This window comes from Streptococcus caledonicus, from assembly GCF_042656225.1.
Taxonomy (GTDB): Bacteria; Bacillota; Bacilli; order Lactobacillales; family Streptococcaceae; genus Streptococcus; species Streptococcus caledonicus.
Genome location: NZ_JBHSOJ010000015.1, coordinates 204358 through 262028 on the forward strand (window position 1 = coordinate 204358; position 57671 = coordinate 262028).

Annotated in this window: 53 protein-coding genes, 1 tRNA gene and 6 pseudogenes (1 of these 60 running past the window's edge); 41 read left to right on the forward strand and 19 right to left on the reverse strand. The window is 38.8% G+C overall.

Going from position 1 to position 57671, the window contains the following annotated elements; all coding sequences use genetic code 11:
- Positions 1-123: 123 nt before the first annotated feature.
- Complete coding sequence (locus tag ACFPQ3_RS02840; protein ID WP_156807202.1) at positions 124-447, reverse strand: helix-turn-helix domain-containing protein; 324 nt, start codon at positions 445-447, stop codon at positions 124-126.
- A 153-nt stretch (positions 448-600) separates the two neighbouring features.
- Positions 601-792 carry a hypothetical protein gene (locus ACFPQ3_RS02845; RefSeq protein WP_156807203.1) on the reverse strand — a complete coding sequence of 64 codons (192 nt, stop codon included), beginning with the start codon at positions 790-792 and terminating at the stop codon, positions 601-603.
- A gap of 119 nt (positions 793-911) precedes the next feature.
- Between ACFPQ3_RS02845 and ACFPQ3_RS02850 the strand changes: the two genes are divergently transcribed.
- The 13 genes and pseudogenes from ACFPQ3_RS02850 (at position 912) to tnpC (ending at position 13173) form a co-directional block, all read left to right on the forward strand.
- Entirely contained in the window at positions 912-1385 is a 474-nt protein-coding gene (locus ACFPQ3_RS02850) for an NUDIX hydrolase (protein WP_156807204.1), read from the forward strand.
- 332 nt (positions 1386-1717) lie between these two features.
- A complete protein-coding gene (locus ACFPQ3_RS02855; protein ID WP_156807205.1) occupies positions 1718-2896 on the forward strand; it encodes an AI-2E family transporter in 1179 nt (392 codons plus the stop codon).
- The gene (locus ACFPQ3_RS02860) at positions 2886-4115 is read left to right on the forward strand and encodes a tetratricopeptide repeat protein (protein ID WP_156807206.1); all 1230 of its coding nucleotides are present in this window, start codon (positions 2886-2888) and stop codon (positions 4113-4115) included. Before ACFPQ3_RS02855 ends, ACFPQ3_RS02860 begins: the two co-directional genes overlap by 11 nt.
- Entirely contained in the window at positions 4115-4834 is a 720-nt protein-coding gene (gene budA / locus ACFPQ3_RS02865) for an acetolactate decarboxylase (RefSeq protein ID WP_156807207.1), read from the forward strand. The genes ACFPQ3_RS02860 and budA overlap by 1 nt, the downstream gene beginning before the upstream one ends.
- A 78-nt stretch (positions 4835-4912) precedes the next feature.
- Positions 4913-6376, forward strand: a complete 1464-nt coding sequence (gene cpsA / locus ACFPQ3_RS02870; RefSeq protein WP_156807208.1) for an LCP family glycopolymer transferase CpsA — start codon at positions 4913-4915, stop codon at positions 6374-6376.
- Positions 6377-6378: 2 nt separating this feature from the next.
- The gene (cps4B, locus tag ACFPQ3_RS02875) at positions 6379-7110 is read left to right on the forward strand and encodes a capsular polysaccharide biosynthesis protein Cps4B (protein ID WP_156807209.1); all 732 of its coding nucleotides are present in this window, start codon (positions 6379-6381) and stop codon (positions 7108-7110) included.
- Between the two features lie 8 nt (positions 7111-7118).
- Positions 7119-7805, forward strand: coding sequence for a Wzz/FepE/Etk N-terminal domain-containing protein (locus tag ACFPQ3_RS02880; protein ID WP_156807210.1), 687 nt, complete (start codon positions 7119-7121; stop codon positions 7803-7805).
- A gap of 19 nt (positions 7806-7824) precedes the next feature.
- On the forward strand, positions 7825-8544 hold the full coding sequence (locus tag ACFPQ3_RS02885; protein WP_156807211.1) for a tyrosine-protein kinase: 720 nt from the start codon (positions 7825-7827) through the stop codon (positions 8542-8544).
- A gap of 398 nt (positions 8545-8942) precedes the next feature.
- Positions 8943-10775 (forward strand): translation elongation factor 4, encoded by a 1833-nt coding sequence (gene lepA, locus ACFPQ3_RS02890; RefSeq protein WP_156807212.1) that lies wholly within the window; start codon positions 8943-8945, stop codon positions 10773-10775.
- 323 nt (positions 10776-11098) lie between these two features.
- Positions 11099-11284 (forward strand): annotated as a pseudogene (locus ACFPQ3_RS02895) (hypothetical protein).
- A complete protein-coding gene (gene tnpB / locus ACFPQ3_RS02900; protein WP_380433555.1) occupies positions 11265-11615 on the forward strand; it encodes an IS66 family insertion sequence element accessory protein TnpB in 351 nt (116 codons plus the stop codon). The pseudogene ACFPQ3_RS02895 and the gene tnpB overlap by 20 nt, the downstream one beginning before the upstream one ends.
- Positions 11616-11666: 51 nt before the next feature.
- Positions 11667-11813, forward strand: a pseudogene (locus tag ACFPQ3_RS02905) (IS66 family transposase); the annotation flags it as partial.
- A 13-nt stretch (positions 11814-11826) separates the two neighbouring features.
- Positions 11827-13173, forward strand: a pseudogene (gene tnpC / locus ACFPQ3_RS02910) (IS66 family transposase).
- A gap of 28 nt (positions 13174-13201) precedes the next feature.
- Here tnpC and ACFPQ3_RS02915 read toward each other — a convergent pair.
- The 3 genes and pseudogenes from ACFPQ3_RS02915 to ACFPQ3_RS02925 all read right to left on the reverse strand — a co-directional run bounded on the left by ACFPQ3_RS02915 (position 13202) and on the right by ACFPQ3_RS02925 (position 15301).
- Positions 13202-14442 (reverse strand): annotated as a pseudogene (locus ACFPQ3_RS02915) (ISL3 family transposase).
- Between the two features lie 146 nt (positions 14443-14588).
- Complete coding sequence (locus ACFPQ3_RS02920; RefSeq protein ID WP_156806514.1) at positions 14589-14885, reverse strand: chemotaxis protein; 297 nt, start codon at positions 14883-14885, stop codon at positions 14589-14591.
- Positions 14882-15301, reverse strand: a complete 420-nt coding sequence (locus ACFPQ3_RS02925; RefSeq protein WP_156806515.1) for an HIT family protein — start codon at positions 15299-15301, stop codon at positions 14882-14884. The genes ACFPQ3_RS02920 and ACFPQ3_RS02925 overlap by 4 nt, the downstream gene beginning before the upstream one ends.
- A gap of 64 nt (positions 15302-15365) precedes the next feature.
- Between ACFPQ3_RS02925 and ACFPQ3_RS02930 the strand changes: the two genes are divergently transcribed.
- The 7 genes from ACFPQ3_RS02930 (at position 15366) to leuS (ending at position 24427) form a co-directional block, all read left to right on the forward strand.
- Complete coding sequence (locus ACFPQ3_RS02930) at positions 15366-16091, forward strand: ABC transporter ATP-binding protein (protein WP_156806516.1); 726 nt, start codon at positions 15366-15368, stop codon at positions 16089-16091.
- 1 nt (position 16092) lies between these two features.
- Complete coding sequence (locus ACFPQ3_RS02935; protein WP_156806517.1) at positions 16093-17130, forward strand: ABC transporter permease; 1038 nt, start codon at positions 16093-16095, stop codon at positions 17128-17130.
- 55 nt (positions 17131-17185) lie between these two features.
- On the forward strand, positions 17186-17968 hold the full coding sequence (ccrZ, locus tag ACFPQ3_RS02940; protein ID WP_156806518.1) for a cell cycle regulator CcrZ: 783 nt from the start codon (positions 17186-17188) through the stop codon (positions 17966-17968).
- Positions 17969-17977: 9 nt separating this feature from the next.
- The gene (gene trmB, locus ACFPQ3_RS02945) at positions 17978-18616 is read left to right on the forward strand and encodes a tRNA (guanosine(46)-N7)-methyltransferase TrmB (RefSeq protein ID WP_156806519.1); all 639 of its coding nucleotides are present in this window, start codon (positions 17978-17980) and stop codon (positions 18614-18616) included.
- A gap of 96 nt (positions 18617-18712) precedes the next feature.
- Positions 18713-18799 (forward strand) — tRNA-Ser (locus tag ACFPQ3_RS02950).
- Between the two features lie 494 nt (positions 18800-19293).
- Positions 19294-21816, forward strand: coding sequence for a preprotein translocase subunit SecA (gene secA, locus ACFPQ3_RS02955; protein WP_156806520.1), 2523 nt, complete (start codon positions 19294-19296; stop codon positions 21814-21816).
- A gap of 109 nt (positions 21817-21925) precedes the next feature.
- On the forward strand, positions 21926-24427 hold the full coding sequence (gene leuS / locus ACFPQ3_RS02960; RefSeq protein ID WP_156806521.1) for a leucine--tRNA ligase: 2502 nt from the start codon (positions 21926-21928) through the stop codon (positions 24425-24427).
- Positions 24428-24592: 165 nt separating this feature from the next.
- Here leuS and ACFPQ3_RS02965 read toward each other — a convergent pair whose 3' ends face one another.
- From ACFPQ3_RS02965 to polA, 3 genes are all read right to left on the reverse strand, one after another.
- Positions 24593-25825, reverse strand: a complete 1233-nt coding sequence (locus ACFPQ3_RS02965; RefSeq protein WP_156806522.1) for an ISL3 family transposase — start codon at positions 25823-25825, stop codon at positions 24593-24595.
- A gap of 147 nt (positions 25826-25972) precedes the next feature.
- Positions 25973-26401: a CoA-binding protein gene (locus ACFPQ3_RS02970; RefSeq protein WP_156806523.1), complete on the reverse strand. Its 429-nt coding sequence runs from the start codon at positions 26399-26401 to the stop codon at positions 25973-25975.
- Between the two features lie 232 nt (positions 26402-26633).
- Positions 26634-29270 carry a DNA polymerase I gene (gene polA, locus ACFPQ3_RS02975; protein ID WP_156806524.1) on the reverse strand — a complete coding sequence of 879 codons (2637 nt, stop codon included), beginning with the start codon at positions 29268-29270 and terminating at the stop codon, positions 26634-26636.
- A gap of 92 nt (positions 29271-29362) precedes the next feature.
- On the opposite strand from polA, the gene ACFPQ3_RS02980 reads away from it, so the two are divergent.
- From ACFPQ3_RS02980 to ACFPQ3_RS02995, 4 genes and pseudogenes are all read left to right on the forward strand, one after another.
- On the forward strand, positions 29363-30136 hold the full coding sequence (locus tag ACFPQ3_RS02980; RefSeq protein WP_156806525.1) for a TatD family hydrolase: 774 nt from the start codon (positions 29363-29365) through the stop codon (positions 30134-30136).
- Positions 30137-30306: 170 nt separating this feature from the next.
- Positions 30307-30873, forward strand: coding sequence for a ribonuclease M5 (gene rnmV, locus ACFPQ3_RS02985; protein ID WP_156806526.1), 567 nt, complete (start codon positions 30307-30309; stop codon positions 30871-30873).
- Positions 30870-32132 carry a ComEC/Rec2 family competence protein gene (locus ACFPQ3_RS02990; protein WP_156806527.1) on the forward strand — a complete coding sequence of 421 codons (1263 nt, stop codon included), beginning with the start codon at positions 30870-30872 and terminating at the stop codon, positions 32130-32132. The genes rnmV and ACFPQ3_RS02990 overlap by 4 nt, the downstream gene beginning before the upstream one ends.
- A gap of 25 nt (positions 32133-32157) precedes the next feature.
- A pseudogene (locus tag ACFPQ3_RS02995) lies at positions 32158-32262 on the forward strand (DUF1697 domain-containing protein); the annotation flags it as partial.
- A gap of 179 nt (positions 32263-32441) precedes the next feature.
- On the opposite strand, the gene ACFPQ3_RS03000 reads toward ACFPQ3_RS02995, so the two are convergent.
- Entirely contained in the window at positions 32442-32528 is an 87-nt protein-coding gene (locus tag ACFPQ3_RS03000) for a putative holin-like toxin (RefSeq protein ID WP_220702234.1), read from the reverse strand.
- Between the two features lie 340 nt (positions 32529-32868).
- Between ACFPQ3_RS03000 and ACFPQ3_RS03005 the strand changes: the two genes are divergently transcribed.
- The 3 genes from ACFPQ3_RS03005 (at position 32869) to ACFPQ3_RS03015 (ending at position 34700) form a co-directional block, all read left to right on the forward strand.
- Positions 32869-33003 (forward strand): hypothetical protein, encoded by a 135-nt coding sequence (locus ACFPQ3_RS03005; protein WP_274379081.1) that lies wholly within the window; start codon positions 32869-32871, stop codon positions 33001-33003.
- Between the two features lie 23 nt (positions 33004-33026).
- Positions 33027-33899 (forward strand): 16S rRNA (adenine(1518)-N(6)/adenine(1519)-N(6))-dimethyltransferase RsmA, encoded by an 873-nt coding sequence (rsmA, locus tag ACFPQ3_RS03010; protein WP_156806528.1) that lies wholly within the window; start codon positions 33027-33029, stop codon positions 33897-33899.
- A gap of 156 nt (positions 33900-34055) precedes the next feature.
- Positions 34056-34700 carry a lipoprotein gene (locus ACFPQ3_RS03015; protein ID WP_156806529.1) on the forward strand — a complete coding sequence of 215 codons (645 nt, stop codon included), beginning with the start codon at positions 34056-34058 and terminating at the stop codon, positions 34698-34700.
- Positions 34701-34761: 61 nt separating this feature from the next.
- Here ACFPQ3_RS03015 and ACFPQ3_RS03020 read toward each other — a convergent pair whose 3' ends face one another.
- Positions 34762-35955, reverse strand: coding sequence for an MFS transporter (locus ACFPQ3_RS03020; protein WP_156806530.1), 1194 nt, complete (start codon positions 35953-35955; stop codon positions 34762-34764).
- Between the two features lie 89 nt (positions 35956-36044).
- Between ACFPQ3_RS03020 and ACFPQ3_RS03025 the strand changes: the two genes are divergently transcribed.
- The gene (locus ACFPQ3_RS03025) at positions 36045-36890 is read left to right on the forward strand and encodes a helix-turn-helix domain-containing protein (protein ID WP_156806531.1); all 846 of its coding nucleotides are present in this window, start codon (positions 36045-36047) and stop codon (positions 36888-36890) included.
- A gap of 44 nt (positions 36891-36934) precedes the next feature.
- Here the strand turns inward: ACFPQ3_RS03025 and ACFPQ3_RS03030 are convergent, their stop codons facing one another.
- Entirely contained in the window at positions 36935-37468 is a 534-nt protein-coding gene (locus tag ACFPQ3_RS03030; protein ID WP_156806532.1) for a VIT1/CCC1 transporter family protein, read from the reverse strand.
- Between the two features lie 133 nt (positions 37469-37601).
- Here ACFPQ3_RS03030 and ACFPQ3_RS03035 point away from each other — a divergent pair, with 133 nt between their 5' ends.
- Both ACFPQ3_RS03035 and ACFPQ3_RS03040 read left to right on the forward strand, forming a co-directional pair.
- Positions 37602-38159, forward strand: coding sequence for a TetR/AcrR family transcriptional regulator (locus ACFPQ3_RS03035; RefSeq protein ID WP_156806533.1), 558 nt, complete (start codon positions 37602-37604; stop codon positions 38157-38159).
- 560 nt (positions 38160-38719) lie between these two features.
- Positions 38720-40717 carry a surface-anchored 5'-nucleotidase gene (locus tag ACFPQ3_RS03040; RefSeq protein WP_156806534.1) on the forward strand — a complete coding sequence of 666 codons (1998 nt, stop codon included), beginning with the start codon at positions 38720-38722 and terminating at the stop codon, positions 40715-40717.
- A gap of 416 nt (positions 40718-41133) precedes the next feature.
- Here the strand turns inward: ACFPQ3_RS03040 and aao are convergent, their stop codons facing one another.
- Positions 41134-42306, reverse strand: a complete 1173-nt coding sequence (gene aao / locus ACFPQ3_RS03045) for an aminoacetone oxidase (protein WP_156806535.1) — start codon at positions 42304-42306, stop codon at positions 41134-41136.
- Between the two features lie 141 nt (positions 42307-42447).
- Here aao and ACFPQ3_RS03050 point away from each other — a divergent pair, with 141 nt between their 5' ends.
- From ACFPQ3_RS03050 to ACFPQ3_RS03060, 3 genes are all read left to right on the forward strand, one after another.
- Positions 42448-42951, forward strand: coding sequence for a DUF536 domain-containing protein (locus ACFPQ3_RS03050; RefSeq protein ID WP_156806536.1), 504 nt, complete (start codon positions 42448-42450; stop codon positions 42949-42951).
- A gap of 148 nt (positions 42952-43099) precedes the next feature.
- A complete protein-coding gene (locus ACFPQ3_RS03055; RefSeq protein WP_156806537.1) occupies positions 43100-43687 on the forward strand; it encodes a 3'-5' exonuclease in 588 nt (195 codons plus the stop codon).
- Between the two features lie 244 nt (positions 43688-43931).
- Entirely contained in the window at positions 43932-44654 is a 723-nt protein-coding gene (locus tag ACFPQ3_RS03060; RefSeq protein WP_156806538.1) for a MerR family transcriptional regulator, read from the forward strand.
- Positions 44655-44692: 38 nt separating this feature from the next.
- On the opposite strand, the gene ACFPQ3_RS03065 is transcribed toward ACFPQ3_RS03060, so the two are convergent.
- Positions 44693-44992, reverse strand: a complete 300-nt coding sequence (locus ACFPQ3_RS03065) for a YbaB/EbfC family nucleoid-associated protein (protein WP_156806539.1) — start codon at positions 44990-44992, stop codon at positions 44693-44695.
- Between the two features lie 663 nt (positions 44993-45655).
- Between ACFPQ3_RS03065 and ACFPQ3_RS03070 the strand changes: the two are divergent.
- A pseudogene (locus ACFPQ3_RS03070) lies at positions 45656-45974 on the forward strand (group II intron reverse transcriptase/maturase); the annotation flags it as partial.
- A gap of 178 nt (positions 45975-46152) precedes the next feature.
- On the opposite strand, the gene ACFPQ3_RS03075 reads toward ACFPQ3_RS03070, so the two are convergent.
- Both ACFPQ3_RS03075 and ACFPQ3_RS03080 read right to left on the reverse strand, forming a co-directional pair.
- Positions 46153-47559: a sensor histidine kinase gene (locus ACFPQ3_RS03075; RefSeq protein WP_156806540.1), complete on the reverse strand. Its 1407-nt coding sequence runs from the start codon at positions 47557-47559 to the stop codon at positions 46153-46155.
- A complete protein-coding gene (locus tag ACFPQ3_RS03080) occupies positions 47546-48211 on the reverse strand; it encodes a response regulator transcription factor (RefSeq protein ID WP_156806541.1) in 666 nt (221 codons plus the stop codon). Before ACFPQ3_RS03080 ends, ACFPQ3_RS03075 begins: the two co-directional genes overlap by 14 nt.
- Positions 48212-48399: 188 nt before the next feature.
- Between ACFPQ3_RS03080 and ACFPQ3_RS03085 the strand changes: the two genes are divergently transcribed.
- The 6 genes from ACFPQ3_RS03085 to ACFPQ3_RS03110 all read left to right on the forward strand — a co-directional run bounded on the left by ACFPQ3_RS03085 (position 48400) and on the right by ACFPQ3_RS03110 (position 53959).
- Entirely contained in the window at positions 48400-49104 is a 705-nt protein-coding gene (locus ACFPQ3_RS03085; RefSeq protein ID WP_156806542.1) for a cytochrome c biogenesis CcdA family protein, read from the forward strand.
- A gap of 13 nt (positions 49105-49117) precedes the next feature.
- Complete coding sequence (locus tag ACFPQ3_RS03090) at positions 49118-49741, forward strand: TlpA family protein disulfide reductase (RefSeq protein WP_156806543.1); 624 nt, start codon at positions 49118-49120, stop codon at positions 49739-49741.
- A gap of 738 nt (positions 49742-50479) precedes the next feature.
- Entirely contained in the window at positions 50480-50797 is a 318-nt protein-coding gene (locus ACFPQ3_RS03095) for a DUF4298 domain-containing protein (protein WP_161980346.1), read from the forward strand.
- 721 nt (positions 50798-51518) lie between these two features.
- Positions 51519-52271, forward strand: coding sequence for a CPBP family intramembrane glutamic endopeptidase (locus ACFPQ3_RS03100; RefSeq protein WP_156806545.1), 753 nt, complete (start codon positions 51519-51521; stop codon positions 52269-52271).
- A gap of 45 nt (positions 52272-52316) precedes the next feature.
- On the forward strand, positions 52317-53045 hold the full coding sequence (locus ACFPQ3_RS03105; RefSeq protein WP_156806546.1) for a CPBP family intramembrane glutamic endopeptidase: 729 nt from the start codon (positions 52317-52319) through the stop codon (positions 53043-53045).
- Positions 53046-53065: 20 nt separating this feature from the next.
- Complete coding sequence (locus ACFPQ3_RS03110; protein WP_156806547.1) at positions 53066-53959, forward strand: CPBP family intramembrane glutamic endopeptidase; 894 nt, start codon at positions 53066-53068, stop codon at positions 53957-53959.
- A gap of 86 nt (positions 53960-54045) precedes the next feature.
- Here the strand turns inward: ACFPQ3_RS03110 and ACFPQ3_RS03115 are convergent, their stop codons facing one another.
- Genes ACFPQ3_RS03115 through ACFPQ3_RS03125 form a run of 3 tightly spaced genes read right to left on the reverse strand, consistent with a single transcriptional unit; the run spans position 54046 to position 56106 of the window.
- Positions 54046-54978: an aldo/keto reductase gene (locus ACFPQ3_RS03115; protein WP_156806548.1), complete on the reverse strand. Its 933-nt coding sequence runs from the start codon at positions 54976-54978 to the stop codon at positions 54046-54048.
- 30 nt (positions 54979-55008) lie between these two features.
- Complete coding sequence (locus tag ACFPQ3_RS03120; protein ID WP_156806549.1) at positions 55009-55593, reverse strand: NAD(P)H-binding protein; 585 nt, start codon at positions 55591-55593, stop codon at positions 55009-55011.
- 24 nt (positions 55594-55617) lie between these two features.
- Positions 55618-56106 (reverse strand): nuclear transport factor 2 family protein, encoded by a 489-nt coding sequence (locus ACFPQ3_RS03125; RefSeq protein ID WP_332307258.1) that lies wholly within the window; start codon positions 56104-56106, stop codon positions 55618-55620.
- 102 nt (positions 56107-56208) lie between these two features.
- On the opposite strand from ACFPQ3_RS03125, the gene ACFPQ3_RS03130 reads away from it, so the two are divergent.
- Complete coding sequence (locus tag ACFPQ3_RS03130; RefSeq protein ID WP_156806550.1) at positions 56209-57096, forward strand: LysR family transcriptional regulator; 888 nt, start codon at positions 56209-56211, stop codon at positions 57094-57096.
- A gap of 163 nt (positions 57097-57259) precedes the next feature.
- On the opposite strand, the gene ACFPQ3_RS03135 is transcribed toward ACFPQ3_RS03130, so the two are convergent.
- On the reverse strand, positions 57260-57671 hold part of the coding region annotated (locus tag ACFPQ3_RS03135) for an amino acid ABC transporter ATP-binding protein (protein ID WP_380433565.1) (this coding region is incomplete at its 5' end). The annotated region continues 72 nt past the right edge of the window; 412 of 484 annotated nt are visible.

Genomic DNA, 57671 nt, shown 5'->3' on the forward strand with positions numbered 1-57671 from the left:
GCCTGATAGTCCTTATCATGAATAATGGTGAAGTTGACAATCTCCACACGTTCTTCAAAAGTGGTTTTACGTCCCTGTTTCATACGACTTAATCCTTTACTAGTTGCTTTGATTTCTTTACCACTAGTATACCGTTTGTTTTAGCCACTTTTCGAGAACACTTCCAGATGATATGTAGTAAGTTTCAATGATTGTCTCCAAACTTCCTCGTCCAGATAGATAATCTTGTACGGCTTGTTCTTTGATTTCTTTTGAGTACCTCGTCCAAGTATTACTTTCTCTTAATCCTGCTATACCTAGATGTTTGTATTTACGAACCCAAGTTCTAATGGTGGTATCACTAACGCCATATTCCCTTATTAAGCTTGAAATGGATTTCCCTTTTTCTAAATACAAGTTTACAATCTCTAGTTTTTCTTCTACTGATTTTGGACTTCTTTTTGACATACGAAAACTCCCCTTTTAGTTTCTAGTGAATTTTTGTTTTTTTCACTGTCCACTATAAGGGGAGTATATCAATTTGTCCTAACCTCTTTTTGATTTTTTATACTAATTGTAAAAAAAGGGGAGCGTTGACTTTATTCTCCCTTTTTAACATCATTATTTTCCAAATAGGCCCTTGACCTTGTCGAGAAGGCTGTCGGCACCTTGCGCACCTTCAACGAGAGTTTTTGCTTGCTCAAAGTATTCTCCGAGATTATCTTTTTGCTCATTGACAAAATTAACTGCTGCTGAGAAGTCTTTCTTTTCAATTAGTTCTTTAACTTGGTTAAATAGGTCTTGTGGATTCATTTTGGAACCCCTTTCTTTTAAGATAACTTTATTAAACCATAAAAATTTCTTTTTTAAAAGTTTTTAGCTTATGAAATTTACTTTTGTTATAATAGATTATAGATATGAAAGGAGTAGATATGAAGCTAGCAACGATTTGTTATATTGATAATGGAAGAGAATTACTGCTTTTACATCGTAATAAAAAACCTAATGATGTCCATTTAGGGAAATGGATTTCTGTTGGAGGGAAGCTTGAAAAAGGAGAAAGTCCAGAAGAGTGTGCAGTTCGTGAAGTTTTTGAAGAAACTGGCCTTAAAGTTGATGACATGGAGTTATGTGGAATAATTACTTTTCCAGAATTTACGCCAGGTCATGATTGGTATACCTATGTTTTTAAAGTCACTCAATTTTCAGGTGAGTTATTAGAAGATTGTCCTGAGGGAACTTTAGAATGGGTTCCTTATGATCAAGTCTTATCTAAGCCAACTTGGGAAGGGGATTACGAAATGTTCAAATGGATTTTAGAAGATGTTCCGTTTTTTTCTGCTAAGATGACTTATGAGAGTGGAAACTTGGCTGAAAAAAAAGTAATATTTTATCCGTACAACTAGTCTATTCTTACACTTATCAACTTCTCTATTTTATCAGTTGAAACTCACTCCGAGAAACTCATGAAAAAATATCGCTTTCTCATAACGATTTTTCATAAAAAGTTATAATTTTATCATGAAATTTTGTTATAATATAGATAGGTGAAATAGAGGATGAACCGATGCACTTATGTAATTGGTATGAAGATATTTTGAAGAAAATGCATGTAGGTAGAAAATGGTTACATGCATTTTCTTTATGCATATGTCGTGGAAACTCACCTTAATTGGTGATTTTTTTATCTGAGTTTTGGTATAATGATAGGTAGAATAAATGTAGCTGGAGAATGTTTATGAAAGATGATAACAAATTTTCATTGAGTTGGTTTTTTCGTTGGTTTCTAAACAATCAAGGTGTGACAGTTTTGCTAGTGATGCTTTTGGTTTTTTTGAACATTTGGGTATTTAGTCACATCAGCTCTTTGTTGAGTCCAATTTTTTCCTTTTTAGCTGTTGTTAGTTTACCATTGGTTATATCAGCTTTAATCTACTATCTTCTAAAGCCAGCTGTAGATTGGCTAGAAAAACGCAATTTTGGTCGAGTATCCGCTATTTCAATTGTTTTTTTGGGTGTGATCCTATTTTTAATTTGGGCAGTTGCTGCGCTGGTTCCCATGATTGAAACTCAGTTAACATCGTTTGTTACCAATCTCCCTAATTATATTAGAGATGTTGAGAATCAAATTACTCTTATTTTAAAAGACGATCGATTGGCACAATTTCGACCACAATTGGAAAGCCTTGTGACTGATTTTTCTGGTAAGGCTTTAGAATTTGCGCAAACTTTCTCTAAAAATGCTGTGGACTGGGCTGGAAATGTTGCAGGTGCTGTAGCACGAGTGACAGTTGCAGTTATTATTTCACCTTTTATCATTTTTTACATGCTTAGAGACGGTGACACGATGAAAGATGGCTTCGTGAAATTTTTGCCAACAGCAATGAGAGAAACAACCGCAAGGATTTTGCACAATGTTAATTCACAGCTAGCAGGATATGTTCAAGGTCAAGTGACTGTTGCTGCTGTTGTTGGGATTATGTTCTCAATTCTTTTTACTGTAATTGGATTACCTTACGCAGTCACATTTGGTATTACTGCAGGATTTTTAAATATGATTCCTTATCTTGGCAGTTTTCTAGCCATGGTACCTGTTGTCATTTTAGCGTTAGTTGAAGGTCCTTTAATGTTAGTAAAAGTAGCTGTTGTTTTTACCATTGAGCAGACTGTTGAAGGGCGATTTGTAACCCCGTTTGTTTTAGGAAGTAAGTTAAATATTCATCCAATTACGATTATGTTTACGCTCCTAGTGTCAGGGTCAGCTTTTGGTGTTTGGGGAGTGTTTCTTGGAATCCCTGCTTATGCGGCAGCAAAAGTTGTTTTAGCAGAAATTTTTGATTGGTATAAGAGTGTTAGTGGTTTGTATGAAGAAATAGCAGAGCAGAAAGACATAAAAGGAGAGATTGATGTTAAATAGTGAGAAAATGTTAGCTTCATTACAAGCTAAAGACCTTGCTCACGCAGAAAAATATTTTCAAAAAGCTCTTGATAATGATCCAAACGAAATTCTATTGGAATTAGCTGAATATCTTGAAAGTATTGGATTTTACCCACAGGCTAAACTAATTTATAATAAACTAAAAGAAATTTATCCAGAAGTTAATATTAATCTTGCTCAGATTGTTGCAGAAGATGGTGACATGGAGGAAGCTTTCCTTTATCTTAATGCTATATCAGAAAATAGTGAAGAGTATCTGTCGGCACTTTTAGTCATGGCAGATCTTTATCAGATGGAAGGCTTGACGGACGTAGCGCGAGATAAGCTTTTATTAGCTTCTAAACTATCATCGGAACCATTAGTGATATTTGGTTTAGCTGAATTAGAATATGAACTTGAACATTATAAGGACGCTATTGATTACTACGCTCAGTTAGATAATCGTCATATTTTAGGAATGACTGGAATTTCAACGTACCACAGAATTGGGCGCTCTTATGCTAATCTTGGTAAATTTGAAGTTGCAGTTGAGTTTTTAGAAAAAGCTTTAGAGATTGAGTATGATGATGTTATAGCTTTTGATTTAGGAGTGATTTTACATGATCAAAAAGAATACCAAAAAGCTAATTTATACTTTAAGCAACTAGAGGCCATGAATTATGATTTTCCAGGATACGAATATGTTTATGCTCTATCATTAAAGGCAGAGAATAAACTAGAGGAAGCTCTACGTTTAGTCCAACAAGGTTTAGCTAAGAATGAGTTTGATAGCCAACTATTCCTTCTAGCATCGCAACTTGCTTATGAAACCCATGATAGAAAATTGTCAGAATCTTATCTTTTATCAGCGTATGAATTAGCAGAAGATGTTGAAGAAGTGCTTTTACGTTTGACAACATTATACCTAGAAGAAGAACGATATGAAGATGTGATTGCACTAGAATTAGAAGATATTGACTTGGTTCTAACAAAGTGGAATATTGCTAAAGCCTATCAAGGATTAGATCAAGAAGAAGAGGCACTTACAATTTATAGAGAGATTTCAGATGATCTGTCGGAAAATCCAGAGTTTTTACAAGATTATGCTTATATTTTGCGAGAGTTTGGACATCGTAATGAGGCCAAAGAGATTATAGAGCGCTATTTGACGATGGTTCCTGATGACATGAACATGATTAGTTTTAAGGAGGAACTCTAGTGTCAGAACCGATAAAATTATTTCAATATAATACCTTGGGAGCCCTTATGGCAGGGCTCTATGAGGGGTCTTTGACAATAGGAGAGCTTTTAGAACACGGTAATTTAGGAATTGGAACTCTAGATTCTATTGATGGTGAATTAATAATCCTTGAAGGGATTGCCTATCAGGTAAAATCTACAAGTGGACGAATTCAGGTTATTGAAGTACCGGCTCATGTTAAGGTTCCGTATGCAGCAGTTGTTCCTCATCAAGCAGAAGTTATTTTTAAGCAACGTTTTGAAATGACTGATAAAGAGTTGGAAAAACGTATTGAATCTTACTATGATGGAGAAAACCTTTTTCGATCGATTAAAATCCATGGCACTTTTAGTCATATGCATGTACGAATGATTCCAAAATCAAATAGTGATCGTAAATTTTCTGAGGTAGCTATTAATCAGCCAGAGCATAAAACAGAACATGTCACTGGGACTATTGTTGGTATCTGGACTCCTGAAATGTTCCACGGGGTCAGTGTTGCAGGTTATCATTTACATTTTTTATCAGATGATCATTGTTTTGGTGGTCATGTCATGGACTTTGTTATTCAGGAAGGGATTTTTGAAGTGGGACCTGTTGATCAGTTAGATCAACGTTTTCCTGTTCAGGACAGAAAATATCTTTTTGCAAAATTTAATGTTGAAGAATTGAAAGAAGATATTAAGAAAAGTGAGTAGTATATGGTAAGACGTTTGTAAAAATGGGAAATTTAAGTTATAATAAGAGGAAATTTATAAATAAAATGGGGGATTGTTATGTCTTCACGGAGTCAACATAGAAAACCCGGAAACTCGTCAAAGCATGGTTTTTTAGGTATTCTAAACTTTACCTTGTGGACTCTAGTCGCTCTGCTAGCTCTTGCAGTAGTATTTTCTATGTTAACATATAATATCTTAGCTTTTAATCATTTAAACCTTATTATTCCAGTTTTCTTAGGAATTTCTATGGTGATTCTCTTCTTTTGGATTTTATCAAAAAAAGCTAAGGTTATTGCCACAGTTTTACTTAGTTTGATCGTTGTTGCTTTAAGTACAGGATTGTTTTTTGTTAAGTCAGCTTTGGACTTTTCAAATAAACTTAATACAACTGCTCGTGTGTCACAAGTTGAAATGAGTGTTGTGGTTCCAGTAGATATTGGCATTTCTGATGTTACGCAGCTCAATTCTGTTTTGGCACCAATTGCTAGTGATGCAAATAATATTTCAATGTTATTAGATCATATTAATCGTAATAAAGGAATTAGATTAACTGAAACAACGTCGTTATCTTATTCTTCAGCTTATGAAAGTCTATTGGCTGGTGAAGATAAGGCAATGGTAATGAATTCTGCGTATACCGAGTTATTGAGAAGTAACCATGAGGATTTTGATAATAAGTTAAAAACAATTTATACTTATACTATTAAGAAAAAAATTGAAAATAGTAATACTCCTAAAATGAATTCAGATAGTTTTAATATTTACATTTCTGGCATTGACACCTATGGATCTATTTCATCGGTTTCACGTTCAGATGTCAATATCATAATGACTGTTAATCAGAAGACGCATAAGGTTTTATTAACAACTACTCCTAGGGATTCTTATGTTCCTATTGCGGACGGTGGAAATAATCAGTATGATAAGTTAACTCACGCAGGAATTTATGGCGTAGACTCGTCTATTCATACATTGGAAAATCTTTATGGAATTAATATTGATTACTATGCACGAATCAATTTTTCGACATTTTTAAAATTGATTGATTTAGTTGGAGGAGTTACGGTCACAAATGAACAAGAGTTTACCAGTGGCAATTATCAATTTCCGGTAGGAGAAGTGACCATGGATTCGAAACAGGCTCTGGTTTTTGTTCGTGAACGATATTCATTAGTGGACGGTGACAATGATAGAGGTAAGAATCAAACTAAAGTGATTGCAGCACTTATTAATAAATTAACTAGTCTGGACTCTATTGCTAAGTATAGTGATATTATTAATGGATTAGGTGATTCTATTCAAACAAATATGCCTTTTGAAACGATGATGACTTTAGCTAACACTCAGTTAGAGACAGGACAAAGTTATGAGGTGAGGTCTCAGGCTATTACTGGAACAGGATCAATTGGTGAGCTTCCTTCATATGCTATGCCAACAGCAAGTCTTTATATGTTGCGTCTTGATGAATCGAGTCTTAATAGTGCTAAAGATGTCATTAAAGCGACAATGGAAGGAAATTAACGATGATAGATATCCATTCACATATTATCTTTGGAGTTGATGATGGTCCCGATACATTGGAAGAAAGTATTGAACTTATCAAGGAAGCTTATCGACAAGGTGTTACAACAATTGTAGCGACATCACATCGGAGAAAAGGAATGTTTGAAACGCCTGAAGTTACAATCTTTGCAAATTTTATTTTGTTAAAAGAAGAAATTCAAAAACTTTTACCAGAAATGACTCTTCTCTATGGTGGTGAACTTTATTTTACAACAGATATCGTTGAAAAACTAGAAAATCAAACGATTCCAACGATGGGTGGTACCCGTTTTGCCTTAATTGAATTTAGTACAGGGACACCTTGGAAAATAATACACGGTGCGGTGATTGATTTATTAAATATTGGCGTGACACCAATTATTGCTCATATTGAACGGTACGATGCCTTAGAAAATAATAGGGCTAGAGTCAAGGAATTGATTGATATGGGGTGTTACACGCAAGTTAATAGTATTCACGTTCTAAAGACAAAATTATTTGGGGATAAGTATAAGATTTATAAAAAAAGAGTAGCTTATTTTTTAGATGAAGATCTGGTGCATTGTGTTGCAAGCGATATGCATAATTTAGATAATCGGAAACCTTATATGCAAGAAGCTTATACCATTATTGAGAAGAAATTTGGGGTAAAGAAAGCTAAACAACTCTTTCATGACAATCAAGTAACATTATTAGCAAATCAATTTATTTAGGAGAAAACATGCAAAATCAAAATGACACACAACAAGAAATAGATGTCGTACACCTTCTGAAAAAATTATGGGTACGCAAATTTGCTATCATTTTTTCGGCTTTAACATTTGCGTTTATGGCGCTAGCGGGTAGTATTTTTTTATTGACACCTCAGTATGAATCACTTACAAAACTTTATGTGGTTAATAAAGGGACAGACGAATCGAAAATTTCGACTCAAGATTTACAGGCAGGGGATTATTTAGTAAAAGACTATAAGGAAATCATTGCCTCTAAAACAGTACTTACTGCAGTTATTGAGCGTGAGCAACTAGACTTAAGTATTTCTGGTTTGAGTGCTAAAACCAGAATTGATATTCCTGTTAATACTCGTATTATTTCTATTTCGGTGCAAGATGAGAATCCAGAGGTTGCTAGTCAATTAGCTAATACTTATCGGGAAGTTGCTTCTGAAAAAATTAAAGAAGTGACTAATGTAGAAGATGTAAAAACAATTGAAGAAGCAGAACCGTCTTCATCACCTTCATCACCTAATCTTAAAAGAAATACACTTTTAGGTTTTTTAGTAGGCGGTTTTTTAGCAGTCGTTATTGTTCTTATTAAAGAATTATTGGATGACCGTGTACACCGTGTTGAAGATGTTGAAGAAGTACTACATATGACACTTCTAGGCATCATTCCAGATATAAAATAAGGTCAAATAGGGAGTTATCATGGCAAGTTTAGAATTAGTAAAATCCAAACACAACCTCTATACGGAAGTTGAAGAGTATTGTAATAGTATTCGGACTAATATCCAATTTAGTGGTCAAGAAATTCGTGTTATTGCGCTAACTTCAGTGCAACCTGGTGAAGGGAAGTCAACCACTTCAACAAATTTATCAATTTCGTTTGCTCAGGCAGGTTTCAAGACTCTCTTGATAGATGCAGATACTCGTAATTCGGTATTATCCGGAACATTTAAAGCAACAGGTAAGGTTAGTGGATTAACAAGCTATTTATCAGGCAATGCTTACTTATCGGAAGTAATTTGTGAATCGAATATTCCCAACCTTTCTATAATTCCTGCAGGTAAAACGGCTCCGAATCCTACGACTTTGCTGCAAAATATGAACTTTACTAGCATGATTGACAGTTTAAAGGAATATTATGATTATATTATCATTGATACTCCTCCGATTGGCTTAGTTATTGATGCAGCTATCATTGCGCAAAAATGTCATGGAACTATTATTGTGACAGAAGCTGGTGCGATTAAACGTAAATTTATTCAAAAAGCTAAAGAGCAAATGGATCAGAGTGGAGCTACTTTTCTTGGAATCGTCTTGAATAAAGTTGATAGTCAAGTTGATTCTTATGGGGCGTATGGTAATTATGGCAATTATGGTAATTATGGTCAAAAAGTAGATAAGAAGAGTAAGCGTAGAAGGTAAGTTCAAAACAATATTTAAAAATTAAATAAATTGTTAAAATTTTTAGCTAACTATCTATAAGTATCGCCATTTTATATATGGAATATTTGACTAGGTAAAAAGTTTTAAAATAATAAACGGCCTAGGTTAATGTCGCTAAGAAACGTTTAGTTTAAGCCGTTTTATATTGTTCAGTTTTTACGAGAAAGGTAAAAAATCGAATTTTTGCCAGCCTCTCTTTTTTGTTATTTTCCATGTAGTAAGGTGGAATTGTGAAATAAAAAAATGCATGTAGCTAAAGAATGGTTATATGCATTTTTCATACGTACGGCGTGGACTTGATGGATGTTAGACTTTTGTCTATGGATCTTTTTTGGTATAATACATTAGGAACTTATTTTTTGGAAAGATTAAGAAAAATGTCAACTTTTGATGAATTAAAAAAACGACAAGAGAAGATTCGTAACTTCTCGATTATTGCTCATATTGACCACGGGAAATCAACCTTAGCTGACCGTATTTTAGAAAAAACCGAGACAGTTTCAAGTCGTGAAATGCAGGCGCAACTTTTAGATAGCATGGATTTAGAGCGTGAGCGTGGGATTACCATCAAACTGAATGCTGTTCAGTTGAATTACAAGGCCAAAGATGGTGAAACCTATATTTTCCACTTGATTGACACGCCAGGACACGTGGACTTTACCTATGAGGTATCACGTTCTCTAGCAGCCTGTGAGGGAGCAATCTTAGTGGTTGATGCGGCTCAAGGGATTGAAGCGCAGACGCTTGCCAATGTGTATCTTGCCTTGGATAATGATTTGGAAATCTTGCCAATTATCAATAAAATTGACCTTCCCGCGGCAGATCCAGAACGTGTACGTCAAGAGATTGAAGATGTTATCGGTTTAGATGCTTCTGAGGCCGTGCCAACGTCAGCTAAGGCTGGAATCGGTATTGAAGAAATCCTTGAACAAATTGTTGAAAAAGTTCCTGCACCATCAGGAGATGTGGAAGCGCCCCTTCAGGCCTTAATTTTTGACTCGGTTTATGACCCTTATCGTGGGGTAATTTTGCAGGTGCGCGTGGTTAATGGTGTTGTGAAACCAGGTGATACCATCCAGATGATGAGTAACGGTAAAACTTTTGATGTTACCGAAGTGGGTATTTTTACACCTAAAGCCATTGGGTGTGACTACTTAGCGACTGGTGATGTTGGTTATATTGCAGCCTCAATTAAGACGGTGGCAGATACTCGTGTTGGTGACACGGTGACTCTGGTTAATAATCCTGCGAGCGAAGCGTTGTCTGGGTATAAACAGATGAATCCGATGGTTTTCGCTGGTCTGTACCCTATCGAATCTAATAAGTACAATGACCTTCGTGAAGCCCTTGAAAAACTCCAATTGAACGATGCTAGTCTTCAATTTGAACCAGAAACCTCTCAAGCTCTTGGCTTTGGTTTCCGTTGTGGATTCCTAGGACTTCTTCATATGGATGTTATCCAAGAACGTTTGGAGCGTGAGTTCAATATTGACCTCATTATGACAGCTCCATCGGTAGTTTATAATGTCAATACTACTGATGGCGAAGAAGTTAGGGTTTCTAACCCTTCTGAGTTTCCTGAACCAACTCGTATTCAGTCCATTGAAGAGCCTTATGTTAAAGCGCAAATCATGGTGCCACAGGAATATGTTGGTGCAGTTATGGAATTAGCACAGCGTAAACGCGGTGATTTTGTTACTATGGATTATATTGATGATAATCGTGTGAATGTCATTTACCAAATTCCACTGGCTGAGATTGTCTTTGACTTCTTTGACAAATTAAAGTCATCTACACGTGGCTACGCCTCATTTGACTATGAAATTTCCGAATACCGTGCTTCTAAATTGGTTAAAATGGACATTCTCCTTAACGGTGATAAGGTTGATGCGCTCAGCTTTATTGTCCACAAAGACTTTGCCTATGAGCGAGGGAAACTCATCGTTGATAAATTGAAAAAAATCATTCCACGTCAACAGTTTGAAGTGCCAATTCAGGCAGCTATCGGGCAAAAAATTGTGGCTCGTACAGACATCAAGGCCCTTCGTAAAAACGTTTTGGCCAAATGTTATGGTGGTGACGTGTCTCGTAAACGTAAATTGCTTGAAAAACAAAAAGCTGGTAAGAAACGGATGAAAGCTATCGGATCTGTCGAAGTGCCCCAAGAAGCCTTCTTGAGTGTACTTTCAATGGACGAAGACGAGAAGTAAGTCTGTTAGGAAGGAGAGTGGGACAAAAATCGTTAAATCGTCAAAAAATGACGATTGCGATTTTGTCGTCCCACCTCCGTACAGTTGATTAGGATGGCCGCTAACGATTTCGTAGCAAGGGTTTAGGACTTCCAATCAACCACTGCGTCAATCTGTTAATACCATTAAAAATAGAAAGTTGAGATATGGTATACTCCCCTTATAGTGGACAGTGAAAAAATAAAAATTCACTAGAAACGTAAGCGTCTAATAACGAAGTACCTGTAAAACTCTTTCCCCCTCCGTTATACTATTATTAGAAAACAAAACTGGAGGCTAATTTGATGTCACAACCTATCGTCCCTTTGGAAACCCCATAACCTCGTCGGTTTGAATCAAAACCCAGAAATGATGTCTTACTGAAAATCCGACTGGATAAACTTGAACTGACCTTGTTCCAATCCCTTAATCAAGACAGGTTAGAAGCTATTTTAGATAAGGTGCTAAGCTATGACGATTCAACTCAGTGATTTAGGGCAGGTTTATCTTGTCTGCGGGAAAACTGATATGCGTCAAGGGATTGACTCACTTGCCTATCTGGTTAAAAGTCAATTTGAACTAGATCCTTTTTCAGGGCAAGTCTTCCTATTTTGCGGTGGTCGTAAAGATCGCTTTAAGGCACTTTATTGGGACGGTCAAGGCTTCTGGCTACTTTATAAACGTTTCGAAAATGGAAAACTCACCTGGCCAAACACAGAAAAGGAAGTCAAAGCCTTAACTTCTGAACAGGTTGACTGGCTGATCAAGGGAGTTTCTATTACACCTAAAATCAATATCACAAAAAGTCGTGATTTCTATTGAAATCATGGCTTTTCTTTCGGTATAATATAAAAAAACAATGGAGGGATGAACATGAGTTCAAAAGATAACATTATTGAAAGTTTAACAAAAACGATAGAGACCATGTCTAATGAACTCGTCCTCCTTGGTGAACAAGTGGCTTATTTGAGTCAAAAACTTTATGGCAAGTCATCAGAGAAGGTCCATTATCCTTTAGGATAACTAAGCCTTTTTGAAGAAGAACTTCCTGAAGAGGATTCTGATTTACCCTGTTGAAACTGAGATTATCACTTATAAACGTCGGAAATCTAAAGGCGTTCGTCAAGCTATTTTTAACCAATTCACTCCAGAAATAGTCCATCATGAACTAAAGGGTGAAGACTGCAGTTGTCCAGACTGTCATGGTCAGTTAAAAGAGATTGGCTCTTGCGTCCAAAGACAAGAGTTGGTCTTTATCCCTGCCCAATTAAAACGTGTTGACCATGTCCAACATGCCTATAAATGTCAAAGTTGCAGTGAGGAGGGACACGTTGATAAGATTATTAAGGCTCCTGTTCCTAAAGCTTCCTTATCACATAGTTTGGGATCTGCCTCTATCATTGCTCATACGATTCGTCAGAAATTTAATTTGAAGGTTCCCAACTATCGTCAAGAAGAGGATTGGAATAAAATGGGCTTGCTCATTACACGCAAAGAAATTGCCAACTGGCATATCAAATCAAGTCAATACTATTTTGAGTCTCTTTATGACCTTCTACACGAGAAGTTGCTGGAACAGCCTATTCTTCATGCGGATGAAACCTCTTATCAGGTATTAGAAAGCGACAGTCAGAAGACCTACTATTGAACGTTTTTATCAGGCAAGCATGCCAAAAAGGGAATTACCCTTTATTATCACGACAAGAGTCGAAGTGGGCAGGTCGTCAAGAATTTTCTGGATGAGTATGAGGGGGATGTCCATTGTGATATGTGGTCGGCTTATAGGCAATTAGAGAAGGCAGAACTAGTAGGGTGTTGGGGACATATCAGAAGGAAGTTCTTTGAAGCAACACCGAAGCAGACAGACAAGACTTCCTTAGGGGGCAAAGGTTTGGCTTATTGTGACCAGATGTTTAGCTTAGAAAGAGAGTGGGAGGTATTATCAGCTGAGGAGAGATATTATAAACGCCAGACAGAGTTAGCTCGCTTAATGACAGAGTTCTTTGAGTGGTGTCGTAAGCAAGTTGTATTACCTGGGTCAAAATTAGGTACTGCCTTGGAGTATAGCCTGACATACGAAAGCACCTTCCGAAGGGGTTTAGCGGACGGGAATCTCGTTTTATCGAACAACTTGGCAAAGCCCTTGTCATCGGTCGGAAAAATTGGTTATTCTCTCAAAGTTTTGAGGGCGCCAAGTCAACAGCTATCATCATGAGTTTACTGGAGACGGCCAAGCGCCACGGATTTGAATACTGAAAAATACATCACCCATCTTCCAAATGAGAAGACACTCGCAAAAGAAGAGGTTCTAGAAGGTTATTTACCATGGAATAAAACCATTCAAGACCACTGCAAGCAAAAACGTTCCAAAGTCAGTTAAGATTTTGGAACGTTTTCAATATACTCTGTTATTGGGCGGTTACGTTTGTCTTCTCTCGTTTTATATCTAGTGCAATGAAAATACGAGTTTTGAAGTTTTCAAAGTTCCGAAAGCAAAAGCCATTCCGTTTAATGACCTTGATAAGGTTGTTAGTGGCCTCAAGTTTAGCGTTTGAGTAAGGTAGTTCCAAGGCGTTGACAATCTTGTCTTTATTCTTCAAGAAAGTCTTAAAAACCGTCTGAAATATAGGATTTACAGTGGATAAGTCTTCTTCAATAAGACCCAAAAACTGTTCAGCCTGCTTTTCTTGGAAGTGAAAAAGCAATAGCTGATAAAGTCCATAATGTTCTCTCAGTTCTTAAGAATAGCGGAGTAGCTGAGCGACAATCTCCTGCTTGGTCAAGTGCATACGAAACGTGGGACGATAAAAGCATTTATCGCTGAGTTTGCGACTATCTTGCAAAATTAGTTTCCAGTAGCGTTTAAGTGCTCGATATTCGTGCGATTTTCGGTCAAACTGGTTCATTACCTGTATGCGTAGATTATTCATAGCACGGCTCATGTGTTGGGCCATGTGGAAACGATCAAGGACAATTTTAGCCGAATGGAAGAGTTTCTTAGCGATAGCGTAATAAGGGCTAAACATGTCCATAGTAATGACTTTGACGCGGTTCCTAACGATTCTCGAGTAGCGCAGGAAAGGGTTGCGAATAGTTGCCTGCGTCCGCCATCCAGAATTGCGACGACCTTGAGTGAGTCAAAATCCTGCGCGATGAAGCTCATTTTGCCTTTTTTGAAGCTGTACTCGTCCCAGCTCATGTTAGTTTGCATCCAGGTCAGGTCTGTTTTGAACTGGAATTCCTTTAGCTTTCGGCTAACCGTTGAGGTTGATACCGCAAGGCTTTCAGCGGTAGCCGTCATCGCGACTTTCTCAGTCAGTTTCTGGGTAATTTTTTGATTAAGAATGAGGGGAATCTGGTGATTTTTCTTGATCAATGACGTCTCCGTGACCGCCATTTTTCCGCACTCCTGACAGCGAAAGCGTCGCTTTCGCAAGCGAATGAGTGTCTTGTACCCTGCGCACTCAAGATAAGGAATTTTGGATGGTTTCTGGAAGTCGTATTTCGCCATTTGACCCTGGCAATGTTGGCATTTTGGAGCAAGGTAGGCTAGCTTGGAGATGACTTCCTTGCGGCTCCCAGTATCCACAACCTCCAAAATAGTGATATTAGGGTCTTTAATTCCGAGTAGGTTTGTGATAAATCTAATTGTTCCATATGATTCTTTCTAATGAGTGGTTTGATTGCTTTTCATTACAGGCCATATGGGGCTTTTTTCATACTCAAAAAGGCTCCATAATCTCCGAGGTGGATTTACCTACTACAGAAATTATAGAGCCATAATTTTTTCCTAGATCATTTATCTGTTGTTTGATATTTTGCTGAGATGTTTTTGATTTCATTGATATGGGCTCGAATCTCGTTATTAAAAACGTGGCCTTTATAGCTTAACTCTTGGTTTAAGTTTTTCAATATGTGCTGTTGACTTTGGATAATATCAATGTTCTTTTTTATATTTGCTAGGCTGGTTTGTATGCCGTCAATGCTATTTTTGGTCTCGGAGAGTTGTGCAATGACACGATCTTTTTTTTCATAGAGTAGGACTGCGCTTGCGGTTAGGAGACCGGCAATCAAAAATGTGTTAAATTTCATAGATTGACCTCTTGAGCGATTTGCTCTGCCATTTTTCCTAAAACTTCAAAATTGGGTTCGTTTGTGGTATACGTGATGTTTATGCCGTCGTTTCCACTGTAGCGAGGGACAAGGTGAATATGAGCATGGAAGACTGTTTGGCCAGCAATTGATTCGTTATTATTGATGATATTCATTGCTGGTGCATTTGTTGATTTTTGGATTGCTCGAGCAATTTTAGGGATACGTTTGAAGAGGCTGCTTGCTGTTGATTCTGACATTTCAAGGACATTTCTAACATGTTCTTTGGGAATGACGAGAGTGTGGCCTGGGGTGGTTTGAGAAATATCTAGAAATGCTAGAACTTCTTGGTCTTCGTATACTTTACAAGAGGGTATGTCTCCTGAAATAATGTTACAAAAAATACAATCTGCCATTTGCTATTACCTTATTCCTGTCTTTTTGATATAATCATTATATCAAAAAAGATGAGAGAAATAAATGTTAAAACTTGAAAACGTGACAGGAGGCTACGTTAATCTTCCTGTATTGAAAAAGGTTAACTTTGAAGTTAAAGACGGTGAATTAGTTGGCTTAATTGGTCTTAACGGTGCTGGTAAGTCAACGACTATTAATGAGATAATTGGTTTATTGACACCTTATGAAGGTCGTATTTCCATTGATGGGGTGACTTTATCTGAACATTTAGAAGAGTACCGTAAAAAAATTGGTTTTATTCCTGAGACGCCAAGCCTTTATGAGGAATTGACTTTACGTGAGCATCTAGAGACTGTTGCCATGGCTTATGATATCGTTGTAGATGTTGCTTTGGAGCGTGCGGAGCCCTTACTTGAAATGTTTCGTTTAACAGATAAGCTGGATTGGTTTCCTACTCAGTTTTCAAAAGGCATGAAGCAAAAAGTTATGATTACTTGTGCTTTTATTGTTGAGCCAAGATTGTTGATTGTAGATGAGCCTTTTTTAGGTTTAGATCCATTGGCAATAAATGATTTAATTGCTCTTTTGGAAATGGAAAAGAAAAAAGGAACATCTATTTTGATGTCAACCCATGTTTTAGATTCGGCTGAGAAGATGTGCGATCGATTTGTCATTCTTCATAAAGGTGAAGTGAGGGCTCATGGGACATTGGCTGATTTGCGAGATTCTTTTGGTAATCAAGAAGCATCGCTGAATGATATTTACATGGCTTTGACTAAAGAGGTTTAAGATGAGAGAGAGGTTTATTGAACGTAGACAAGCTTTTCATAATCGCTGTCTTAAATATCTAAAATATGTCTTTAATGATCACTTTGTGCTTGTATTAATTTTTTTGCTTGGTTTTTTACTTTATCAATATCGCCAATTATTAGATCATTTTCCAACGGAACCATCGGGGCTTATCTTGGTATTATCTCTCTTAATTTTGGGAGGGGTACCTTTAGGCTCAATTGCCACATTTATAGAGCCAGCGGATCAATTTTTTATATTAACTAAAGAAAAAGAAGTTATAGAATGGATAAGAGGAGCGGCTAATAGAACGTTTGTTCTTTGGGGAACATTAGAAGTTGTTTTTCTTTTGTTGCTGTATCCTATTTTAGTATTGCTAGGGATTTCATTTTGGGGCTTTGTTTTCTTAGCATTGCTTATTTTAGGGCTGAAATATGTTTGTATTCAGTATAAGCTTAGACGATTTATAACAAATACTGGAGAACTTGATTGGCGTGAAGCTATTGCAGCGGAACAAAAACGTCGACAATCTCTTTTGAAATTTTTTGCCCTTTTTACAACTGTTAAGGGAATTTCAAGTTCAGTTAAGCGTCGAACATATCTAGATGTCGTGACAAAGTATGTTGAGAAAACTTCTTCAAAGACATGGTGTAATCTTTATTTGCGTGCCTTTTTACGTTCTGGGGATTATCTAGGATTAGCATTAAGATTGATGTTGCTGTCTCTTGTTTGCCTCTTTTTTGTAAAAATTGATTGGTTGGCAGTTGGTTTAGCTTTTTTGTTCACCTATCTTTTAGCTTTTCAGCTTCTAGCGCTATACGGACACTATGATTATCAGTATATGACAGAGCTCTTTCCTCTTAGGAGAAGTCTTAAAAAGACAAACTTATTGGTTTTTTTGAAGGTGTTAATTTATGGTCTGACCTTAGTGTCACTCCCTTTTTCTGGAAGTTTAAAAAGTGCAGCTCTGCTATTGGTCTTAAATTTTGTCCTTATAGAAGGATATTTACGTTATAAAGTGAAGAAGATGATTGACTAGAGTCTTGAAAACAAGTAAAATAATAGGGAATGACTAGAATTGAAGGAGAGTTAAGGTGACTACGACGGATAAAGACTTAACCTTAAAACCCTTGTTGGGAAAAAGTGGACAGGCTTTTATGGGAGAATATCCTAATGGTGAGCGTGTTTTTGTCAAATTAAATACAACTCCGATTTTAGCTGCCTTGGCTAAGGAACACATCACGCCGCAATTGTTGTGGGCTAAGCGTACAGCAGGTGGTGATATGATGAGTGCACAGGAATGGCTAGATGGGCGTTTATTAAATAAAGCAGACATGAACAGTAAGCAGATTGCTCAGATTCTTTTGCAGTTGCACCGTTCAAAACCCCTGGTTAATCAACTTTTGCAGTTGAATTATATTATTGAAAACCCTTTTGAACTTTTACAGGATTGGGATAAAAATGCTCCGATGCAGTTGCGTCAAAATATCTACCTACAATCAATCGTAACAGAATTAAAGAAAAACCTTCCGGATTTTAATCCTGAATTAGCGACCATTGTCCATGGTGATGTTCGTCATAGTAATTGGGTTATTACAACAAGTGGGCTTGTTTACTTAGTTGATTGGGATTCAGTGCGTTTAACGGATCGGATGTATGACGTAGCACATATTTTAAGCCATTATATTCCTCATAATCGTTGGGCAGAATGGCTCAGTTATTATGGTTATAAGAATAATGATCTGGTTAAGAAGAAAATCTATTGGTATGGGCAGTTATCTTATTTGTCACAGATTCTAAAATTTTATGATGTTTATGATATGGAACATGTTAATCGTGAAATTTATGAGCTCCGCCAATTTAGAAGTTTATTTTAGAAAGAAAATATGAGAGTTAGAAAACGAAAGGGTGCGGAAGAGCATCTTGAAAATCACCCTCAGTATGTCATCCTAAGTCCTGAGGCGTCAAAAGGACATTGGCATGAGGTTTTTGGAAATGATAATCCCATTCACATCGAAGTTGGTTCTGGTAAAGGTGGCTTTATTACAGGGATGGCTCTTCAAAACCCAGAGATTAATTACATTGGTATTGATATTCAGCTATCCGTATTGAGCTATGCTTTGGATAAGGTTCTAGAAAGCGGGGCTAAAAATGTGAAATTGCTTCGAGTAGATGGTTCGAGTTTGACAAACTATTTCGAAGACGGCGAAGTTGATATGATGTATTTGAATTTTTCTGATCCTTGGCCAAAGACTAAGCATGAAAAACGTCGTTTAACTTATAAAACGTTTTTAGATACTTATAAGCAAATTTTACCGAAACATGGTGAGATTCACTTTAAAACGGATAATAGAGGCTTATTTGAATACAGCTTGGCAAGTTTTTCGCAGTATGGAATGACGTTGAAAAAAGTTTGGCTTGATTTACACGCTGATGAAACGTTCACGAACAATGTTATGACTGAATACGAGAAAAAATTCTCTGATAAAGGTCAGGTTATATATCGTGTGGAAGCTAGATTTTAAGTTTTAGCAGACTTTTAAAATCGTTGCTTATTTGAAAAATAGTAAACCACACCGTGAATATTTATGTTATAATTATTGGGTAGTCTTTACCCATATGGAGAGGTCGCATAGTGGCCGAGTGCGCACGCTTGGAAAGCGTGTAGTCCTTAACGGGGCTCGGGGGTTCGAATCCCCTCCTCTCCTTTTATCCCCTTGATATATCGAGGTTTTGAGGGTGTTTGCCCACCATTTGCCCACCGATTTCAAATTTTATTGAAAATATCTTTGACCATTTGGTCTTTTTTTGTTTCCTGTTAGTTGTGGGAATGGGGTAACCGATAGTTTTATTGAAAAATTGAGTTAGTACAATCTATTTATCGGTAGTTGCAGGAAGAAGTTTGGGATTAGGTATGGGAGAAGGCAGAAACTGTCCGCTTGTGAGGTGAATATATTTTGATATAGACAATATGTAAAATCTCCAGTTGAAAATTTGTGTATTTGTTTGTTCACTAGGATTATAACAGAGGAGCTGCCAAAATCATTAGAATAGGGGCTAATAAAACGATTCTATTTGACTTAAATATTGCAAGTCTTGGGCTTAATTCAGTATAAATTTTGTATTATCATATTCTTGGATTCTTGAATAAATTGGTAAATCATGTTAGAATGATATGATAAGTTTTTCGAAAGGAAAAAGAATGGCAAATATGTTACGTACACTTATCGAAAACGATAAGGGTGAATTACGAAAATTAGATAAATTAGCAAAAAAAGTTGAAAGCTATGAATCAGCAATGGCGGCTCTCCCAGATGAGGAGCTTCAGGCTAAGACTTCTGAATTTAAAGCGCGTTACCAAGCTGGTGAAACACTAGATGATTTGTTACCAGAAGCTTATGCGGTTGTTCGTGAGGCAGCCAAACGTGTCCTTGGGCTTTTTCCATACCATGTACAGGTCATGGGGGGAATTGTTCTTCACCATGGTGACGTTCCAGAAATGCGTACAGGTGAAGGAAAGACTTTGACAGCGACGATGCCTGTTTATTTGAATGCTTTATCGGGTGAGGGAGTTCACGTTGTTACCGTTAATGAATATCTTTCTGAACGTGATGCGACGGAGATGGGAGAACTTTATAGCTGGTTAGGACTCTCTGTTGGGATTAACTTAGCAGCAAAATCATCTGCAGAAAAACGTGAAGCTTATAATTGTGATATTACCTACACAACCAACTCTGAAGTAGGTTTTGATTATTTACGTGATAACATGGTTACTCGTAAAGAAGCTATGGTACAGCGTCCGCTTAACTATGCTTTGGTTGATGAGGTTGACTCAGTTCTTATTGATGAAGCGCGTACTCCATTGATTATCTCAGGTGCTCAGAGTACAGACATTAGTAAGTTATACGATTTAGCAGATCATTGTGTTAAAGGCTTGTCAGAGGAAGATTATATTATTGATATTCCAACGAAGACTATTGGTTTATCGGATTCAGGTATAGATAAGGTTGAGAGCTATTTCAAACTCGATAATCTTTATGATTTAGAGAATGTTGCTTTGACACACTTTATTGACAATGCTTTGCGTGCTAACTATATCATGACTTTAGATATTGATTATGTGGTTAGTCCAAATAAGGAAATCTTAATTGTAGATCAATTTACAGGTCGTACCATGGAAGGACGTCGTTTCTCTGATGGTCTTCATCAGGCGATTGAGGCTAAAGAGCATGTGCCAATTCAAGATGAGTCTAAGACAAGTGCAAGTATTACTTACCAAAACTTCTTCCGTATGTACAAGAAATTGTCAGGGATGACTGGTACTGCTAAGACTGAGGAAGAGGAATTCCGTGAAGTTTATAATATGCGCGTGATTCCAATTCCAACGAACCGACCAATTCAGCGTATTGATAATTCAGATCTCCTTTATCCAACTCTTCGTGCGAAATTTAGAGCCGTTGTAGAGGATGTGAAACGTCGTTATGAAAAGGGGCAACCAGTCCTTGTTGGTACGGTTGCGGTTGAAACGTCAGATTTGATTTCTAAATTATTAGTTGAAGCTGGTGTACCGCATGAAGTCTTGAATGCGAAAAACCATGCTAAAGAGGCTCAAATTATTATGAATGCAGGCCAGCGTGGTGCGGTTACTATTGCGACCAACATGGCCGGCCGTGGTACGGATATCAAGTTAGGTGAGGGTGTTCGCGAACTAGGTGGTCTTTGTGTGATTGGTACAGAGCGCCATGAAAGTCGTCGTATTGACAATCAGCTTCGTGGACGTTCTGGACGTCAAGGGGATCCAGGTGAATCACAATTTTACCTATCATTTGAAGACGATTTGATGCGCCGTTTTGGTTCAGATCGTATTAAAGCTCTCTTTGAGAAAATGCGTCTTGATGAAGATGATACGGTTATTGAATCAAAAATGTTAACGCGTCAGGTTGAATCAGCTCAAAAACGTGTTGAAGGGAATAACTATGATACCCGTAAACAGGTCCTTCAATATGATGATGTGATGAGAGAGCAACGTGAAATTATCTATGCAGAACGTTACGATGTTATCACTGCAGAGCGTGACCTTGGTCCAGAAATCAAGGCGATGGTAAAACGCACGATTGATCGTACGGTGGATGCTCACGCACGTGTTAATAATCGTCAAGAAGTTTTTGAGGCAATCCTTAATTTTGCACAAATGAGTCTTTTACCAGAAGAAGAGATTACTTTATCTGATTTAGAGGGTAAAAAAGATGCTGAAATTAAGGCTCTGCTATTTGGCAAGGCAATGACGCATTATGATAATCAAATCAGTAAACTTCGTGATGAAGAATCTCTCAAAGAATTCCAAAAAGTGTTGATTTTGATGGTGGTTGATAATCACTGGACAGAGCATATGAATGCTTTGGATCAATTGCGTAGTGCAGTTGGTTTACGTGGGTATGCTCAGAATAATCCTGTTGTTGAGTACCAATCTGAAGGCTTCAAGATGTTCCAAGATATGATTGGTTCAATTGAGTTTGATATCACTCGTACAATGATGAAAGCACAGATTCATGAGCAAAGACGTGAAGAGGTCCCGTCATCATCTCACACATCTGCGACAGCTAATATTGCAGCTCAAACACCAGGTGCTGTTGAAGAAGAAACTATTGATTTTTCTGATGTTGACCGCAATGATAAGTGCCCATGTGGTTCAGGGAAAAAATATAAGAATTGCCACATGCGTTAATTGTAGGTAATATGAAGGGCGTGAAATCCTTGTGATTTCAGCCTTTTTTCTTTCTCTTTTTCGTGGTATAATGAAAGATACTATAATTGATATTTAGGGAGTGGGTCTGATGACATTTTATAACCACAAAGACATTGAGCCTAGGTGGCAAAAGCACTGGGCAGACAATCATACTTTTAAGACAGGGACGGATGCGTCAAAGCCTAAGTTTTATGCGCTTGACATGTTCCCTTACCCATCTGGTGCAGGGCTTCACGTTGGTCATCCAGAAGGTTACACTGCGACTGATATTTTGAGTCGTTTCAAGCGTGCGCAGGGCTACAATGTTCTTCACCCAATGGGTTGGGATGCGTTTGGTCTTCCAGCTGAGCAATACGCGATGGATACTGGTAATGACCCAGCTGAATTTACAGCGGAAAACATTGCTAATTTTAAACGTCAAATCAATGCGCTAGGCTTCTCATACGATTGGGATCGTGAAATTAATACGACGGATCCAAATTATTATAAATGGACGCAGTGGATTTTCACGAAATTGTATGAAAAAGGTTTGGCCTATGAAGCAGAAGTACCAGTAAATTGGGTTGAGGAGCTTGGAACAGCCATTGCCAATGAAGAAGTACTGCCTGACGGAACTTCTGAGCGTGGTGGCTATCCTGTTGTCCGCAAACCGATGCGTCAATGGATGCTGAAAATTACAGCCTATGCAGAGCGTTTACTTGAAGATTTGGAAGAAGTCGATTGGCCAGAGTCTATTAAAGACATGCAACGCAACTGGATTGGCAAATCAACAGGTGCGAACGTAACGTTTAACATCAAAGATACTGACAAAGACTTTACGGTATTTACAACACGTCCTGACACGCTTTTCGGTGCGACTTACGCTGTTTTAGCGCCAGAACATGCTTTGGTAGATAGCATTACAACGGCAGGACAGGCAGAAGCAGTTGCGGAATACAAACGCCAAGCAAGTCTCAAATCAGACCTTGCTCGTACAGACCTTGCCAAAGAAAAAACAGGCGTGTGGACGGGTGCTTATGCGGTTAACCCTGTTAACGGTAAAGAAATGCCAATCTGGATTGCAGACTATGTGCTTGCTAGCTACGGAACGGGTGCTATCATGGCGGTACCTGCTCATGATGACCGTGACTGGGAATTTGCGAAGCAATTTGACCTTGAGATTATTCCAGTTCTTGAAGGTGGTAATGTTGAAGAAGCAGCTTATACAGAAGATGGTGCTCACATCAATTCAGACTTTCTTGACGGCTTGAACAAGGAAGAAGCTATCGCTAAGATGGTCGCTTGGTTGGAAGAAAAAGAAGTGGGTAACGAAAAAGTCACTTACCGTCTTCGTGACTGGCTCTTTAGCCGTCAACGTTATTGGGGGGAACCAATCCCAATTATCCATTGGGAAGATGGGACGTCAACGGCTGTGCCAGAAAATGAATTGCCGCTTGTTCTTCCAGTAACAAAAGACATCCGCCCTTCTGGTACTGGTGAGAGCCCACTGGCTAACTTGACAGACTGGTTGGAAGTTGTTCGTGAAGATGGCGTGAAAGGACGTCGTGAGACCAACACCATGCCACAATGGGCTGGTTCAAGTTGGTACTACCTACGCTATATTGACCCGCATAATGATGAAAAATTAGCTGATGAAGAGCTGTTGAAACAATGGCTACCAGTCGATATTTACGTCGGTGGTGCAGAACATGCCGTACTTCACTTGCTTTACGCACGCTTCTGGCATAAGGTGCTTTATGACCTCGGTGTGGTGCCAACCAAAGAGCCATTCCAAAAACTCTTTAACCAGGGTATGATTCTGGGAACCAGCTACCGTGATCACCGTGGTGCGCTTGTGGCGACTGATAAGGTTGAAAAACGTGATGGTAGCTTCTTCCACATGGAAACTGGTGAAGAGCTTGAGCAAGCGCCAGCCAAGATGTCTAAATCTCTTAAAAACGTCGTTAACCCAGATGATGTTGTGGAACAATTCGGTGCAGATACCCTTCGTGTGTACGAAATGTTCATGGGGCCACTTGATGCATCGATCGCTTGGAGTGAAGAAGGGCTTGAAGGCTCACGTAAGTTCCTTGACCGCGTTTACCGTTTGATCACGACTAAAGAGATTGTGGCGGAAAATAGCGGAGCGCTTGACAAGGTTTACCATGAGACGATTAAAGCAGTCACTGAGCAAATTGAAGGTATGAAATTCAATACAGCCATTGCTCAGCTCATGATTTTTGTCAACGCAGCCAACAAAGAAGACAAGCTTTACGCAGAGTATGCCAAAGGTTTTGTGCAGTTGATTGCCCCATTTGCGCCGCACTTGGGTGAAGAATTGTGGCAAGTCTTGACCGCAACAGGTGAGTCCATCTCACATGTGGCTTGGCCGACCTATGACGAAAGCAAACTCGTTGAAAACGAAGTGGAAATCGTTATCCAAATCAAAGGAAAAGTGAAGGCGAAACTTGTGGTTGCCAAAGACCTTTCGAAAGAAGAGCTGGAAAAAGTTGCCCTTGCTAACGACAAAGTCCAAGCTGAAATTGCAGGTAAGGAAGTTGTTAAAGTAATTGCGGTTCCAAGCAAGCTCGTTAATATCGTTATCAAGTAATAATACCCTCGTTTGTCTGTCTATTTCCTACTTAAGGCTAGGACAAAAAGAGTTTTAGTTTAGAAAATCTATCCCAATTAAATCTAATTTTCTAATAAAATATATAAACGAACAAAGATACTCTTATATATTTGGCTCTTTGTCAACTGTAGTGGGTTGACCAATTTAACACCGAGAGAGGACACGATTTGTCTTCTCTCGTTTTATGTTTATGGCAATGAAAATACGAGTTTTAAAGTTTTCAAAATTTCTGAAGCCAAAAGCATTACGCTTAATGACCTTGATGATGTTGTTGGTTGCTTCAAGCATGGCGTTAGAGTAGGGCAATTCCAAGGCATTGATAACCTTGTCCCTATCCTTCAAAAAGGTTTTCAATACCGTCTGAAAGACAGGATTGGCGTTTGAAATGGTCTCCTCGATCAGTCTAAAAAACTGGTCAGCCTGTTTTTCCTGGAAATGGAAAAGCAGAAGCTGGTAGAGCTCGTAATGTTGCCTTAGCTCTTGGGAATAGCTGAGCAGCTTTGTGACAATTTCCTGATTAGTCAAGTGCATGCGAAAAGTCGGGCGATAGAAGCGTTTATCGCTGAGCTTTAGACTGTCTTGAAGAATCAGTTTCCAGTAACGTTTTAGCGCCCGATACTGGTGCGATTTTCGGTCAAACTGGTTCATGATTTGGACACGCAGTCGGTTCATGGCCCGGCTCATGTGCTGAACGATGTGGAAACGATCAAGGACGATTTTAGCAGATGGAAATAGTTTCTTAGCGATGTCGTAGTATGGGCTGAACATGTCCATGGTGATGATTTTAACACGGTTTCTGACGCTTCTCGGATAGCGCAGAAAGAGGTTGCGGATGGTTGCTTGTGTCCGTCCATCCAGAATAGCGACGACCTTGAGTGAGTCAAAATCCTGCGTGATGAAGCTCATTTTGCCTTTCTTGAAGGAGTATTCGTCCCAGGACATATTCTCAGGCAGCCAAGTCAAGTCAGTCTTGAATTGGAACTCCTTGAGTTTTCGGATGACGGGTGAGGTTGACACCGCTAGATTCTCTGCAATGGTTGTCATGGAGACTTTCTGATTGAGAATGACGGGAATTTGGTGGTTTTTCTTGATCAGTGAAGTTTCAGCGACAGCCATTTTCCCGCAATTAGGACAGCGGAAACGGCGCTTACTTAGACGAATCAGGGTTTTATAGCCAGCGCACTCCAAATAAGGTATTTTGGAGGCTTTCTGGAAGTCATATTTAGCCATCTGAGCTTGGCAGTTGTGGCATTTGGGAGCTTGGTACTCCAGCTTGGCGAGGACATCCTTGTGGGTTCCAGCATCGATGACATCCAAAATCGTAATATTAGGGTCTTTTATTCCGAGTAGGTTTGTGATAAAATCGAATTGTTCCATATGAGTCTTTCTAATGAGTTGTTTTGTCGCTTTTCATTATAGGTCATATGGGACTTTTTCTATACTCAAAAAGACTCCATAATCTCTGCGGGGAATTTACCCACTACAGAAATTATAGAGCCCTAATTAAATAATCTTCAAAGCCTATTAACTTAGCTCTGCGTGGTCTATTTTGATGCAACGGTTCATAACGATGTTGTGGCGTCCTGCTGATCGTAGGAGGATTTCGGCTTCTTGGTTTTCTAAGCCTAATTGTGCCCAGAAGATATCGGCGTCGGTGTCAAGAAAATCTTTGGCAACGTCAGGAAGAAAGTCACTGCGCCTGAAAACGTCTACGATGTTGATGTGGACTGGTACGTCTTGTAGCGATGCGTACGCTCTTTCCCCTAAAACCGTTGAACCTGCTAGTTTAGGGTTGACTGGGATGATGGTATAGCCAGCGTCTTTGAGGTAGGAAGCTACGCGATATGCGGCGGTTTCTTGACGATTAGAAAGGCCAACGATGGCAATGGTTTTGCTCTCCTTGAGGTATTTCTTGATCGTGATGTCGTTTGGATTTTGAAAATGGTAGGTCATGGGTGTCTCCTTTTCTGATAGGTTTTGACATCAGTATATCATATTTTGAACAAATGTTAAGGCGTGAGGTTCACTAGAGAAGGAGAAAATAAAATCGGTAGGCAAATGCCCACCGACTTTAGGAGATTAATATGAAAAAGAAAATTATTTAGGATGTTTACATTATAGAGTATAATTCTTAAGATAACATTAAGATTAGCTATTTTTTTGAAAAAATCTCATTTTTCAAGCATTATTTTGCTTCATACCAAGTTTGTCCGTAGCTGCCATCAACTAATAGGGGAACTGTTATCTTAATAGCGGTTTCCATGGTTTCTTGTACCAATTGTTGCACAGCTTCTAACTCTTCTTGAGGGACTTCAAGAACGATTTCGTCATGTACTTGGAGAAGCATTTGCGCTTTGTAGCCATTTTCAACTAGAGCCTTATCAAGGTTAATCATAGCGATTTTGAGAATATCAGCTGCGCTACCTTGGATTGGTGAGTTGATGGCGGTACGTTCTGCGAAGTTACGGACATTAAAATTACGAGAATTGATATCAGGTAATTCTCGGCGACGTTTGAATAGCGTTTCTACGTAGCCTTTGTCTCTAGCTTCACGGACAACGGTCTCCATGTAATTTTTAATGCCAGGGTAGCGTTCAAAGTAAGTGTCAATATATTCTTTGGCTTTTTTGCGCGTGATGCCTAGATTATTTGACAAGCCGAAGTCTGAAATGCCGTAAACAATGCCAAAGTTAACGGCCTTGGCGTTTCTACGATCATTTGCGGTAACGTCTTCTGGTTTATCAATGCCAAAGACACGCATGGCAGTCGAGGTGTGAATATCAGCTCCTTCTTGGAAGGCTGCAATGAGATGTTCATCACCTGAGATGTGGGCGAGAACACGCAATTCAATCTGTGAGTAGTCTGAGCTTAGGAGCACCGCATTGTTACTAGAAGGAACAAAGGCACGACGAACGAGGCGACCTTGTTCAAGGCGGATAGGAATGTTTTGGAGGTTAGGGTCTGTTGAGGAGAGGCGTCCTGTTTGGGTTAAATCCTGAACGTAGCGGGTGTGAATTTTGCCGTCTGCTAAGATGTAATTGGGCAATCCCAAGAGGTAGGTAGACTGGAGTTTGGTAATTTGGCGGTAATCGAGAATTTTTGCTACAATCGGTGCAATAGGTGCGAGTCGTTCAAGCACATCCACAGCTGTTGAGTACCCAGTTTTTGTCTTCTTGGTCATTTCTACAGGCAGTCCCATTTTCTCAAAGAGAATTTCACCTAGCTGCTTTGGTGAATTGATATTGAATGCCTCACCAGCCATCTCGTAGATATCTTTGGTGAGTCGGTCGATGACCAGCTGATTTTCGATTGCCATTTCGGCAAGGGTTCCACTTTGCACGGTGATACCTGTGATTTCCATTTTAGCAAGGACATTAGCTAGTGGCAATTCCATGTCAAAGAGGAGTTGTGATTGATCGTGCTCGGCTAATTTTTCCAGTATGATTGGTTTAGAGTCTACTAAGACTTTTATTTTTTTGGCTAAATGGCTGAGCAGGGCACCTTTTTCAGGGACGGCACGCTTGGCTCCCTTGCCATAGACCGCTTCATCTGTTTCTAGGGGTAGAGCTGTGTAAAGACGAGCAATGGTTGAGAGTTCATTATCTTCAACAGTTGAGAGTAGATACTTTGCTAGGCGAGCGTCATATTGTGCCGTTGGTAACTCGATACCTAGATGGCTAAGCAGAACTTTACTGCGTTTGAAATCATAGGTATTGATTGATTGAGAAAGGGCATCTTTGAAAACTGGTGTGGTTAATAAATCTAGATTTGTTGACGCATAGACTACTCTGCTATTTCCCCAAGCAAAACCGATGATGTTTTCAATATGGTAATTGTCATTTAAGATTTCAAAGTAGAAGAAGTCTTCGTCGGTAAATAGGTCTTCAGTGATTGCTGTCGGTTCGGTGTAGGAAACCTCGAAGGTTGGTACCTCTTGGCCAGAGAGACTATTTTTGAACTGAATAAAGCCCATCTCGTCGTAGAAATTAGCCAAGGTTTCAATGTTTGGGCCTTGGAAGCGCGTGTCTTCTAAGCTGACAGTAATCGGAGATTGGGTATTGATGGTAGCGAGGGTTTTAGACAGGAAGGCCTGCTCTTTATCGTTGATGAGATTTTCTTTCATCTTAGAAGCTTTCATACCATTGATATTGTCGTAAATGCCTTCTAGGCTACCGTATTCATGAAGGAGTTTAAGACCTGTTTTTTCACCGATTTTAGTGACCCCAGGGATATTATCAGAATTATCTCCCATGAGAGCTTTGAGGTCAATGAATTGGGCAGGAGTGATTCCCATTTTTTCCATGAGGTATGCTGGGGTGAAGGCTTCAAATTCAGTCACCCCTTTTTTAGAAATTTCAACGACGGTATTTTCATCAGCCAGTTGGATTAAATCTTTGTCTCCTGAAACGACAGTAATGTCAAAGGGCTGACTGTCCTGCTCTGCCATTTTTGCCAAAGTACCAATGATATCGTCAGCTTCGTACTGCGCCAGGTCATAAAATGAAATGCCACGTGCTGCCAACATCTCACGGATATAAGGGAACTGCTCACGGAACTCCTCAGGCGTTTTGGCACGACCAGACTTGTAGTCGGCGAACATTTCCGTACGGAAGGTGGTTTTACCAGCATCGAAGGCCACAAGGATGTGGGTTGGCTGCACACGCTCAAGCAGATGATCTAGCATGAGGTGGAAGCCGTAGATAGCGTTGGTGTGAAGACCGCTGGCATTTTTGAAACGGTCAATCTGATTATAGAGGGCAAAAAAGGCTCTGAAGGCTACAGAAGACCCGTCAATAAGTAATAAATGATTCTTGTTTTCCATAGGAATATTATAGCATAACTTGGGCGAGTTGCCTTGGGATTTGGTGTGGGATATAACTAGTTTGTTGCCCCTAATTTTGCTATAATAAGGATATGAACATTTTCGATACGCATACCCACTTGAACGTGGATAATTTTACAGAGACCGTAGCAGAGGAATTGGCTCTAGCTAAAGAAATGGGCGTGACGGTTCACAACGTGGTTGGTTTTGACCGTAAGACCATTGACCGTGCCATTGAACTGGCAGAGGCCCATCAAGAGATTTACCTGACACTTGGTTGGCACCCGACAGAGGCAGGTTCTTACGATAACGAAGTGGAGGGCTACCTCCTTGAAAAGCTCAAACACCCTAAAGTGATTGCCCTTGGTGAGATTGGGCTTGATTATTACTGGATGGAGGATCCAAAAGAGGTTCAGATTGCGGTTTTCAAACGCCAGATTGAGCTCGCTAAACAGCTGGATTTGCCCATCGTGATTCACACGCGTGATGCTCTAGAAGACACCTATGCTGTCTTAGCGGAGGTTGGTGTAGGGCCGCGTGGTGGCATCATGCATTCTTTCTCTGGCTCTTTGGAAATGGCAGAGCGTTTTATGGCGCTTGGCATGATGATTTCATTTTCAGGAGTAGTAACCTTTAAAAAAGCTACTGATATCCAGGAAGCAGCGCAGCAATTGCCCCTAGACAAAATTCTCGTAGAGACGGATGCACCATATCTAGCGCCAGTCCCAAAACGGGGCAAGGAAAACAAAACCGCCTACACCCGCTACGTTGTCGAGAAAATCGCTGAATTACGTGATATGACCGTAGAAGAAGTCGCAGCAGCAACAACAGCAAATGCTAAGAAGCTATTTAGATTAGAGGATTAATGAAAGCGACGTATGTCGCTCAATCCGATAGTTTCCGCTGTGATGAAAGTAACAGCATATTATGCTGTTACAGGGGATTTTTGAGACGATAGGCTCAAAAATAAGTCATGGAACGCCAATGGCGGTCGCTGACGTCCCCATCACTTAAGGAAACTGTAAAAAAATAAAAAATTATGGAAAAACTAAAAATACAAGAAGTCATCGTCGTCGAAGGCAAGGACGACACTGCCAATCTCCGCCGATTTTATGAGGTGGATACCTATGAAACACGAGGATCTGCTATTACAGATGAGGATCTGGAGCGGATTGAACGCCTCCATGAGCTCCGTGGCGTGATTGTCTTTACTGACCCAGACTATAACGGTGAGCGCATTCGCCGTATCATCATGGATGCCATTCCAACTGTTCGCCATGCCTTTCTGAATCGTGATGAGGCAGCTCCGAAGTCCAAGACTAAGGGACGCTCACTCGGTGTGGAGCATGCGAGCTTTGCCGATTTGCAAAAAGCCCTAGCAACCGTCACCCAGCATTTTGATGACGATAATCAATTCGACATCACCAAATCTGACCTCATGCGCCTTGGTCTCCTTATGGGAGGGGATAGCCGCAAACGCCGTGAGTACCTTGGTGAAAAACTAAGAATCGGCTATAGCAATGGCAAACAACTCCTCAAACGGTTGGAATTGTTTGGCATCACCTTGGCAGAAGTTGAGGAAGTGATGGGGGAGTATAAATGAAAATAGAAGTTGATGAATCAAGGTATTCTGAATGTGGCAATATAAAAAGAAAAAATGATGAAATATTTAGTTTTTCAAAAGTCAATGTCTATTGTGAAAAAGTTTTTAGACTTCATGGAGAGCAAAGAGACTCATTCATTTTTGATTTTCAAGATGATTCAAGTGTCAATCAATTAAAACGAATTTTAGGTATTGATTCTAAAGTGGAATCATCTATGATTTTTGTAAAAAATATAATGTTAAAAAAAAGAAAAGGATTTGAGTCAGGAAGCTGGTACAGTTTACCAATTAATTTTTTTACAACTAACTTCGAATTTATTTTGATTGAGGACGATGATGCTTTCTTTGGAGAATTTAACTATCTTGGAGAAGATGAGATTGATGTCTCTAGTTTTTTAATTCGGATTCCAGATATGCTTATAGATAGTGTTGGTTTTGATAATGAAGAATTAATTCAAAAAGAAGAATCATTGTTTTCTTTGGAAGTTTGTAAACTAAATATTGTAGTTAAAAATGTAGGAGTTGGAAATTGGAATGAAATTCGTTATGGAGATAGAGTAATTGCAGTATATGATTTTGGTGTAGGTAGCCCGCTATCTTCAAAAAGTTCAGTTTCTAGAATAATCAATTCTTCAAATATTATTCAGTCATCAAGTAAATTTATTGGCTTTATAAGTCATTTTGATTTGGACCATTATAAAGGACTGCTAAATAAAAATTTTCCACTATCGAATATTCTGGTTTTATATTTCCCAGATAATATTCCACAAACAAATACTTTAAAAAAATTATTTTCAAAATTACAGAAAAACGGTATTCCATTGAAAAAGATTGCTCGACCGGCTAAACAAAGTAGAAATGTATCTTTGCATAGAATAGGAATATTGGGATGTTTAGATATCTATTGTTCGGACAGTCTTGCTAAAAGTAGAAACAACAGTGGACTAGTTTTGGTTATTAATGGAGCAGTAAAGGTTGGTTTTTTAACCGGAGATCATAGTTACCATACTTTGGAACAACTTGTTTCTTTGTACCAAAAACAAAAGGTCTTTGTTTTACCTCATCATCTTGGTCGTGCAGGGAATTTTAATAGTGGACACTGGTCTGCACTTTTAAAAAAGAATGATATAACTATTGCTTCCACAAGGAGCGGTATATACAGAAATTTACCAATAAATAGTAGGCATGATTTTTTTCAATTACATACTAATTTTAAGTGTACAGAATGTTTGAATTCAGATATTGTTGAGTATCTGTAAATGCAGAGTGGAATGCATTAAGATAGAGATTGAGAAGAAAAAACTAAATACGAACTTTTTAGAGAAGAAGCTGGGCATTGTAGCGACCATGAGAAAGTTAAGTGTGGTGACTCATTTGAGTGAGATGTAAGGCTACTGCGAAACTGATAGGATTTGACAAAGACGGTTAATTATCATATACTGAAAATAGAAAAGGAGCTGAGCGCCAACTCAACTCCCCTCTGTAGGACCGTTTTAAAGACGGGACGGATGAAGAACAGTAAAAACCGCTACTTCGGTGTCAAAGTTGTGAAGAGCGGTTTTACTGTTTTATTTTTTCTTACTAATATAAGTCAATAAACCAAGTAAAAGAATGCCAGAGTTTATCATCAGCGATAACGCCTCATAAACTGACATGATGGTCACCTTTCCAAGGAGCAAGTGTCATAGGTACCACCTCCTAAAATAGATTTCAGAAGATGGAAAGCCGTGCTTTCTCTATTTCCTACCTCAAATAGTCACTCCCCTAACTATTTGAGCTTGCAGAACTTCCCTACACTTTAATATTCGTGAAAATGTCTAAAATTAAATGGAATGGGTGAAATTGGTACCTGTATTTGTGCTACAATAAGTAAGAATGGTATTATCTTGGTAGAGAAGCGAAAGAAACTACAAGGAATATGTTAACTTTAGTTAACTGTAAAATGAAAATGTCAGTCGTGCCTTCTTGGGTAGAGATTTTGATGGAAATGTTGGTTTGCATATTAGAGATAGTAAAGGTCAGACTCGTATTAAAATGGTTGTTGATAAGGAAGACCAAACAGTTATTCAATTTTTGAATAAAGAAGGCAAAGTTACTTTTTCCCTTAATCCTGATGATTTGATAAATTAAAAAGAATTTAGAGAAGAGATGTTATGAGAATTGCAGATTATAGCGTGACCAAGGCTGTCCTTGAGCGTCACGGGTTTACATTTAAAAAGTCGTTTGGTCAAAACTTTTTGACGGACACGAATATTTTACAGAAGATTGTTGATACGGCTGAGATTGACAAAAACGTCAATGTTATTGAGATTGGGCCTGGTATTGGAGCTTTGACGGAGTTTTTGGCAGAGAATGCTGCTGAGGTCATGGCTTTTGAGATTGATGACCGTCTCATTCCGATTTTGGCAGATACCTTGCGTGATTTTGATAATGTGCAAGTGGTTAATCAGGATATTTTGAAGGCAGATTTGCAGACGCAGATTCAGAATTTCAAGAATCCTGACCTGCCAATCAAGGTGGTCGCAAATCTTCCTTACTATATCACGACGCCGATTTTGATGCACTTGATTGAGAGCAAGATTCCTTTCCAAGAGTTTGTGGTCATGATGCAAAAAGAGGTGGCGGACCGCATTTCAGCGGAGCCAAACACCAAGGCATACGGCAGCTTGTCCATTGCGGTGCAGTATTACATGACGGCGAAAGTGGCCTTTATCGTGCCTCGCACGGTCTTTGTGCCAGCACCTAATGTGGATAGCGCCATCCTCAAAATGGTGCGCCGTGACCAGCCTTTAGTGGAGGTTCAAGACGAGGATTTCCTTTTTGATGTGTCCAAAGCCAGCTTTGTGCACCGTCGGAAAACCCTGTGGAACAACTTGACTAACCGCTTTGGCAAGTCTGAAGATGTCAAACTAAAACTCGAGCAGGCTTTGGAAATGGCAGAGCTGACACCAAGTGTCCGAGGCGAAGCCTTGACCATCGCAGACTTTGCCAAACTTGCAGACGCATTGAGAGAACAAGGGTTGTAAGAACAGTCAATATTTCAAAAAATGATTGAAGGATTAGCTAGCGATACTAATCCTTTTTGTCAGGAAGAAGACCTGTGCCTTCTTTTTCAGGATATCATTTGCAGCTTCCCTTTCTTTTTGTTACTATAGAAGAAAAGGCTTTCAAGGAGAGTTGTCATGAAAAAATCCCTCTATCTTTTAGGAGCGTTGCTTCTGTTAACCGCTTGTAGCAGTAAAACTAATCTAGAACCGAAACATGCATCTTATGATGACCTAGTGAGTCAGTATGAAAAGGCTGCTAAGGCTGATGCTTTTAACGAGAAAGATTATCCACTTGTGGATAAACAAATTGTCGACCTAATCAACCGCTTCTCTGGTGGTGAGGCAGATGTTTCCCATAAGACAATTGATTTAGATAAGGATGGAACAGATGAACTCCTGCTTGGTACCAAGGTTCAGGCTAGTACTGAGACCTTAACCCTCTATCTCGGTGCCTTTAGAGACCAAGATGGGAAACTGGTTGATTTGCTTAAAGACGTTAGGGTTGCGGATGCCGATCTTTTTTTCCAGTTCTATGATAATAACCGATTGGTTGTGGATAAAGCAACTGAGGGTGAAGTGGCAACCATTGTCTATGAATTGACAGATAAAGGGTACCAAGAGTTGCTGTATCAAGGTGTTGATGTGTCAGGTGACTTGACCGACGATGGGCAACTCGTCACGAAAGACCGTGAGGGTAACGCTTATGCTTCCTTCGAAGAGCAAGAAAACAAGCTCAAGGAAGTATTGGGGCATGACCGGACGGAGCAAATTATTGAGTAATGAAATAGATAAAACAGTAGTGGGATGGCTGTCTCACTACTGTTTTACGATATGAAAGTGGCTAAGAACGATGAGGTTCAGAGAGCCGTGGTGTCTTGCAGCAACAGTAAAGCAGTACTAGGCTGAATATCCCTCCGCTAATCAGAAAGGCGGTTTGGTAGGAAAAAGTGTCCATGAGAAAACCGAGTGCTGGATAAAGCAGTAGGGATAGCCCACCAACGAGGCTGCTATAAACTGATAAAATGGTTGAGCGGACAGTATTGTCACTGTTATGGTTAATGGCAGAGCTGATATATGGGAAAGCTAGGTCTATCAAGAGATTCGCTAGGATGAAGCCCAAAACCATTAGGACGGCTTGGTGCCCAGAAAAGAGAAGGACAGCGGTAGTAAAAATGGCTGTTACAATGCCAAAAAAGAGTCGAGGTGATAGTTGGTCGAAATATCGAGCAAGGTAGGCGCCTAAGATGCCACAAAAAGTTACCCCACCGATAATACTGGCAATCACACGTTCAGAGAGTCCTTGGCTTGCCAAGGCACCTTGTCCAAAAGTGACAAGGGCATTGACATAGACTTCAATAACTGTCATTGCAAGAATGAGCAAGCAGATGAGCTGGTGATTTTTAAGGGTGTGAAGGGTTAGGTGGATTTGAGAACTGACCGTCATAGAAGGTTTAGCCGATTTTGGTTTTGTCGAGATAGGAGACTTAAACTTCGACATTGCTATCCCTGATAGGGTGTAACAAAGCGCCTGCAAGGCAAAAACATGAGCATAAATCTGCTGAAATAGGCTACCGCCAAAAGCAGTTGCACAGGCAAGGACAATCAATGCTATTGTTTGGAGATTGCTCATGAGACGAAGATAGGACTTATCATGTTGGCGAGAGGTCACGTCTTCAAAGAGCAGCGCTTGGTCAGCACCGCTAGCAAGCACACTGGCAAGGGCATCTAGCATAAATAGTAATGCCAATACCATAAGCCTATTGTTAGATGGACTATAAGCAGTCAGCCAGAGTCCGAATGATGAGATGGCATTTAAAGATGCCCCTAAAGCAAGGATGATTTTCTTGTCAAAACGGTCAGCAATCAGTCCAGCAGGTATCTCAGCTAGCATGCGCGTGAGGTTATATAGGGATTGCAGAAAGCCAAATTCAAGGGCAGTTACACCTAAACTGAGGCTATAAAGCATGAGAACCCCTCGACCGAATCGACCATTCATAAAGATGGTATAGAGGTAAAAAATAGAAAGATTAGACATGAATTTCCTCTTTTGATAGATTTCTAGTTGGTTTCATGCTATCATGTTTTTAAGCAAGCGTTACATTTTTTGTATAAGAGGGAAAAATAATGTTTGGAAAAATCGTCCGTCAGTTAAGACGGGATAAAGGAGTAACCTTGGAAGCGTTATCAGATGGCATATTGTCGACTTCACAATTGTCACGATTTGAGCGTGATGAATCTGAGGTAACGATTAGTATCTTTCATCAGCTCTTGCAGCGCTTAGGATTAGACTATGACGAATTGATGGCTTTCTCATCGGAGACCTCGCTGACAAAGCGTCAGCAATTTTTCCGAAAAATGGACCAGCTCTATCATCACCATAAGTTAGAGGCGCTAATTGCTTTACGAGAGGAGATTGAGGAAGCAAAGGAAGTTGATGCTTATTTTTTAACTATGTATCGTTGTGTCTTGGCATCTTTGGAGCCATCGCTTGGCCCCTCTAAGGATACGATTGAAGCTTTGTCAGACTATCTTTTTGGTTTGGATTACTGGGGACAATACGAAATCACGCTTCTGGGAAACTGTGTTGATCAACTTGGTTATGATACGGTTTTTCTTTTGACTAAGGAATTGCTGGCTAAAAAAGCGACTTACCAATCTTTAGATAGAAATCGCCGTTTGGCTATTCAGCTATCCTTAAACGTCATGAGACGGTCAACAGACATGGGACGATTTGACGAAGCGACGTATTTGTCGGGGAAAATAGCACAGCTACTATGCTATGAGGATGAGTTTTATGAGAAAATAATTTATCGTTATGAAGAAAGTTACTTGTTGTATCAACTGAAAAAAGGAGATAAGCAAGGTATGACAGAAGCCTTAGCGGTGTTACAGATTTTATCGCCAAAAAGTTTATATCCAGTCTATTTAGCGCACTTTAATGAAATCATAACGAAAAAACAAACCCTGTGAATACCTCTGAGGTAGCGGTGAATCGTGGCGGTTTGTTGGTGGTATTAAATCAAATCTCCCAATACCTGTCCAATGCCGTAAGCTACACCAGCAGCTAGCAAACCCACAATGAGCGTTCGAATGATTTCGACTTTTAGGGATTGTCTAGTAATGAGTGCCTTGACCCAGCCTAAAGCTGCTAAAGCTAGTGAAACAATGATACCTGCTAAGATTAAGGTCCAATGGCTTGGCATTCGGGTAAGCCGTTCAAGAATTAAGTAGGCAAAGAGAGGTACCAGTCCAAAAATGTTAAATGCTAAAAAGGTGGCTAGGGCATTTTTGAGTGCATGGCTCGGTTCATCATGATCTTCAGTTGTAGAACTGAGGTAGTCGCCAGCTGCCATGGAAAAGCCATCGGCCAGAAGATTTGAAAAACCAAGGACAACAATGGTAGTTGTTCCTAAATGTCCACCTGTAGCACCAGCGACAACTGCAAAAGTGGTAATGATACCGTCTAAGCCGCCGTAAATGATGGACTTGGCATGGTCTTGAAGAATGATTGAAGGCTGTTTGAAAGTTATGGTCTGTAAATTTGTCATTAGTCTAGGTACTCCTTTGTCAAAATGTATCATCTTTTTTACAATATTAGTATGACATATGGCTGGGTATAAGGCTAGAAACAAAAGAAAGGAATTGTCTGAAACCGAACAGTTTAGGCAAATTGTATGAAAAATGGATCTTCGCACACAGAAAACACAGGAAGCAATTTTTGACGCATTTTTTGACTTGTTAAATGAGTACAATTTTCACCAGATTAGTGTGGCTAAACTTATTGAAAAAGCGCGAATTGGGCGCAGCACCTTTTACAGTCATTTTACAAGTAAGGATGACCTGCTAGTAGCAGTGACAGAGCAGCTGTTTCGGCATGTTTTTGAGTCCTCTTCTTATAGTGAACACATGAGGAATATTCAAAATGGGAGGGATGATTCGCTTCTTGATCTTTTGACACATCTGTTTCAGCATTTTAAAGAAAACGAAGCTAAGATTACAACACTTTTTAAGCTAGAAGATGCCTATTTTTCTCGGAGCCTCACCACTCAACTTTACAAATATCTAGTACCAATTGTTCAACCTCTTTATTTTGAAAATGGTGTAGCAATTTTACCAGAAGGTCTTATTCATCAGCAAATTGCAGGAACCTTTACGACCTGCTTAAATTGGTGGCTGACGCAGAAGACCGATATTACAGCCCGTGCAATGAGCTTTTACTATTTACAATTATTGGATTGAGGCTAGGCAAAATCGTAAATGGATTAGATTAATGTCGTCAAAAGAATGTTGGCTCTAACCCGTTTTATATTGTCCAATTTTCAATAGGAAAGTTAAAATTTCAGTTTTTGTCCAGCCACTTTTTTGATACAATCGGCTAAATATTTCCCAAAACAACGAATTCCACAAAAAATATCAACAAGGTCTGTTTCTCATTTACTCTAACATAATAAGGGTAAAGTTGATAAAAATAATAATGATCAATATACTAAAATATAAAACGATTGAAATATTAGACTTGTTCAGATACCATAACATTTGGAACAATAGCATTCCACAGATTTACTTATATCCACTATTTTCAAATCTAGTTATCAAATTTGAACAAATTTATTATAAATGTATAAAAGCGAATTTGAAGATGAAAATTTTCAGAAAATAAGATTTTGGAACATCTAAAATCGAACATTTATACGAAAAGTTTTTAGTAAAATAAAGAAAATATATTGAAATTCATTGTTAAAAACGTTATGATAAGAGTGTCGGAAACAAACAGAATTTTTAAAGGAGACTATATCTACATGGTAAAAAAAAGAAGAATCGCTTTAAAAAGTAGTATTTTAGCAGTTGTAGCAGGGCTTAGTGTTGCTGCGTCACAAACTGCTTTAGCTGAAGATGTTGCTGTTCAAATCATGGGAGTTAATGATTTCCACGGTGCCCTTGATGCCACAGGAACAGCTCGTCTTGAAAGTGAGACTGTTCGCAATGCAGGTACTGCTGCGCAGCTAGCTGCTTATATGGATGACTCACAAGCTGAATTTGAAGCTGAAGCAACAGATGTCGATGCTAAAGAAACAATTCGTGTACAAGCAGGAGATATGGTGGGAGCAAGTCCATCAAACTCTGGGCTTCTTCAAGATGAGCCAACCGTTAAAGTCTTTAACGAAATGAATTTTGAATATGGAACACTCGGAAATCATGAGTTTGATGAAGGGTTAGCAGAATACCATCGTATTATGGCCGGTGAGGCACCAAAACCAGGGCAGTTTAATGAAATTGTAGATAATTATGCACGCGAAGCTAGTAAGCAAGAAATTGTTATTGCTAATGTTATAGACAAAGAAACAGGAGACATTCCGTATAATTGGAAACCATATGCGATTAAGGAAATTCCAGTTAATGACAAAGTTGCTCAAATTGGTTTTATCGGTGTTGTGACGACTGAAATTCCAAACCTTGTCTTGAAGAAAAATTATGAACAATACACATTTATTAATGAAGCAGAAGCTATTGCTAAATACTCTCGTGAGTTGAATGAAAAAGGTGTGCATGCGATTGTTGTTTTAGCCCATGTTCCTTCAACAAGTAAAGATGGTGTAGCCCAAGGTGATTCTGCCGATATGATGGCGAAAGTCAATGAACTTTATCCTGAAAATTCAGTTGATATTGTCTTTGCTGGGCATAACCATGTCTACACAAATGGGACTCTCGGTAAAACATTGATTGTTCAAGCAACCTCACAAGGAAAAGCTTATTCTGACGTTCGTGCTGTCTATGATACTGATATTTCAGACTTTAAAGCAACGCCAACAGCTAAGATTATTGCTGTGGCACCAGATAAAAAAGAGCCAAGTGCAACCATTACAGCTATTGTTGATGAAGCAAATGAAATTGTTAAGCAGGTGACTGAACAGAAAATTGGTACGGCAGCAGAGGCAACTGATATTTCTCGCGAAGTTAATGACTTTAAAGAAAGTCCAGTTGGGAACCTTGTGACAACAGCTCAACTAACGATTGCTAGAAAATCAATTCCTGATGTTGAATTTGCAATGACTAATAATGGCGGTATTCGTGCTGATTTGAAAGTACAACCTGATGGTACCGTAACTTGGGGAGCAGCACAAGCTGTTCAACCATTTGGTAACATTCTTCAAGTGATTGAATTGACAGGGGAACAAATTTACACTGCTTTGAATCAACAATATGATGAAGAAGAAAAATACTTCCTTCAAATGTCTGGTTTGAAATATATCTATACAAAAGCAGATGACACAACACCAGGCCAAACTTACAAAGTTGCTAAAGTTTTCAAAGCAGATGGCACAGCAATTGATCCAAAAGCAACTTATAAAGTCCTTATCAATGACTTCCTTTATGGAGGCGGTGACGGTTTCTCTGTGTTCAAAGGAGCTAAATTGGTCGGTGCGATTGATCCAGATACAGAAGTGTTCGTTGAGTATTTGAGTGATTTGGAAAAAGCAGGGCAAAAAATTCAAGCTAGTATTAAAGACACAAAAGTTTTTGTTGAAAACTATGTAGAAGAAAAAGAAACTGAACAACAACCAAACAGCAATGGTCAAATTTCAGAACAACAACCAGAAGTAACATCAGAATCTGGAAATAAAGCATTGGGGACTAACTCGGATAGCAAACCAGGAGTAAAACAAGGAAAATCATCAGAAGCTAAAGAGCTTCCTAAAACTGGTGATGAATCACTTCATACTCTTCTCTTTAGCATGAACGGACTAGCTGCACTTAGCTTAGCAGGTTATCTCAAACGTAAGGAAGAACGTGAATAGTTGATAAATAAACATTAGAAAAAATGCGGTATCGTCTGATATCGCATTTTCACATACGACAGGCATGTTGTACATATGAGGTGAAAGTCCTCCGTGGGCACCTGCTACCGGTGACCCCAATAGCGACTCCCAAGCCTGATTATCGTGAGGGAGCGGATAAAAACGGTCTGAGATAGACCGTTTTAAGTCTGACATTAGACATTATGACTGTCAGAGGAAGGGATAGCTCAATCGTAGCCTTCTTGGTTTACTATCCATTTATTCGTGCTTATGATAAGAAATTATTACAAGAAGAGTCAGCGCAATATTAGTATTGTCAAGAGCTTAAATGACGACATGCTAAAGTAGCGATAGAACGAAAAAAAGTCTAGAATCAACGGTGTTAGTACCATATTCTAGACTTTTTAAGTCTTGAGTTAATAATGTAAACTCCCTGCTACCCAGCCTGAGCAGAGGGCTGACGTAATGTTAAAACCACCAGTGTGGGCATTGATGTCAAGAACTTCACCGGCAAAGTGTAGTCCAGAAACTTTTTTACTTTCGAGGGTTTTGGGATTGATTTCCTTGAGGTCCACACCGCCCTTGGTCACGAAGGATTTGGCTAAACTCATTTTACCTGTAACGGGAATATGGAACGCTTTTAGCTTTTGATTCAGTTCGTCCAAGTCATTGTGTGATAACTGTTTGATTTTGTCAGCATAGCCATGTGATAGAAAATCAGCCACACGTTCAGGAACTAACTTTTTCAGAGTGTTTTTGACGGATTTTTCACGATTTTCTTGGAAAAAGCGGTGCAACTCTTCAAGTGAAGTTTGAGGGATAAAATCAAGATGAAGGAGTTCTCCACCTTTGACAAAGGATGACATCCGTAAGGCAGCAGGTCCAGATAGACCAAAGTGCGTAAAGAGCAAATCGTGTGTGATGATGTGCTTGTTGTAGCTGAGCGTCACATCATCAAGTGAAATGCCTTGCAGTACTTTGTGAGGAAAATTAGTGAGAAGAGGGCTTTCAGCAGCTTCAAGTTCTGTTACTGCTAATTTAAAATGTCTGGCAATATCATGTCCAAAACCAGTTGATCCAGTTGATGGATAAGATTTTCCACCTGTCGTAACAATGAGTTGGTCACAGGTTAATTTTTGATCAGCTGATTTTACATGAAAAAGATTATCGATTTTTTTAACAGAAACCACTTCAAATTGTGTTTTGATTTGTCCACCGAGCTCATGAATCTTCTTTTCAAGGGTGTCAATAATAGTCTTAGATTTATCAGTCACAGGAAACATGCGTCCATGGTCTTCAACCTTTAGAGCGCAGCCATTTTCCTCAAAAAAACGAATAATATCATGGTTATCAAACTGGGAAAAGACGCTATAAAGAAAACGTCCATTGCCAGGGATACCTTCGAGGAGTTCATCCAAGGTGCCATTGTTGGTGACATTACAACGACCACCGCCAGTTCCGGCTAATTTTTTACCAAGTTTACGATTTTTTTCAAGGAGGAGAGTATTTTTGCCGTAAAAGCTGGACGAGATGGTTGCCATCATGCCAGCAGGGCCACCTCCAATCACGATAGTATCAAAATGTGTCATAATTCTATTCTACCATAAATTGACATTAAAGGCTTGATGTGATAACATTTATAAGATAAGAAGTTTTTATTGAATGGTCGAGAATCGGATGATAAATTTCGCATTAAAGAAAACGGAGTATGTGTGTTGAAGGAAGTAAAGATGCAGATTGAGAAAACAGTCAGTGAATTAGCTGAGATTTTAGGAGTAAGTCGTCAGGCGGTTAATAACCGTGTTAAAACGTTGCCAGCGGAGGATCTTGAAAAAAATGATAAAGGTGTTACGGTTGTAAAGCGTAGCGGCTTAATCAAGCTTGAAAAAATTTACAAAAAAACGATTTTTGAAGATGAACCAGTGAGTGAGGAAGCAAAACATCGTGAGCTTTTAGAGATTTTAGTAGATGAAAAGAATTCTGAAATCACGCGTCTTTTTGAACAATTAAAAGCAAAAGATGAACAGTTAGCAGCTAAGGATGAGCAACTCCGTGTTAAGGATGTTCAGATTGCAGAAAAAGATAAGCAATTAGATCAACAACAGCAGTTAACATTAACAGCTATGCAAGATAAGGAACAGCTGAAGTTGGAGTTAGATCAAGCCTTGGAAGCAAAAACAGAAGCTGAAGAAGTGAAAAAAGGCTTCTTCGGACGTCTATTTGGTAAAAAATAAGAACTAATAGCCCGTAAGGGCTTTTTAGCTATCAGATAATTTTGGGAAAGGAATACTCAGTTTGAACTGAGAAGGGGAAGGTATCCAGACAAGATGAGAAAACACTTATACAGTTGTTTTCATATTCTCCCCTACACAACTTAGCATGATGAAAAATTTACAAGATTATATTGCTTTCGACCTTGAATTTAATACGGTTAATGATGTGAGTCATATCATTCAATTATCGGCGGTTAAATTTACGAATCACAAAGAAGTGGAGACATTTGATACTTACGTTTATACCGATGTGCCCTTGCAATCTTTTATCAATGGGTTGACAGGTATTACGGCGGAAAAAATTGCTGATGCCCCAAAGGTAGAAGAAGTGATAGCCCACTTTGCAGCTTTTGTGGGAAATTTTCCACTTGTTGGTTATAACGCTGGAAAATCTGATTTACCGATTTTAGCTGAAAACGGGCTTGATTTGACTGAACAATACCAAGTTGATCTCTATGATGAAGCCTTTGAGCGTCGCAGTAGCGACCTAAACGGTATTCTCAATCTCAAATTGACTAGTGTCGCTGGCTTTCTAGGAATCAAGGGACGTGGGCATAATAGTTTAGAAGATGCCAGAATGACAGCTCTTATCTATGAAAAATTCCTAGAATTGGATGAGAATAAATCTTATTTGATTCAACAGGAAGAAACACACGGTGATAATCCTTTTGCAGCTTTGGGCGGCTTTTTTGATTGACAAACTTGTAAACCTGATTTTAATAATATAGTGGATTGATAAAATAATAGGACAAGGCTAGGGGCTGCTGATAGAACTAGAGTTCATCAAAGTTACTTAATGATGTCCTAACCTTTCTTCAATCCACTGTATTTTAAAGAAAAAATCCCCTAGGGTTAGGGCTTGCTTGTAACGTTGTGTTATAGGGTAAGATGATGGGTGAACAAGGGATAAACCTTGTATCTCATAAAAGGAGGTGAAAGATATGTCTCAATATTCCACTGGTGAATTGGCTAAAATCGTTGGTGTTTCTGTCAGAACAGTTCAATATTATGATCAACGTGGTATTCTAATTCCATCAGAAATTTCAGATGGTGGTCGTAGAATTTATAACGATCAGGACTTGCAGAAACTCCAAGTCATTTGCTTTTTGCGCGACTTAGATTTTTCAATTGATCAAATCAAAAGAGTTTTGTCTGAGGAAAATGCTGATGCTGTTCTAGAACTTCTATTAGAAGATCATGTTCAAGAACTTAAAAAGCAGGTCGTAGAACAAAAAACAAAACTTGACAAGACTGTCAATCTACTTGATAGTGTCAAAAAAGACAAGGACTATTCACTTGAGAAATTAAAAGACATTTCGATTACTATGAAAAATCAAAAATCTTGGAGACGTTTATGGCTCAATATGATTTTAGGGATTATTCTAATTTCAGCAGTTTATGTTGGTGTTATTATATTAGCAACAACAGTCTTTAAATCAAAACTAGTTGCTTTCGGAGCTATGCCAGTATTCTTTATTGGGGTGAATCTGTGGATACAACATTACCTCAGTAAAATTGAATATCTCTGCCCCAGCTGCCATCAGACATTTGATGTAACCTTTAAACAAGTAGCTGTAGCTAGTCATACCCCACGCACGCGTAAGCTAACTTGTCCACATTGTCATGAAAAATCTTACTGCCTTGAATTGGCAAAAGAAAAATGAAACAATCTCCGTTGGATGTCCAGCGGAGATTGTTTTGATTAGAATGGTAATTTACCTGCGAAAGCACCAAGTGATTTTTTAGTTGCTTCGTCGATTTGGTTTAAAGCATCGTTGACGGCTTGGATAGTCATATCTTGCAACGTTTCGATATCTTCTGGGTCAACAATCGCTTCTGCAAAGTTGAGCGACACTACTTTTTTATCACCAGTCAATTCAGCAACCACTAAGTCTTGAGCTGATTTTCCAGTAAAGGTTGTATTAGCAAGTTCAGTTTGTTTAGCCTCCATTTGCTTTTGCATTTTTTGTGCCTGTTTCATTAGGTTTTGCATATTCATCATAAGATTTTTAAGATTCCTTTCGTATCAAGGGTTTAGACCCTCTTGTTAAATTTCCGTTGCCTTATTGTTAAAAATTTTCAAAGGCAGAAGTTACTTTAAAAAGAATATCAAGTGTGTGATATCTCAGTATAATTCCTATTATATCATTTTGGATAGATAACTTAAAGGCTAGAGTTAATTTAATATATGACATACGCCTATACGCATGAAAACTTTCTCTACATCCATTTGTGCCCTGACATCAATTTTGAAAAGATAGTTTTTTAAATCAATTATCTGCTTAGTCTTTTTCTCCAAATAATTGGACTAAATAAAAGAAAGTAATAGAGTACTTTAGTACCTGTCAGGAAAAGTGGTGCGCGGGGAGACCAATTCGGTGAGGGTCAGTAATAGCGACTTATAGTCGCCGAATAAAAGACTGGGCAAAAACTCAAATTTTAGCCTTGCTGTTGAAAATTGAACAAAATAAATTGGCTTATAATCAACGTTTTTTGACGACATTATTCTAAGCCATTTACCATTTTGAAGACTTTTAGCCCAGCCTCTTGTTGATTATTCGATGTGTGTCGCTCAACGGTTTAGTATCTGGTGAAAGGAATATAAATGTCAGAATTTCTAGATAATATCCTATTTTGTATCAATATGTTGGAAACTTATAATTAAGTGAAAGCCAATAAAGGCTAAGCTGGAATTGATGGCAACACAATTATATAGATGTCTATCTTCGCCAACACTGGCGAATCGTCAAGGAACTGATAAAACAGATGACCTCAGTCAGTCCTGCGAGTTGAAATTCCTAAACCCTAATGGAGGGAGCCATTAACTAGGAATCTCTACAGTGATGGATAGAATGGTTCAGCAGGACATCGTTCAAGTTGTCAGTCCTCTCTGTAGACCTTATTTCTCTAAGACGATCTATGGATTCACAGAGAGGACACCTGAAAAAGCCGTCATTAAGCTATTAGAATACCTTAATGACGGCTCTATTGTAGCTCACCGTATCTAATGGTAATCCATTTGGCAGCGAGCAGTTCACTAAATTAGATTCTTATCTTCGATGACAGACATTACAAGTTAGTTGAACCACCGTGTGCTTGACGGCAAGCAAACGGTGTGAGAAGGGATAGAGATTAGCCTTTCTTGATTGTCTATCAGAAACTTTACATATTAGGATGTGATTTAGGCTCAGTTGTATTTTGAGTATTGATCAAGTTATTAAAATCAATAGTAAAGACCATATAGTCGTCTTGTTGTTCAAAATGGTAGGATAATCGATGTTTGGAGAGGATTTGTTCGACGATATAAAGGCCAAGTCCTGTTCCGCCATCTTGACGGTTGCGACTAAAGTCTGGACGGTAGAAAGGTTGAAAAACTTGCTCAAGCTGATCGTCTTCTAAAACGTGTTCGGCTTGGTTAGCGATGCTGAGTTTCCCATGGGTGAGAGTTAGTGTCACCTTACCTCCAGAACGAGTGTAGCGAAAAGCATTATCTAGAATGTTTTTAATCGCTTTGTCTAGGTAGAGTTGATGAGCTGAGATGGTGCAAGGTTCTAAATGAACATCGAATTGCAAGTGTTTTACCGCAGCTATTCCTTCGTAGATTGGTAAGGTCTCCATCAAGAGTTTTTCCAGTGAGAATGTATCCTGATAGGGTTTGAGAATTAAATCTAGCTTAGATGCCTCTAGGATGGACTGGACAATCTGTCCCTGCTCCTTTAAAATTTGGTGGCAAAGTTTAAGGTATTTATCACGATTTTTAAAATCACCAACATTGTAAAGCATGCCTTCAATCATTCCCGTCATACTGGTAATAGGTGTTTTGAGTTCGTGAGAAGTCATGCGTAGGAAATCCATTTTTTGTTTTTCTCTGAGGAGAGTTTTTTGGTTTTCAAGTTCTAAATGTTCAATGCTGGTGAGCAGATGATTATAGAGGCTATTGATATCTTGGGCGAGATGTGCAATTTCATCTTGGCCAGATACTTGACAAGTCAGCCCTTTTTCGAGACGTTGCATTTGACGAGTTTGTAGAGAAATCTCCTTGATTCGTTTGGTAGATAGGCGGCTATAAATTAAGACGGCAATACCAACAATCATGATAAAGAGGAGAATAACGAAAGGGTACATGGTCAGCAAAGTTTGGCTGATAGTCGTTAAAGATGGAAAACTATATTCGCCAGATAAGAATAAAAGCTTTCCTTCGTCAGTCACTAGATTTGCTGTCCAAAGACCAACTTCGTCGCTTTCAACATCCGATAAGGTTTGTGAGTCAATGCTGTCAAAGCTATCTGGATATTCTAGTATAGGATAAATCAGATTTCCTTCGGTGTCAGACAGAGAAAAGAAGATACGGAAGTGCTTTTCATCAAGTATTTCCAATTGCTTAATGATATCAGTTTTACTTTTGTGATTTATTTGGTTAACAACTTGATTAAAATCTTGACGCAGCTCTTCCTTTTTAGATTGATTGTAATAGATCGGTAGAGTGAAGTAAAGAATTCCCAGAAAGAAGAGGGTGATTAAGGAAATGGTGGCACTTAGGGTGATGAAACTTTTTCTAGTAATTCCCATGTGCAGAGTCCTCTAACTTGTATCCTCTTCCAACAACAGTGCTTAAAGTAAGCTCGGGTATCTTCTTACGAATATTTTTAATATGGTTATCAAGTACGCGACTGTCCAGTTCACTATATCCCCAGATACTCATCATGAGGTTGTCTCGGGTAACGAGTTTTCCCTGGCGCTTAGCTAAAAGCTCCAAAATATCGTACTCTGTCTTAGTTAGAGAAATAGCTTCTTGATTGAAGTAGGCGGTTGAATTGTCTATATCTATTTTCAACTGACCGAACTGAATTTCCTTTGGTGGCTGAGTTTGGTGCAAAACATTTTCGATGCGTTTCATGAGAATTAAGGGTGAAAAAGGCTTGACTACATAATCGCTGATGGTATGGTTGAAACTGATTAGCTGGGTATATTCATCATCCATAGCTGTCAGCATAATAATAGGCACATCAGAAGTCTGGCGAATCTTTTTTAAAACTTCTAAGCCACTGATGCTAGGAATCATAATATCCAGAAGAACGAGGTCAAATTTATCCTCTTCAAAGGCCTCTAAGGCTTTTTGACCATCAAAGATTGAAACAACGCTATGATTATATTCTTTTAGAAATTCCGTTACAATTTGATTGATGGCCGTATCATCTTCAACTAATAAAATATGTGCCATGCGATAGCTCCTTTATGTTTGGTTTAATAATGTATTACTTTAATTATACTACAACTGCTATAGGGATTTAACCAAAAGGGTTAAAATTAGGTGAAAAATAGATGGATGATAGATGGACAAGATATCCAAGTGCTAGAATGAGCGTATCAATAACAATACTCATTGAGTGATAACAGAAAGGAGCTATTATGGAGATTCAACATGTTAAAGTACTTGCCTTGTTTTTGGAAGGCCTACTGTCTTTTTTCTCGCCCTGTGTTCTGCCAATTCTACCAATCTATATTGGTATTTTGGGAGGGCAAAGTGAAGGTGTTTATGACTCTAAGCACCGTAAGAGGGTTTTCTATAATACTTTAATTTTTGTATTAGGAATAGCTACGACCTTCTTCCTACTTGCTTTTGCTAGTAGTTTTTTGAGTCGTTTCTTGACTCAACATATTCGAGTGCTACAAATCGTTAGCAGTATCTTAATTATTCTTATGGGTCTATTTCAATTAGGAGTCATTAAGTCAGTTGTATTGACTAAGGAGGTTTCTGCTAAGGCTAAAGTATATCAAGCTGGACAGACGGTCACCCCTGTTATAGCTTACTTAATGGGGTTTACCTTTAGTTTTTCATGGACGCCTTGCATCGGTCCAATTCTAGCTAGTGTTTTTTTCTATGCGAGTAGCCATTCAGGTATTTGGAGTATTCTCTTAATATCGGTTTACTGTATTGGTTTCATTTTACCTTTTATTCTGGTAGCTATTTTTTCTCAGAGGGTGTTGGATTATTTCAAAAAGCAAGCTCGTTTGCTGCATTATACCAAAATGATTTCGGGGATATTGCTTATCTTGATTGGTTTATCTATCTTAACTGGATTATTTGCTAATTTAACACATTTATTTAAATAAAAGGAGGAAAATAATGTTTAGAAAATCTTTAGTATTGACGGCTTGCCTCTGTGGCCTTTTCTTGACAGCCTGTGGCACGGGGAAGTCAACGGAGACTAAATCCATGTCATCAACAGTTACACAAACGCAGGCGCCAGAGCAAGGAACAGAAGGAAAACAAGGAGAGAGCACCCCGCAATCAGTGGTTGAGGGAGAAAGAGCTCCTGACTTAACATTGATGGACAAAGATGGGAAAGAAGTATCCCTAAAAGATTATGCTGGTAAAAAAGTTTATATTAATTTTTGGGCGAGCTGGTGCAAACCTTGCTTGGCAGAAATGCCTCATATTGAAAAAGTCTATCAAAAATATAAGGACAACAAGGACTATGTTTTCTTGAGTGTTACGTCACCAAAAGACGCTAAGTTTAATAACAACTATGCTTTAGATGAAAGTCAAGAAATCATCATGGCTGCTGCTAAAAAAGTAGGCATAACTTATCCGGTTCTCTTTGATCAGAAAGATAATGCGATGTTATCTTATGGGCTTCGAGCGTTTCCAAGCCATATCTTTATCAATAGTGATGGCACAGTTAATAAGGTTTTCTCAGGAGAATTGAACAAGGATACTTTAGAAGCTGGGCTTAAAGGGTTGAAATAAGAGTAAGAGTGCTGCGTAAATTTTTGTAGATTTGGTTTTGCTGGAATCCTCCTTTATGTTTGTGTCAATTAGACAAGTATTACTAAAAGGAAAGAACTTCCAACTTGCTAATAGACCCAATTAAAACAACACTTTGCGTATCATAAATTCAAAAAGCACAGCAGTATAACATAATAAAATTATTAGACTTATTCGGAAACTCAATAACTTAATTTTAAAATAATGGTTAGATATAAGTAGAACTATAAAATGCTATTGTTCTAAATGTTATGGTATCTGGACAAGTCTATTATTTTGCCGCTTTTAGCCAAGCACAAATTTTTTTAAGTCTTGGTTTAAGTCACGGATTATTAATCGTTCTATCTTCTACCTTGTAGGTTATAGTAGCATAGGTAGATCAAAGTAGGGCTAGACTATTATAGGATTAAATTTATTTTTCAACTAGGCAAAAACATGACGGTTATTCATGCCTTGAAAATCTTAGAATCAGCCAATTGAGAAAATCACTTGAAAGTATTTTTTAGTTATGAATAATCTAGAAGAGATACGAGGTTATAAGCCTCAACCTCTCTCATTAAGAGTAGAAGCCATACGACTTATTTATTTTTCATGTTGACTTTCAAGTAAAAGGAATTTTTGATAAGCTTAATGCTCTTAGGTCTATGCCTGATTCAATAGCATAATGGCAGAAAAATTATGTCTTTCTATTTTTTAATGGTACTGTGGTATAATAAAGGAATGAAAGAAATTAAAAAAATTGAAATGATGGAGCAAATACTCAATCAGAGTTTAGAACAAGCAAATCGGTTGGGGCAGGCCTTAGAAACTACTCAAAATCATATTTCTCAGCTTGAGACTCTTTTTGCTTACTATGGAAGTTCAGGGTGGCGTAAGCATATTGAGCTAGATGAGAAAGGGAAAATTCCATATAATATTCCACGAGGAGTCTTATCAGAAGATGGGATTTATAATGCCATTCTAGATTATCGTGAGTTAGCCCAGACTATGCGGATTCTAGCAGACCGGATTGACCATGCTATTTTGCCGGAGGAATAGATTCATCCAAGATGGGAGTACTGAAGGAGTAGTCTCAATGATATGTCAAAAGAAAAGCTGAGATTTTTGTACGACAAGTGAGAGTGGGCCCTCTCCGCGCAGTTTATTAGGATGGCTGTTCACAATTGCGTAACAAGGGTTTAGGGCCTCCAATTTCGAGAAATTATAATTTCATATCTGTTTCTTAGTAGCAGGTTTTGATAGTCTCTCTCCTCAGACTCTTTTCACCTTGCGAAAAGTGCTAGTGGTAGGAATTCGTCGTTTGTAATGCTTACAGAAAATACCAGTGAGGGGTCCATTGTGAAATAATCATATAGTGAAGGTAAATGAATTATAACACTGAAATAATTTATATTAAAGAGGAATACTATTTTAAACTAGACCATTAGACTTGTTGGGAAACTTGATAACTTGATTTAAAATAATGGATATCAGTAGATCTGTGGAATGCTATTGTTACAAATGTTATGGTATCCGAACATGTCTATTATAATAAACTTGGCTTTGCCTATCATTTTCTCATTTCGTGGTTGTTTTGAGTTTATGGTACGCAAAGTTTTTAGTTTGGCTAGAATTAACTAGCATAACGGGGGGATTCGGGATAAATCAGAATTATACTTTCTCTGCCTTTAGATAAAAAACAGATGCCTGATAGGGGCTGTTGAGACAATTGTGATATGATGATAGAATAAAAAATAAAACACATTGGGAGAGAATATATATGACAATTTTAGAAAAAATCAGAGGTTCGGAAAAATTACAGTACCTCAAATGGTGGGATATTCTTATTTTGACCCTTATTTTGTTCCTTCAGGCTATCCAAAGTTCATTTGCTGCCTTTTCTACGTTGGAAGATAGTGCGGTTGCGGAATTACCAGCGTTTACCAGTGATATCAATTGGCAGGCTTTTTCTCAACAATCTTTCTTACTAGCCTTAGCATTTTTATATTTATGGTTACGGCGTTTTGATTTTTCAGTTTGGACTTCCAAGATTCGTGTAACACCTAAAGCCATCTTGATGGGGATTGGTTTATTTTTTGGTATAGCAATTTTATTTGACCTCTACTTTATCGCTGCATCTTATCTCTTGCCGCCGACACCTGTAGATTCTGTCTACTATGAGGCGGAACAAATGATGCACCCCTTACTGCAGAAACTATCTGAGATTGATCTTTCCCTTTTGGTTTACTCTGCTTTGAACGGTTTTTATGAAGAGATTTTCTTCTTGGGAATTTGTTTAACTGTCAAGACAGAACACAGACGGTGGGCTTTTCTCTATTCACTGTTAGTACGCTATTCTTTCCATACTTACCAAGGAAATGTCTCTGCTCTAGCCATCGGTTTTCTTTTAGGAACCATTTACTATGTGCTTTACACACGGATGAAAGAAAAAAATATGTTCCCATTTTTCCTTGCTCATGCTATTAGCGATGTGATGGGAGTTGGGATTCTCAGTTACTTTATTTTATTATAGCCAAAAGATATACCATCTATTTAATCATACGAAAGGAAAAACAACATGACGCATAAAAAATCTGTTGCTGCTATTTCGATAGCCTATGTTAGCATCATGCTGCTCAGCTACTTGTACACATTTCACCTGAAAGGTGTTGCCTACGGGGCTCCAGATTTCTTTAGGTATGAATTGCCCTTCTTGATCCTCTTAGCTAGTATGATGGTGATGTATGTTGTAAAAAAAGGAAAAGACCTTCCTCTCGTCCCCCCTTTTCCAGCAAAAAACTCTTATTTTTTCTGGGGATTTGTGCCACTTATCTTAACCTTAATAGCTTTTTGGCTAGTAGGCTTTCAAGCTAGTTGGTCTTTTCTGCTCCCATTTTTAGCGACCTTGTGTGTCGGTATTGGGGAAGAATTTCTATTTAGGCGCGTGATTTTAACCTACTTCTTGAAGTATTTCTCTATCCATAAAGCTGTTGCTCTATCATCGATTTGCTTTGGGTTGTTTCACGCCATCAATGTCTTTGCAGGTAGTGATGTAAAAACTGTCCTACTACAGGTCATGGTTACCACCCTTTCTGGCTTTTACTATGCTTATCTCTATCTTTTTGCACAACAGATTGCTTGGAGCGCTGTCGATCATGGGATATGGGACTACCTTGTTTTTAGCGGACCTGTTCAACAGCATTCCTTATTTGTTACCGCTATCCTACTGCAACAAAGTTTACGGTTTGTTCTGGCCCTTTTTATGGCCTACCGTGTCAGCAAGCTCATTCGTAAAACCACGTGCTAGATAAGGAGACCATAAACTATATGACCTATGAAAACATTATAGAGGCTAAAAAAGAGTCTCGCTACAATTTCAGTTGGTGGCTCGCCCCTATCATCGGTTTTGCCCTTTTACTCATCAGTCAAACAATTGGTCTTTTATGGGCAGAAATAACAAGACTTCTGACAGGGATAGAGAGCCAGATTTTAGAATTGTTCAGTTTTGCCTTTATCGCAAGTGCTATTCTGTTATGGACAAGACTGGTCGAAAAATCTCCCTGGGCGGGACTGGGGATATTCCGCAAAAATTTTTGGAAACAGTTTTCTCTTGGCTGGTTCTTAGGTGCAGGGTTACTGCTATCTTGTGTTTTACTGATGATGGTTTTGGGAGCTGTCAAAATTACTTCTGTTAACTTCTCACCTAGTTTAGTCGGACGATTCCTTGTTCTTATTCTCGCTTGGTCCGTCCAGTCTACAACTGAAGAACTTCTCTGTCGTGGTTGGCTTTTTACTTCCCTTTCTACCAGGTATCCTATTTATTGGTCTATTTTTGTCTCTGCTTTCTTTTTCACCATTATTCACATTGGCAATGACGGTTTGAGTCTGATTCCCCTCTTGGACTTATTTTCTTTTGGAGTTCTAGCAGCTCTTTGCTTCTTAAAATTTAATAACCTCTGGGTGATTAGTGGCATTCATGCTGCGTGGAATTGTTTCCAAGGAAGTGTTTTTGCCTTTCCTGTGAGTGGAAACTCTACTGGTGCTGCCTTTGTGAATGTCAGCCTCCATGGAAAAAATTGGTTATCTGGTGGACCTTTTGGGGTTGAAGGGAGTCTGATTAGTGTCCTAGTCCAACTTATCTTTATTAGTTGGTTAGTCTTTGATCTATTTTATAAAAAACAAGGAGAGACCAAACTTCATCTCCTAAACTCTAAGTCATAAAACTAAAAAATGTCAAACCTCCACCAAATTGACTGTTGGTGGAGGTTTTGATATGGTTTCCTTACTCTTAATCGTTGAGACTGTTCTTATCTTGCCAGCGTCGCATCTAGCTCTTCCCTATCTTCTGGTGTTAACTGAACTTCTAAGGCCTTAACCGTCTCACTCATGCGACCGACTTTAGTTGTTCCTACTAGAACCACATCAATAGGTTCTTGTGCCAGCTCCCACGCCACTAAAATATCTGCCTTAGTACAGCGATGACGATCAGCGATGATTTGAATATGATCGCTTAGAGACTTCTCATATTCTGTTAACTGCTGCGTCTTAGAACGCTCTGTTTCATCTCCTGCCTGACGCGTTAATCGTCCACCAGCTAACACTTTATAAGCCGTAAGAGAAACCTTCAAATCCTTTAGCATTGGAAAGAGTTCTCTCTCATCCCTTCTTTCCATGATGTTATGGCTGTTTTGCAAAGAAATAAAAGGCGTCCAGCCATAAGATTTCGCTGTATACTGATATTTAGCGAATTGCCAAGCAGACATATTAGAAGCACCAATATAGCGGATTTTTCCTAGTTGAATCAAATCATGGAGTGCCTTCATCGTCTCCTCGACTGGAGTTTCTGGATCAGGTCGATGAATAATGTATAAGTCAATATAATCCGTTTTTAACCGCTTGAGGGACTTTTCCACCTCATCAAATAAAGACTTACGTGACAAATTACCTGTTGTAGGCCTATTGCCATAAGGAAGACCACTTTTTGTAGCAATAACGACATCCTCACGGTTAGTGTATTTTTTTAGGGCATGACCGAGAATGATTTCCGATTCGCCATCACTATAAATGTTGGCAGTATCAAAAAAGTTAATCCCTAAATCCAGACACTCTTTGATAATCTTTTCTGCAATATCTTCTCCAACAGTCCATGAAAATAATTTTCCTGGAGTTCCAAAACCCATTGTTCCCAGACAAATGCGGGATACCAACAGTCCGCTATTTCCTAACCGAATATAATCCATTGTTTACCCTACTTTCTTATTTTCGCTGTTCTAATCCCTCACAATACCCAAGTTAGCTTGACGATATTGACTTGGGGTTAACACGATTTGCTTCACCAACTGGGCAATGGCTAGGCGAGAAATTTGGTTCCCTCTGATCACCTCTCCTTTATCAAAGAGGTAATAACTGATGTCTGGGCTATTATCGAACCAACCTGGTCTCAGAATAGTATAGTCGAGGTTGGATGCTTCAATAACATCAGTAGCTTCACGATATGGTTCTAAAACAGGTTGAACCTTCCCATTTAGTCCTGGTAATTCGCCATAGATGCCATAGGAGGAGGTAAAAATCAATCGTTTTACTCCGGTAGTTGACATCGCTAAGCAGATCGCTTCTGCCATTTTAGGCAAATCACCTGAAAGGGCGACAAAAACCACATCTGAGCCCTTTACAGCCGCTGTTAAAGCAGCTTGATCATAGACACTGCCTGCTATTTTTTGAATGCGCTCTTGGTCTGGCAATCGGTCAGCAGAGCGTGAAAAAAGGGTTAACTCCACCTCTGTCTCTTTTAGCAACACCTTAGTCAGCACACGTCCTAGGGATCCTGTTGCCCCAATAATCGTTACTTTTGTCATACTGATGTTCTCCTTTCATTCTTATCAATAGGTTGATGCAATCTGCTTGGTAATAATCCACTGCCCATGTTGCTTTTCAAAGTGCATTTCAATCTGCAAAGGCCAAGTGCTTGGACCTGAGCCCCAGATACGAGCCTTGACCCGGCTTTGTCCAATGAGGCTAGCGGTATCACCGTTCATCTGAATATTGGTGATGGCTTCTTCCTGCCAGCTGTAGTACGCCATTTCCCCAGAAGCAATAGCATCTAGCCATTCCGCAACAGGTTGGCGATAACCTGTCATATGAATCAATTCCGTTTCAGGCTTTAAGAGTTTCTCTAATGCCTGTATATCTCCATCCACCATGGCTTGATTCACTTGGCGATAGAGGTTTTTTAAAATTTCTTCTTCTGCGTGACGTATCATTGTCCTTGTCCTTTCTGAACTGGATTGTTCTGCCGTATCTGTTAGTCTTGTTTCTTGGCACCCCATCAATAAGAGAGCTATCCCTACAAGTAAAAGTACCTGCTTCATCACAACCTCCTTTTGCTTGATAATTTTATTATAGTTGGCTATAATAAAATTATCCAATACTTATTTTAGATAAATTATCAAAAAATTTTATAAGGAGTCGCTATGAATAGTAAGCAAATGGCCTATCTGATCGAAACGGCAAAGACTCTCAACCTCAGTCGTGCCGCTGAAAATCTATTTATTTCCCAACCTTCCCTTTCCTATCAAATCAAAGTTATTGAAGAAGAAGTCGGATTTGCTATTTTTGATCGGATCGGTAAAAGTATTCGTCTCACACCTGCAGGCCAACAACTTATCACCTCACTTCAGAGGATTTCAGTTGACTTACAATTTGCCATTGAGCAAGCTCAAAATCTGGGTGGACGCTACCAAAATGCTTTGAAAATTGGTTTTCCAACTCGCACATCCCTCTACTATCTCCCTCAAGCGATAAAAACATTTGAAGAAAAGTACCCTACTGTCCAGATTGTCCCTGAGATTCATCCGCAAAATGAGTTAATAACCAGTTTTTTACACAAGGAATTAGATCTGTTGCTCCTTCCAACAGAGGAAGCAGACAAACTCAGCGGCATAACAGCTCATCCCCTCTACACGAGTCACATCTATCTTCTTTGCCAGCACAGTGACCCGCTAGCTCAGTTGGAAATCGTAACGATAAAAGATTTGGCACACCGCACCCTCCTAGTCAACGGGGGCTCCAGCAACACACTTCGTCAGGTCCAACAGCATGTTATCTCTCAGGTGCCCATTCAGTATTACAATAGTCCTACCCACGACTTTACCTTAATTCAGGTCGCTAGCGATAAGGCCATCTGTCTGTCTCCTGGTTACCTCAATGATCATTCTGATGTCTTTGCTTGGAAACCCTTTGAGTGCCCCGAACACTTCAATTTTGTCCTCTGTCATCACCGAGATAATACCCCTCCCTACCTTGAGGACTTGATTGGCATTCTTCAAAGGCTTTATACCAGTAGTCACTTACAACTTTAAGACATTACCTTTTTCGATAAAATCTCACGTCAAAAACGCGCCTCAATTGAAGCGCGTTTTGTCTTAACTCTCACTTTTAGCTTAAATAGGTTTGAAATAATATTAGTATACAGAAAAAATCGAACATTGAGATGAAGCAAAGGAATCACTGTGAGTACTAGTATTACAACACCTTACCGAGAAAATCCTTGGTTCGCTCTTCTTTAGTATGCTCAAAGACTTCTTCTGGTTTTCCTTCTTCTACAATCACACCACCATCCATAAAAATGATACGATCTGCTACTTCACGAGCAAATCCCATTTCATGAGTCACAATGACCATGGTCATGCCTGAGCTAGCCAAGTCCTGCATCACGGTCAATACTTCACCAACCATTTCAGGATCAAGCGCTGATATCGGCTCGTCAAATAGCATTACATCTGGATCCATAGCTAACCCTCTTGCAATCGCAATCCGTTGTTGCTGACCGCCTGATAAATTTTGTGGAAAAGCAGACACTTTTTCAGGTAATCCTACCTTGTCCAACAACATCATAGCTTTTGTTTCTGCCTCCTCCTTGGGCATCCCTTTGGTT

Bases quoted from the DNA above. Each gene is read 5' to 3' on its own strand.
- ACFPQ3_RS03095 (WP_161980346.1), top strand. From the start codon at position 50,480: ATGAAAGAAATTAAAAAAATTGAAATGATGGAGCAAATACTCAATCAG.
- ACFPQ3_RS02860 (WP_156807206.1), top strand. From the start codon at position 2,886: ATGTTAAATAGTGAGAAAATGTTAGCTTCATTACAAGCTAAAGACCTT.
- lepA (WP_156807212.1), top strand. From the start codon at position 8,943: ATGTCAACTTTTGATGAATTAAAAAAACGACAAGAGAAGATTCGTAAC.
- ACFPQ3_RS03075 (WP_156806540.1), bottom strand. From the start codon at position 47,559: ATGGGAATTACTAGAAAAAGTTTCATCACCCTAAGTGCCACCATTTCC.
- ACFPQ3_RS03110 (WP_156806547.1), top strand. From the start codon at position 53,066: ATGACCTATGAAAACATTATAGAGGCTAAAAAAGAGTCTCGCTACAAT.
- ACFPQ3_RS03035 (WP_156806533.1), top strand. From the start codon at position 37,602: ATGGATCTTCGCACACAGAAAACACAGGAAGCAATTTTTGACGCATTT.
- ACFPQ3_RS03015 (WP_156806529.1), top strand. From the start codon at position 34,056: ATGAAAAAATCCCTCTATCTTTTAGGAGCGTTGCTTCTGTTAACCGCT.
- ACFPQ3_RS03080 (WP_156806541.1), bottom strand. From the start codon at position 48,211: ATGGCACATATTTTATTAGTTGAAGATGATACGGCCATCAATCAAATT.
- cps4B (WP_156807209.1), top strand. From the start codon at position 6,379: ATGATAGATATCCATTCACATATTATCTTTGGAGTTGATGATGGTCCC.
- ACFPQ3_RS03050 (WP_156806536.1), top strand. From the start codon at position 42,448: ATGCAGATTGAGAAAACAGTCAGTGAATTAGCTGAGATTTTAGGAGTA.
- ACFPQ3_RS03030 (WP_156806532.1), bottom strand. From the start codon at position 37,468: ATGACAAATTTACAGACCATAACTTTCAAACAGCCTTCAATCATTCTT.
- ACFPQ3_RS02920 (WP_156806514.1), bottom strand. From the start codon at position 14,885: ATGAAATTTAACACATTTTTGATTGCCGGTCTCCTAACCGCAAGCGCA.
- ACFPQ3_RS02880 (WP_156807210.1), top strand. From the start codon at position 7,119: ATGCAAAATCAAAATGACACACAACAAGAAATAGATGTCGTACACCTT.
- ACFPQ3_RS03020 (WP_156806530.1), bottom strand. From the start codon at position 35,955: ATGTCTAATCTTTCTATTTTTTACCTCTATACCATCTTTATGAATGGT.
- ACFPQ3_RS02970 (WP_156806523.1), bottom strand. From the start codon at position 26,401: ATGACCTACCATTTTCAAAATCCAAACGACATCACGATCAAGAAATAC.
- trmB (WP_156806519.1), top strand. From the start codon at position 17,978: ATGAGAGTTAGAAAACGAAAGGGTGCGGAAGAGCATCTTGAAAATCAC.
- rsmA (WP_156806528.1), top strand. From the start codon at position 33,027: ATGAGAATTGCAGATTATAGCGTGACCAAGGCTGTCCTTGAGCGTCAC.
- ACFPQ3_RS03040 (WP_156806534.1), top strand. From the start codon at position 38,720: ATGGTAAAAAAAAGAAGAATCGCTTTAAAAAGTAGTATTTTAGCAGTT.
- ACFPQ3_RS03055 (WP_156806537.1), top strand. From the start codon at position 43,100: ATGAAAAATTTACAAGATTATATTGCTTTCGACCTTGAATTTAATACG.
- ACFPQ3_RS02885 (WP_156807211.1), top strand. From the start codon at position 7,825: ATGGCAAGTTTAGAATTAGTAAAATCCAAACACAACCTCTATACGGAA.
- cpsA (WP_156807208.1), top strand. From the start codon at position 4,913: ATGTCTTCACGGAGTCAACATAGAAAACCCGGAAACTCGTCAAAGCAT.
- ACFPQ3_RS03090 (WP_156806543.1), top strand. From the start codon at position 49,118: ATGTTTAGAAAATCTTTAGTATTGACGGCTTGCCTCTGTGGCCTTTTC.
- ACFPQ3_RS03000 (WP_220702234.1), bottom strand. From the start codon at position 32,528: ATGTCAGTTTATGAGGCGTTATCGCTGATGATAAACTCTGGCATTCTT.
- ACFPQ3_RS03115 (WP_156806548.1), bottom strand. From the start codon at position 54,978: ATGGATTATATTCGGTTAGGAAATAGCGGACTGTTGGTATCCCGCATT.
- leuS (WP_156806521.1), top strand. From the start codon at position 21,926: ATGACATTTTATAACCACAAAGACATTGAGCCTAGGTGGCAAAAGCAC.
- secA (WP_156806520.1), top strand. From the start codon at position 19,294: ATGGCAAATATGTTACGTACACTTATCGAAAACGATAAGGGTGAATTA.
- ACFPQ3_RS02925 (WP_156806515.1), bottom strand. From the start codon at position 15,301: ATGGCAGATTGTATTTTTTGTAACATTATTTCAGGAGACATACCCTCT.
- ACFPQ3_RS03025 (WP_156806531.1), top strand. From the start codon at position 36,045: ATGTTTGGAAAAATCGTCCGTCAGTTAAGACGGGATAAAGGAGTAACC.
- aao (WP_156806535.1), bottom strand. From the start codon at position 42,306: ATGACACATTTTGATACTATCGTGATTGGAGGTGGCCCTGCTGGCATG.
- ACFPQ3_RS03120 (WP_156806549.1), bottom strand. From the start codon at position 55,593: ATGACAAAAGTAACGATTATTGGGGCAACAGGATCCCTAGGACGTGTG.
- ACFPQ3_RS02855 (WP_156807205.1), top strand. From the start codon at position 1,718: ATGAAAGATGATAACAAATTTTCATTGAGTTGGTTTTTTCGTTGGTTT.
- ACFPQ3_RS03130 (WP_156806550.1), top strand. From the start codon at position 56,209: ATGAATAGTAAGCAAATGGCCTATCTGATCGAAACGGCAAAGACTCTC.
- ACFPQ3_RS02850 (WP_156807204.1), top strand. From the start codon at position 912: ATGAAGCTAGCAACGATTTGTTATATTGATAATGGAAGAGAATTACTG.
- ACFPQ3_RS03060 (WP_156806538.1), top strand. From the start codon at position 43,932: ATGTCTCAATATTCCACTGGTGAATTGGCTAAAATCGTTGGTGTTTCT.
- polA (WP_156806524.1), bottom strand. From the start codon at position 29,270: ATGGAAAACAAGAATCATTTATTACTTATTGACGGGTCTTCTGTAGCC.
- ACFPQ3_RS02845 (WP_156807203.1), bottom strand. From the start codon at position 792: ATGAATCCACAAGACCTATTTAACCAAGTTAAAGAACTAATTGAAAAG.
- tnpB (WP_380433555.1), top strand. From the start codon at position 11,265: ATGACGATTCAACTCAGTGATTTAGGGCAGGTTTATCTTGTCTGCGGG.
- ACFPQ3_RS03125 (WP_332307258.1), bottom strand. From the start codon at position 56,106: ATGAAGCAGGTACTTTTACTTGTAGGGATAGCTCTCTTATTGATGGGG.
- ACFPQ3_RS02980 (WP_156806525.1), top strand. From the start codon at position 29,363: ATGAACATTTTCGATACGCATACCCACTTGAACGTGGATAATTTTACA.
- ACFPQ3_RS03105 (WP_156806546.1), top strand. From the start codon at position 52,317: ATGACGCATAAAAAATCTGTTGCTGCTATTTCGATAGCCTATGTTAGC.
- ACFPQ3_RS02965 (WP_156806522.1), bottom strand. From the start codon at position 25,825: ATGGAACAATTCGATTTTATCACAAACCTACTCGGAATAAAAGACCCT.
- ACFPQ3_RS03100 (WP_156806545.1), top strand. From the start codon at position 51,519: ATGACAATTTTAGAAAAAATCAGAGGTTCGGAAAAATTACAGTACCTC.
- ACFPQ3_RS02840 (WP_156807202.1), bottom strand. From the start codon at position 447: ATGTCAAAAAGAAGTCCAAAATCAGTAGAAGAAAAACTAGAGATTGTA.
- ACFPQ3_RS03065 (WP_156806539.1), bottom strand. From the start codon at position 44,992: ATGATGAATATGCAAAACCTAATGAAACAGGCACAAAAAATGCAAAAG.
- ACFPQ3_RS03085 (WP_156806542.1), top strand. From the start codon at position 48,400: ATGGAGATTCAACATGTTAAAGTACTTGCCTTGTTTTTGGAAGGCCTA.
- ACFPQ3_RS02990 (WP_156806527.1), top strand. From the start codon at position 30,870: ATGAAAATAGAAGTTGATGAATCAAGGTATTCTGAATGTGGCAATATA.
- ACFPQ3_RS02935 (WP_156806517.1), top strand. From the start codon at position 16,093: ATGAGAGAGAGGTTTATTGAACGTAGACAAGCTTTTCATAATCGCTGT.
- ACFPQ3_RS02930 (WP_156806516.1), top strand. From the start codon at position 15,366: ATGTTAAAACTTGAAAACGTGACAGGAGGCTACGTTAATCTTCCTGTA.